This is a genomic window from Paenibacillus sp. GCM10027627 (assembly GCF_042675505.1).
GTDB lineage: Bacteria > Bacillota > Bacilli > Paenibacillales > Paenibacillaceae > Pristimantibacillus.
On record NZ_JBHTHB010000004.1, the window covers coordinates 519,041 to 566,407 of the forward strand.

The 47,367-nt window shown below is 46.0% G+C and carries 41 protein-coding genes and 1 riboswitch (1 of these 42 running past the window's edge); of the genes, 15 read left to right on the forward strand and 26 right to left on the reverse strand.

What is annotated here, in order from left to right; genetic code table 11:
* Window positions 1-485: the 5' end (the start) of a hypothetical protein gene (locus ACFQZE_RS16890; protein ID WP_379359074.1), read on the reverse strand. Its footprint begins 973 nt before the window's first position; only the first 485 of its 1,458 coding nucleotides appear in the window; it begins with the start codon at window positions 483-485; its stop codon lies beyond the left edge, outside the window.
* A 261-nt stretch (window positions 486-746) separates the two neighbouring features.
* On the opposite strand from ACFQZE_RS16890, the gene ACFQZE_RS16895 reads away from it, so the two are divergent.
* Window positions 747-1,460: an ankyrin repeat domain-containing protein gene (locus tag ACFQZE_RS16895; protein WP_379359076.1), complete on the forward strand. Its 714-nt coding sequence runs from the start codon at window positions 747-749 to the stop codon at window positions 1,458-1,460.
* A 184-nt stretch (window positions 1,461-1,644) separates the two neighbouring features.
* Here ACFQZE_RS16895 and ACFQZE_RS16900 read toward each other — a convergent pair whose 3' ends face one another.
* From ACFQZE_RS16900 to ACFQZE_RS16910, 3 genes are all read right to left on the reverse strand, one after another.
* Window positions 1,645-2,529: a DUF6999 family protein gene (locus ACFQZE_RS16900; protein ID WP_379359078.1), complete on the reverse strand. Its 885-nt coding sequence runs from the start codon at window positions 2,527-2,529 to the stop codon at window positions 1,645-1,647.
* Window positions 2,526-4,394, reverse strand: a complete 1,869-nt coding sequence (locus ACFQZE_RS16905; protein WP_379359080.1) for a 3-oxoacyl-[acyl-carrier-protein] synthase III C-terminal domain-containing protein — start codon at window positions 4,392-4,394, stop codon at window positions 2,526-2,528. The genes ACFQZE_RS16900 and ACFQZE_RS16905 overlap by 4 nt, the downstream gene beginning before the upstream one ends.
* Window positions 4,395-4,569: 175 nt before the next feature.
* Window positions 4,570-5,868, reverse strand: coding sequence for an NCS2 family permease (locus ACFQZE_RS16910; protein WP_379359082.1), 1,299 nt, complete (start codon window positions 5,866-5,868; stop codon window positions 4,570-4,572).
* 59 nt (window positions 5,869-5,927) lie between these two features.
* Window positions 5,928-6,027, reverse strand: a riboswitch (purine riboswitch).
* Window positions 6,028-6,259: 232 nt separating this feature from the next.
* Here ACFQZE_RS16910 and ACFQZE_RS16915 point away from each other — a divergent pair.
* Window positions 6,260-6,553: a hypothetical protein gene (locus ACFQZE_RS16915; RefSeq protein WP_379359084.1), complete on the forward strand. Its 294-nt coding sequence runs from the start codon at window positions 6,260-6,262 to the stop codon at window positions 6,551-6,553.
* 116 nt (window positions 6,554-6,669) lie between these two features.
* Here the strand turns inward: ACFQZE_RS16915 and ACFQZE_RS16920 are convergent, their stop codons facing one another.
* Window positions 6,670-7,044: a PH domain-containing protein gene (locus ACFQZE_RS16920; protein ID WP_379359086.1), complete on the reverse strand. Its 375-nt coding sequence runs from the start codon at window positions 7,042-7,044 to the stop codon at window positions 6,670-6,672.
* A 120-nt stretch (window positions 7,045-7,164) separates the two neighbouring features.
* Window positions 7,165-8,595: a PepSY-associated TM helix domain-containing protein gene (locus ACFQZE_RS16925; RefSeq protein WP_379359088.1), complete on the reverse strand. Its 1,431-nt coding sequence runs from the start codon at window positions 8,593-8,595 to the stop codon at window positions 7,165-7,167.
* A 210-nt stretch (window positions 8,596-8,805) separates the two neighbouring features.
* Between ACFQZE_RS16925 and ACFQZE_RS16930 the strand changes: the two genes are divergently transcribed.
* The 3 genes from ACFQZE_RS16930 (at window position 8,806) to ACFQZE_RS16940 (ending at window position 11,115) form a co-directional block, all read left to right on the forward strand.
* Window positions 8,806-9,201 (forward strand): VOC family protein, encoded by a 396-nt coding sequence (locus tag ACFQZE_RS16930; RefSeq protein WP_379359090.1) that lies wholly within the window; start codon window positions 8,806-8,808, stop codon window positions 9,199-9,201.
* A gap of 33 nt (window positions 9,202-9,234) precedes the next feature.
* Entirely contained in the window at window positions 9,235-10,041 is an 807-nt protein-coding gene (locus ACFQZE_RS16935) for a helix-turn-helix domain-containing protein (protein WP_379359092.1), read from the forward strand.
* 81 nt (window positions 10,042-10,122) lie between these two features.
* Window positions 10,123-11,115: a proline dehydrogenase family protein gene (locus tag ACFQZE_RS16940; RefSeq protein WP_379359094.1), complete on the forward strand. Its 993-nt coding sequence runs from the start codon at window positions 10,123-10,125 to the stop codon at window positions 11,113-11,115.
* Window positions 11,116-11,233: 118 nt separating this feature from the next.
* Here ACFQZE_RS16940 and ACFQZE_RS16945 read toward each other — a convergent pair whose 3' ends face one another.
* Window positions 11,234-11,590 carry a winged helix-turn-helix transcriptional regulator gene (locus ACFQZE_RS16945; RefSeq protein ID WP_379359096.1) on the reverse strand — a complete coding sequence of 119 codons (357 nt, stop codon included), beginning with the start codon at window positions 11,588-11,590 and terminating at the stop codon, window positions 11,234-11,236.
* A gap of 198 nt (window positions 11,591-11,788) precedes the next feature.
* Between ACFQZE_RS16945 and ACFQZE_RS16950 the strand changes: the two genes are divergently transcribed.
* The 4 genes from ACFQZE_RS16950 (at window position 11,789) to ACFQZE_RS16965 (ending at window position 14,927) form a co-directional block, all read left to right on the forward strand.
* The gene (locus tag ACFQZE_RS16950) at window positions 11,789-12,436 is read left to right on the forward strand and encodes a nitroreductase family protein (protein WP_379359099.1); all 648 of its coding nucleotides are present in this window, start codon (window positions 11,789-11,791) and stop codon (window positions 12,434-12,436) included.
* A gap of 30 nt (window positions 12,437-12,466) precedes the next feature.
* A complete protein-coding gene (locus ACFQZE_RS16955; protein ID WP_379359102.1) occupies window positions 12,467-13,459 on the forward strand; it encodes an LLM class flavin-dependent oxidoreductase in 993 nt (330 codons plus the stop codon).
* A gap of 24 nt (window positions 13,460-13,483) precedes the next feature.
* Window positions 13,484-13,771, forward strand: coding sequence for a putative quinol monooxygenase (locus ACFQZE_RS16960; protein ID WP_379359104.1), 288 nt, complete (start codon window positions 13,484-13,486; stop codon window positions 13,769-13,771).
* A gap of 67 nt (window positions 13,772-13,838) precedes the next feature.
* Window positions 13,839-14,927 carry a M24 family metallopeptidase gene (locus tag ACFQZE_RS16965; RefSeq protein ID WP_379359106.1) on the forward strand — a complete coding sequence of 363 codons (1,089 nt, stop codon included), beginning with the start codon at window positions 13,839-13,841 and terminating at the stop codon, window positions 14,925-14,927.
* A gap of 49 nt (window positions 14,928-14,976) precedes the next feature.
* On the opposite strand, the gene ACFQZE_RS16970 is transcribed toward ACFQZE_RS16965, so the two are convergent.
* The 3 genes from ACFQZE_RS16970 to ACFQZE_RS16980 are packed head-to-tail and all read right to left on the reverse strand — an operon-like array spanning window position 14,977 to window position 18,596.
* The gene (locus tag ACFQZE_RS16970) at window positions 14,977-16,050 is read right to left on the reverse strand and encodes a Ger(x)C family spore germination protein (RefSeq protein WP_379359108.1); all 1,074 of its coding nucleotides are present in this window, start codon (window positions 16,048-16,050) and stop codon (window positions 14,977-14,979) included.
* Window positions 16,047-17,141: a GerAB/ArcD/ProY family transporter gene (locus ACFQZE_RS16975; RefSeq protein ID WP_379359110.1), complete on the reverse strand. Its 1,095-nt coding sequence runs from the start codon at window positions 17,139-17,141 to the stop codon at window positions 16,047-16,049. The genes ACFQZE_RS16970 and ACFQZE_RS16975 overlap by 4 nt, the downstream gene beginning before the upstream one ends.
* 15 nt (window positions 17,142-17,156) lie before the next feature.
* Window positions 17,157-18,596, reverse strand: a complete 1,440-nt coding sequence (locus ACFQZE_RS16980) for a spore germination protein (RefSeq protein WP_379359112.1) — start codon at window positions 18,594-18,596, stop codon at window positions 17,157-17,159.
* 230 nt (window positions 18,597-18,826) lie between these two features.
* Between ACFQZE_RS16980 and ACFQZE_RS16985 the strand changes: the two genes are divergently transcribed.
* Both ACFQZE_RS16985 and ACFQZE_RS16990 read left to right on the forward strand, forming a co-directional pair.
* Window positions 18,827-19,885 carry an LLM class flavin-dependent oxidoreductase gene (locus ACFQZE_RS16985; protein ID WP_379359114.1) on the forward strand — a complete coding sequence of 353 codons (1,059 nt, stop codon included), beginning with the start codon at window positions 18,827-18,829 and terminating at the stop codon, window positions 19,883-19,885.
* Between the two features lie 12 nt (window positions 19,886-19,897).
* Window positions 19,898-20,464, forward strand: coding sequence for an NADPH-dependent FMN reductase (locus tag ACFQZE_RS16990; protein ID WP_379359116.1), 567 nt, complete (start codon window positions 19,898-19,900; stop codon window positions 20,462-20,464).
* Window positions 20,465-20,554: 90 nt separating this feature from the next.
* Here ACFQZE_RS16990 and ACFQZE_RS16995 read toward each other — a convergent pair whose 3' ends face one another.
* Both ACFQZE_RS16995 and ACFQZE_RS17000 read right to left on the reverse strand, forming a co-directional pair.
* The gene (locus ACFQZE_RS16995; protein ID WP_379359118.1) at window positions 20,555-21,007 is read right to left on the reverse strand and encodes a winged helix-turn-helix transcriptional regulator; all 453 of its coding nucleotides are present in this window, start codon (window positions 21,005-21,007) and stop codon (window positions 20,555-20,557) included.
* A gap of 184 nt (window positions 21,008-21,191) precedes the next feature.
* The gene (locus ACFQZE_RS17000; protein WP_379359120.1) at window positions 21,192-24,518 is read right to left on the reverse strand and encodes an S-layer homology domain-containing protein; all 3,327 of its coding nucleotides are present in this window, start codon (window positions 24,516-24,518) and stop codon (window positions 21,192-21,194) included.
* A gap of 276 nt (window positions 24,519-24,794) precedes the next feature.
* Between ACFQZE_RS17000 and ACFQZE_RS17005 the strand changes: the two genes are divergently transcribed.
* Window positions 24,795-27,755: a histidine kinase gene (locus ACFQZE_RS17005; protein WP_379359122.1), complete on the forward strand. Its 2,961-nt coding sequence runs from the start codon at window positions 24,795-24,797 to the stop codon at window positions 27,753-27,755.
* A complete protein-coding gene (locus tag ACFQZE_RS17010; RefSeq protein ID WP_379359124.1) occupies window positions 27,727-28,500 on the forward strand; it encodes a response regulator in 774 nt (257 codons plus the stop codon). The genes ACFQZE_RS17005 and ACFQZE_RS17010 overlap by 29 nt, the downstream gene beginning before the upstream one ends.
* A gap of 90 nt (window positions 28,501-28,590) precedes the next feature.
* Here ACFQZE_RS17010 and ACFQZE_RS17015 read toward each other — a convergent pair whose 3' ends face one another.
* From ACFQZE_RS17015 to ACFQZE_RS17060, 10 genes are all read right to left on the reverse strand, one after another.
* Entirely contained in the window at window positions 28,591-29,640 is a 1,050-nt protein-coding gene (locus ACFQZE_RS17015; RefSeq protein ID WP_379359126.1) for an ABC transporter substrate-binding protein, read from the reverse strand.
* A gap of 4 nt (window positions 29,641-29,644) precedes the next feature.
* The gene (locus ACFQZE_RS17020) at window positions 29,645-30,256 is read right to left on the reverse strand and encodes a DJ-1/PfpI family protein (protein WP_379359128.1); all 612 of its coding nucleotides are present in this window, start codon (window positions 30,254-30,256) and stop codon (window positions 29,645-29,647) included.
* A 13-nt stretch (window positions 30,257-30,269) separates the two neighbouring features.
* A complete protein-coding gene (locus ACFQZE_RS17025) occupies window positions 30,270-31,055 on the reverse strand; it encodes an ABC transporter ATP-binding protein (protein WP_379359130.1) in 786 nt (261 codons plus the stop codon).
* Window positions 31,052-32,044 (reverse strand): FecCD family ABC transporter permease, encoded by a 993-nt coding sequence (locus tag ACFQZE_RS17030; protein WP_379359132.1) that lies wholly within the window; start codon window positions 32,042-32,044, stop codon window positions 31,052-31,054. The genes ACFQZE_RS17025 and ACFQZE_RS17030 overlap by 4 nt, the downstream gene beginning before the upstream one ends.
* A 246-nt stretch (window positions 32,045-32,290) precedes the next feature.
* Window positions 32,291-32,965 (reverse strand): uracil-DNA glycosylase, encoded by a 675-nt coding sequence (locus ACFQZE_RS17035; RefSeq protein ID WP_379359134.1) that lies wholly within the window; start codon window positions 32,963-32,965, stop codon window positions 32,291-32,293.
* A gap of 64 nt (window positions 32,966-33,029) precedes the next feature.
* Window positions 33,030-33,350 (reverse strand): hypothetical protein, encoded by a 321-nt coding sequence (locus ACFQZE_RS17040; RefSeq protein WP_379359136.1) that lies wholly within the window; start codon window positions 33,348-33,350, stop codon window positions 33,030-33,032.
* Window positions 33,351-33,378: 28 nt separating this feature from the next.
* The gene (locus tag ACFQZE_RS17045; RefSeq protein WP_379359138.1) at window positions 33,379-34,563 is read right to left on the reverse strand and encodes a J domain-containing protein; all 1,185 of its coding nucleotides are present in this window, start codon (window positions 34,561-34,563) and stop codon (window positions 33,379-33,381) included.
* 21 nt (window positions 34,564-34,584) lie between these two features.
* Window positions 34,585-36,288 (reverse strand): molecular chaperone HscC, encoded by a 1,704-nt coding sequence (locus ACFQZE_RS17050; protein ID WP_379359140.1) that lies wholly within the window; start codon window positions 36,286-36,288, stop codon window positions 34,585-34,587.
* 234 nt (window positions 36,289-36,522) lie between these two features.
* Window positions 36,523-37,107: a YkoP family protein gene (locus ACFQZE_RS17055; protein ID WP_379359142.1), complete on the reverse strand. Its 585-nt coding sequence runs from the start codon at window positions 37,105-37,107 to the stop codon at window positions 36,523-36,525.
* Between the two features lie 237 nt (window positions 37,108-37,344).
* Window positions 37,345-39,225 carry an AraC family transcriptional regulator gene (locus tag ACFQZE_RS17060; protein WP_379359144.1) on the reverse strand — a complete coding sequence of 627 codons (1,881 nt, stop codon included), beginning with the start codon at window positions 39,223-39,225 and terminating at the stop codon, window positions 37,345-37,347.
* A gap of 1,140 nt (window positions 39,226-40,365) precedes the next feature.
* Between ACFQZE_RS17060 and ACFQZE_RS17065 the strand changes: the two genes are divergently transcribed.
* Entirely contained in the window at window positions 40,366-41,235 is an 870-nt protein-coding gene (locus ACFQZE_RS17065) for a helix-turn-helix transcriptional regulator (protein WP_379359146.1), read from the forward strand.
* A gap of 378 nt (window positions 41,236-41,613) precedes the next feature.
* On the opposite strand, the gene ACFQZE_RS17070 is transcribed toward ACFQZE_RS17065, so the two are convergent.
* The 3 genes from ACFQZE_RS17070 to ACFQZE_RS17080 form a co-directional block, all read right to left on the reverse strand.
* On the reverse strand, window positions 41,614-42,039 hold the full coding sequence (locus ACFQZE_RS17070) for a DUF3995 domain-containing protein (RefSeq protein ID WP_379359148.1): 426 nt from the start codon (window positions 42,037-42,039) through the stop codon (window positions 41,614-41,616).
* Window positions 42,040-42,049: 10 nt separating this feature from the next.
* Window positions 42,050-42,559, reverse strand: a complete 510-nt coding sequence (locus ACFQZE_RS17075) for a TetR/AcrR family transcriptional regulator (protein ID WP_379359150.1) — start codon at window positions 42,557-42,559, stop codon at window positions 42,050-42,052.
* Window positions 42,560-43,183: 624 nt separating this feature from the next.
* On the reverse strand, window positions 43,184-44,425 hold the full coding sequence (locus ACFQZE_RS17080; protein ID WP_379359152.1) for an amidohydrolase: 1,242 nt from the start codon (window positions 44,423-44,425) through the stop codon (window positions 43,184-43,186).
* A 256-nt stretch (window positions 44,426-44,681) separates the two neighbouring features.
* Between ACFQZE_RS17080 and ACFQZE_RS17085 the strand changes: the two genes are divergently transcribed.
* On the forward strand, window positions 44,682-45,569 hold the full coding sequence (locus tag ACFQZE_RS17085; RefSeq protein ID WP_379359154.1) for a LysR family transcriptional regulator: 888 nt from the start codon (window positions 44,682-44,684) through the stop codon (window positions 45,567-45,569).
* Window positions 45,570-45,770: 201 nt separating this feature from the next.
* Here the strand turns inward: ACFQZE_RS17085 and ACFQZE_RS17090 are convergent.
* On the reverse strand, window positions 45,771-47,367 hold a 1,597-nt coding region (locus tag ACFQZE_RS17090; protein ID WP_379359156.1), incomplete at its 5' end, for an S-layer homology domain-containing protein.

Consider the following 47,367-nt stretch of genomic DNA (forward strand, 5'->3'; position numbering starts at 1 on the left):
GTCGGGCCGGTCGCACCCGTGACTCCTGTTGGGCCTGTCGGACCCGTTGCACCCGTTACTCCTGTTGCACCTGTCGCACCCGTCGCTCCCGTTGCACCCGTTGCTCCTGTCGCTCCTGTTTCACCAGTCGGGCCGGTCGCACCCGTTACTCCTGTTGGGCCAGTCGGACCCGTTGCACCCGTTACTCCTGTTGCACCTGTAGCACCCGTCGCTCCCGTTGGACCAGTTGGGCCTGTCGGACCCGTTGCTCCTGTTTCACCAGTCGGACCCGTTGCCCCTGTCGCTCCTGTTTCACCAGTCGGTCCGGTCGCCCCAGTGGCTCCCGTTGGGCCAGTCGGACCAATTACACTCGTTGGACACCCGCAGCTTAGCGGCATGACACACGCGCACTTGCCATGCTTGACTGAACGGGCATCCAGCGTGGTATCCTCCATAAAAGCTTTTTTATACTTCGATACGGAATCGTTTGACTGACTCGGTCCCATAAAATTAAACCTCCTAATACGCTGCCTCTGCACGTATTCTCTCTTTCAGTACATGCATTTCCTCTTAATTCGGACTGTGCGAACGAACCAAATAAATAGATTAAGAGATAACTGTCCAGATGGAGGCTCCTTTCACGAGGCCAAAAGTTTATTCTTTTTTAATATCTTTGTTGCAAGACGTTTACATCTTTCTGCTATCCTTAATCTAACGAAAAAGGAATTAGTCCATACCATTATTCCAAAAGAAAGGATGGGGACGCTATGCTGCGTTTTTTGGCCATACTGCTGCCTCTACTCCTGACGGGGTGTCAAGCCGATACGGCGCTGACAACAGACGCAGGTCAGCAAGCAGCCCTTACGGTGAACGACTCTATGAATAACCTAAATGCCAGTTTATTAGCAGCAGCTGAACAAGGAAACGAAGCTTCTATTTTAAAATCGCTTGCCTATGGCGCCAATATCAATGCTCAAGACCAACATGGAAGAACTGCTGCGATGATTGCCGTCCATACGAATCGCCTCTCCATTTTTAACCTACTGGTTGAAAAAGGGGCAGATATCAATATCCGCGACAATCGTTCCGACAATCCGTTGCTTTATTCAGGTGCGGAAGGCATGTTGCCTTTTGTTCAGGCCGCTATCGCCGCAGGAGCGGATACGACTCTGACAAATCGCTATGGCGGTACTGCTTTAATTCCGGCTGCGGATCGCGGGCACGTCGACATTGTAAAAGAATTGCTGACTACCTCCGATGTCAATATTGATCATGTGAATAAATTAGGTTGGACCGCCCTTCTTGAAGCGGTCATATTAGGAGATGGCGGGGCGAAGCATCAAGCTATCGTTGACTTGCTTATTGAACATGGTGCCGATGTCAATTTGGCCGATTCCCAAGGAGTTACTCCCTTGCAGCACGCCAAAAACCGCCATTTCGAAAATATGGCTAACAGCTTGAAACAAGCGGGCGCGAAGTAACCATTTCTAATATGAAAATCCCTCAATTTCAATACGAGCATCAAAAATAGAGCCCCTTCGCTAGGGGCTCTTTCTAATAATCTCTATTTTATTGATCAAAACTGACCCAATTGCAACATTCTCTATTTGCTTCTTTTAGTTGCCACCTTTGCCTTTGCTTCTAGCTACCGCTTTGCATTTGCTTTTAGTTGCCATTGTGCAACTGTTTTTGCTTAAGCTCCACCAGCAAAGCATGAAGCTGTTCCGTAGCCAGCCCGTGCAGCACTAGCCGGAAGCCCGCTCTTAACGTGGACAGCGGCACCATGGGATGTTTGTTGTTGATCAGGGCAAGCCGGTCGTTGTTGCCAATGACTTTTGAGGCCAAAATGCCGACGGTTTCGTCCAGCTGCAGCGAGTTGGTTGCCCGCCAGAAGTCGTTGTCCGTCAAGAAAAACTGATAGACCGGTGTAAAACATTCAATAGCCGTCGTTAAATCGAGAAAATTAGTCCACCGTTTCGGCATCGACTCAATTGGAATTTTCCCCGACGTAATCGCATTGAAGTTGAGCCGCTCTTGCTTCGTGACATCGAGATTTTTGCGGCGCAGCTCATTGTTGAGATTAATAATGAAATTGTACAAATTCAAATCGTGAATCAGGAACAAATCGTCTTTGACGGGCTCCAAATTAATCGGCTTCAAAGGATTCATCGTAATGTCGACGCCCGGCACATTGTCCCGTATAAATTGCAGCACCTCCGACCCGAGGTAAAAATGCCGTAAAATCATCGTATTGGCGCTTGGGCTTACAAAAGTCTTCATTCCCCAATACAATACGCGATGCAAAGCCCTCGACGAGGTAAACGCCTTAGGTACGATGCTTTTGTAAATTTGCAAAAAAATGATCATCAACCGGGCCAGCGGCTTCAATACGGGAAGCAGAAATTGTCGGGTTTTGCTGGAGCAATCCTGCAAATAAAGCGCTTTGGCCTCCTCGTTAAACGGTATGCTTCTGTCCAAATAAAAGGCGAGAAACGGATTGGGATCGTCCTTGTCATGCGGCATTTGTTCATAAACATTAAGCTCGCTCATACATTGCCCAATTCCTCAAGCTGCAGGAGGTAAAGCCTAGCCGTCGTTTTGGCCGTTTTGACGATTCTCGCTGCAATCTCCTCCGTCAGCATAGGATGCTGAACGACCGACTCCAGCCGCTCAAAATGTTTTTCGTCCGAGTCGCTATGGTATAGAAGGAACGAGACCTGCTCATCCGTAAGCGACAGTTGGTCGCGGATCATCTCTCCCCAATAACGGGCCATCCGGCAGCCCAATCCTTCAATAATCCACATGGCTCCGATTAAATCGTACGGATTGTCGCGGCTTGCCCGCTGGAATAAGTACGAGGACAACGCCTCGCTGCCGATATTTTTTTGCCCGGACTGAATCGCAGATAAATCACCGCCGACAGCAACATAGTTGCGCTCCAAAATTTGAAAGTCTCTATGTTCATCACGAGCATGAGCAATAAAAGTAGAGCGGAGATCGATATGCTCGATTGCGATATAAGAAGCGGCGCGAGCGATCCATTGCGAACCGTCGATGACTTGCTGACGGATATTTTCCATAAGCGCTTTGTAATCGTCCAAAGTGAACCGGTCCTGATACAGCTTGCGAATAATCGGTACCTGGGCCAGTCTCTGCTCAAAATCAATCCAAACTTGCACGAGCCCGCGAACAAGCTGCGCTTGCACTTCGCTCCCCTGGTTATATTCCAGATGAGGAGCTTCCGGCTCGCGCTCGACAAAACCCTTTGCAGCCGATGCCGTTTCTGCCGAACCTACGACGGTCAGCAGCATAAACGACGTTTGAAATCTGCCGCTTTCCGGCACCATACAAAGCACTTGCTCACCATCGGCAAGTTTGCCGGAGTTCAGCAATTCCTCCAGCATGATATAAATAGAAGCGGCGCCGGTGTTCCCCTTTGTATACAGGTTCGTAAACCATCTTTCCTCTGGGATCATCATCCCGCCCAGTTCCATAAGCCTGAATACTTCATCACGGAAAAAATGAGACGAGTAGTGGCATACCATCCAATCGATCGAGTTCGGATGAACGAGCCCTTGCTCCACCAGCTCCATAAATCGGCTAACGCCAAGCACCGGCATCTCGTTCACAAGACGGACATCCTGCTTCAAATTAATGGCGCCTTCGTCCGCCGCCTCGTGAATCGACCGGTAGTCAAGCCACGAAGACTTGCTCTCACGCTCTTTATTCCTTCCTGCATACATACAGGTCTCATATACGTTGGCATACGATTTATTGTCAATCCATTCGATACGCAGCGATTGGCCATGCTTAGACGGTTTATTTTGCAAAACAGCCGCACCCGCCCCGTCAGACAGCATAAATCTTAAAAAATCCGTTTCGAAGGACAGAGCCTTTTCACTATACGCCTTCTGCGCTTCAAATCGGGTATGTTTAAAAGCCCGGCTCGGAAACTCACTCGCACAAGAAACGGCATTATCATGCTCACCCGACTGGACATGCAGGAAGGCGTTTTTTAGCGCATGCATTCCGCTGGCGCATACACCGTGATGAGTCGCGATTTCCATAACGGGCAAGGCCGTCTCCGCATGAACCATGCTGGCAAAGCCCGGAACGAGCAGATCGCCTTGAGTTGTAGCCGCCGCCAGAAATCCGATGCCGCTCTCCACTGCCCCACCGCTTCGTTCCAGGGCATCGCGAATCGCATAAGCGGCCATTTCCGCATTGGTATAAAGGCTATTTTGCTCCTTGTCCATGGCGTAGTAACGATATTGGATGCCGTTTTGCTCTAAAATGCGGCGTTTAGCTTTAGACGGCTTTCCGCCTATTTGACCAAGATAGTCTTCCATATCCTCATTGCTTACAGGCTCCCCCGGCAAAAACTTGCCCAAACCAGTCAAATATACCGAATTCATACAACACCCCATCTCTTTGTGATAGGTTCATTATTATTGGAATTTGATGGTTCGAATAGTACCAATTAACTATAGTACCGTGTTCTCGAAGAGGGTTTTCCCTTGGCAAAATAAAAAAACGGAAGCCTGTTACGGCCTCCGCTTCGCTTTCGTTTTTATTTACAATCTGAATGTGTTAATGGCCAAAAAAGACGAGCTGAATCAAGAACAGAACCGCAAATAGGTAAAAAATCGGATGAACTTCGCGCCACTTGCCCTTTACGGCTTTTAGGATAGGATAAGCGATAAAGCCAACGCCGATGCCTGTAGCGATGCTATAGGTGAGCGGCATAAGGACAATGATCAAAAACGCAGGGAATACCACTTCAAAGTCGCTCCAATCGATTTTGGAAACAACGCTAATCATAAGGAAACCAACAATAATGAGCGCAGGCGCCGTAATCGCCGGAATAGCCGCAAGCACCGATACGATTGGGGAGAAAAATAACGTAAGCCCCAGCAGCAAGCTGACCGTCACAGCCGTCAGTCCCGTTCTTCCACCTACGGCAACGCCCGCACTGGATTCGATATACGCCGAGGTTGGGCTTGTCCCAAGCACCGCGCCTGCCGAAGTACCGACCGCATCCGCCAGCAGAGCTCCTCTTGAACGCGGAAACTTGCCATTTTTCACAAGGCCCGCTTGCTCCGCCACGCCAAGCATCGTCCCTGTCGTATCGAATAGCGTAATGAGCAAAAAGGTAAAAATAATCGCATATAGCCCGTTCGAAAATACGCTGCCAATATCCATCTGAAACGCGGTTGCCGATAGGCCGGTTGGCAATGCTACAAACTTGTCAGGCAGCTTGAGCAGTCCCATAAAACCAGCGATAACCGCCGTGATGATCATGCCAATAAACAAGTAGCCTTTTACCCGATAAGACATCAAAATAAGCGAAACAACCAAGCCGATAATCGTGAGCAGCGTCATAGGTTCAGTTAACGAGCCTAGAGTGAGCAGAGTTGCCGGTGAATCCACAATAAGCCCGGAGTTTTGCAAACCGATGAACGTAATGAACAATCCGATACCGACTGTAATCGCATGCTTTAAGCTCTCGGGAATGGAGTCGAGCAGCATATAGCGGAACGAAGTCAACGAAAGCACAATAAACAGCAAACCGGCAACAAAAACGGCTCCAAGCGCAGTTTGCCAGGAAAGGCCTTCCCCTCCGACAACGCTAAACGCAAAATATGCATTAAGGCCCATGCCCGGCGCTATGACGATCGGATAGTTAGAGAAAATACCCATAATGAGCGTACCGATTATGCTTGCCAGAACCGTCGCTACAAAGACGCCATGAAAGTCCATTCCCGCTTGGCTCAAAATGCCGGGGTTAACAATGACGATATACACCATCGTAAAAAAGGTGGTCAGTCCCGCGAGCAGCTCCGTCCGAACCGTAGTCCCTCTTTCTTTTAGCTTAAACCATGCTTCCATCTACTTTTCCTCCGATGCAAATAATAAAATCCTAACTGCAGCATAAGCCTGCGCAAAAAATAGACGCAGCCTATGCTCGTAGTTAGGATTCTTTGGCTCCTAGTAGAGACCCTCAAACCATATTATTGAGGATATACGAGATGTTCGTTTCCTTCGATAGAATAATCAATTTTTCGGAGCATGTCAACGTCTTTTTTATTATTTTCGAGGCAAAACACGAACTATATCATTATTTAAAATTAAATCATTCGTATATTTTATTCTGCTGAAATGTGTCCAGTCAGCATGACCAATAGAAGAAATCAATTAATCTCCCTATTAATCTATCTATACCATTTTCTTGTCCCTTGAATAGAATGAACTATCTTCGTGATAGAGAGGAGGGATTAGGATGGATGAAGAAATCAGAAGAATCCTCGATTTGGAAAATCTTGGTGAGTTTGAGCGTGCTGCAGAGTTGGAGCGTCTTGAAGAGCTGTTAGCCGAAAGAGATGAGTTCGGACGCTTTGAGGGATGCCGCGGCCGTCGCCGGGAAAGAAGAATTCGCAGATTGAGACGTTTGATCAGACGTCTAAGAAGAGAATTGCGCAGACTCATTAGAGAAGGCGGAAGCCGGAGAGAAATTCGCAGACTGATCCGTTTGATTCGCATTCTTGAGCTCATTTTGCGCAGACTGACGTTCTAATGACGCCTGCAAACCAGCAACAAATCGGATCGGCCTCCTATTCAAAAAACCGTCAGAAGGACTCTAGCTTGAAGGTCCCTCTGACGGTTTTTTCTATTCGTATAGGATATAGCCGTTTAATCGGTCAAAAGTGCGTTGGCAATCAGCTTGTCAAACTTACGGATGTCTACGCCTTTATGCAGCTTTACTTTAATATGCCCTGCACGAGTCCATAATTCAACCTCGGCCGTCCGATCCAGAAATCCTCCCGCATTTTCCGTCGACCACATATTGATTGTGGAATATGGAAGCGAATAAATCTCAACCTTTTTCCCAGTAAGCCCTTGGGCGTCTCTAACAATCAATCTTTTGTTTGTAAAAATAGCTGTATCCCGGAACGTTTTGTAAGCGGCTACTGCCACTTCACCGTTAACCAACAAGTCGTTTACGTCGTGCGGGATCGGACATTCCCCCACCAATACCCACTCTAGAATGCTTTGAGTTACTGCCATCTGCGTAATCCCCCTCATGTCATGGTTGCACGATTAATCGTATTCGACAGGCTCAGACATATTCCTCCTTTTTCCAAAATGAAGAGTTCACCACGCCACACAGCAGAAAAAGCATCCCTCTCAGGATGCTTCTCCTTTATCAATCGTATTTTCGGACTTGCGAGCTCGGTTTACAAGCTTAATTAGCAAATCGATTGCAAGCGCTGCCAACATCGTATAGCCGACTAGCGGCATAAGCAAACCTAATCCAATCGTAATAATAATAACGCCTATGGACAAACGATACCCTTCGAATTTTTTCGGTACGCCGAACGTGCCTTTTTGCCGCCTTTTCCACCACATCGTAATGCCGCTGACCACTATTAAAATAAGCGAGAGGCATACGATCAAGTTCAGCAGCATGTTCGGCCAGCCAAACTGCCTTCCTTCATGCAGCGCGATGCCCGTTTCAATCATTTTGTCAAAGGTGCTGTAATCCTTCCAACGGTAGTCCATCAGAGATTTGCCGCTGTATTGATCCACAGCTACTACCGCATATTCGTTTACGCTGTTCGCCGCCCAGCCTGACAAGGTGATTAAGTAAATCCCTTTTTCATCCTTCGGCATAGCGACCGTATAGCCCGGCTGGATATTGGCATTCGCAGCAAATTGGGCGATATTTTCGATGGGCAGCATGCCCGAGTTGGCGTAGACCGATTCCGGAAGATGAATATTTTCCGCCGCCCACGACGTTTCCGCCACATCCTTGGCCAATTGAACCGATTCGGCGCCTCCGCCCGACCATAAATTTGCAGGAGCGTTGGACAATTTCGCCGCTTCCACGACCGTGTTCAACCGTTCGCCAAACGAGCTGGCCCACGGCAAACCGGTTAAAATTAAAAAGAGAATAAACACCGTCATCCAAAATCCGGTCGAGGCGTGCAAATCCCGCCAAAACAATCTTTTCCCTTGCCTTATACGAACTCGGAATAGAGATAGAAAGCTCGCTTTGTTGCGCGGCCAATAGAGATACAGCCCGGTAATGAGCAAAATAATGGCCCACGAGGCTGACAGCTCCACTATATTGTCCCCGATTTCGCCTGCCATCACTTCGCCATGCAATAAAACGATAATTTCCATAAGCCGCTTGTCGTTTTGCAGCTCGCCAAGCACTTTTCCCGTGTAGGGATCAACAAAAACGGTGTAGCCTACGCCATCTTTTGAAACTTTTATTTCCGTGGCGCGGTCACGCTCCGGGCGATCCGTAAAGTTTGATATGCTGGCCTCCGGATATAGGTCTTTGACTGCTTTAAGCTGCAAGCTCGGGGCGATCTCCGAATCCCCCGCTTTTACAAAGTGCAGCTCCTTGTCCATCATAGGTTCCAAATAAGGTTTAAATAGATAAATGGCCCCGGTTATCGAGAGCATAATTAACATTGGAGCAAACACGAGGCCCGCGTAAAAATGCCATCTCCACACAAACCGGTAAAGCCCCGGATTTCCTTTCTGTTCCCGTTGCTCCTTTTGTTCCTTCTGATCTTGCCCATCTTGCACATCTTTCACATTCGACATAAATGCCCCCCTTTTCGACTTTTAAAATACAGATAAAATATAGCAACTTGTCCAGAAATGCACATGACTCGATCGAGCTATATGGAGGGGGAAATTTGTATGTTGCCGTGCATAAATTACTCATTTCTATTAAAACTAAAGCAGGAATATCCACCGGAACAAACAAATTAATGTAGTAGAAACGCAATTCACTGCGATGGGGGTAATATTATGGGAAGATTAGTTCATTTTGAAGTTCATGTGGATGACATGGAGCGTGCCAAAACATTTTACGGAGAGGTATTCGGATGGACATTCGAGGACTGGAGCGACTATGCCGGAGTGCCCTATTTCGGAGCTGTAACTGGCGACGCCAATCAGCCTGGAGTTAACGGGGCTTTAACAAAACGCCGCGGCCCTCGTCCCCAGCCGGGCGAGCCTTTAAACGGTTTTGCCTGTACGATGGGAGTAGCGGATTACGATGCGACAGCAGCTAAAATTTTGAGCCACGGCGGCACAGTCGCAGTGCCTAAACACGCGCTCCCCGGCATGGCGTGGCAAGGCTATTATCATGATTCAGAAGGGAATGTAATCGGTATCCATCAACCTGATGTTAATGCGAAATAAGTTAAATGATTGATTGATAAGGAGTGTACATGAATGGCTGATGTTGCTTTTTACCGAGAAGAGGCATTGCCGTTCCTGGAAGCCAAACGATGCTGGAGGAGCGACCTGGCCTATCAAAAGCATTTCCACGAGGAGTATTCCATCGGATTAATTGACGAAGGCGAAACGCAGGCATGGTGCGAGGGTTCGGTGTGGAACGTGGAGTCGGGTCGAATGATCAGCTTCCCGCCCCACATGCTTCACGCTTGCCAGCCTGCCGAGGATGCCCAGTGGAAATACAAAATGCTGTTTATCAAACCGCTGTGGTTGGAGCAATTGGAGCTTCGTCATCTCGATAAGCTTCGGTTCCCCTTTTTGCTGGAGAAAGACAAAAATAGGTGGTGCAGTGGACTGCTCAATAGGGTCATGGAAGCATTAGCTTCTCCCAGCTCGCCTCTTGAAACGGAAACGGCACTTATTAATTTGGTTCAATCACTCGTTAGCCATGCTGCGGACGACTTAAACCATGAATCGGATGGCGCGCTGGAACAGAAATACGTCGTGAGGGCCAAAGAGTTTATTCATGCCTACTATCAGGATCGAATTACGCTCGACCTTCTGGAGAATGAAACCGGGATCAGCCGTTTTCACCTCATTCGAATGTTTAAAAAGAGCACTCATCTGCCCCCTCACGCTTATCAAAACTTGCTGCGGATCAATCATGCCAAAGCCGCGTTAAAAAACCGGCAGCCTATTGCCGATGTGGCAGCGGATACCGGTTTTTACGATCAGAGCCATTTTGCAAAAGCTTTCTATAAAATCGTGGGAGCAACGCCTCAAGCCTACGCGCTGTCTGTTTAAAACAGAGCAATTTTTTACAATCCTCATTCGATGTCTCTATTTTACACTTACGTGTAGAGAATAAGAGGAGGGAAACACACAGTGAAAAGATTAGACTTGGAAAAAGCCTTTGCAGATGCGATGAAATCTTTAGCCAGACGGGCCGATTTGAAAACGTACGTTGAGCGGACGCCGGCGGTTTACCAGCTTTTGCAACGAGCAGCGGCCAAATATGTTGCGGGCGATCATAGAGAGGCCGGGCTGGAGTCCGCACAACGGCTTTTGGATAAAGGATATCAAGTTTCAATTGAATACATCGGTGAAAATAAATCGGATAGAGCATCCTGCCAAGCGGCCAGGCTGGAGATGAGGAGGCTCATACAAGAGTTAATCGATCGCGGAATGAAGTCTCGAATTTCGTTCGATCTTTCTCATATTGGCTTATCCGTCGACAGTCAGTTGGCCTCGAGCGAGCTCGTTGCTTTAGCCGAGCAAGCAAGCACTGCTGACATTGAACTGTTTATCAGTATGGAGGAATCAGCCAAAACCGAATCGATTCTGTCCATCTACGAGCAGACGGCAGCCCTCTATCCAACTATCGGCATTACGCTTCAAGCACAGTTAAACAGCACCTCCGACTATTTAAACAATTGGACAGCCAACCGTGCCATCCATGGGGAACATTGCGCTAGAAGACTGCGGCTCGTAAAAGGCGCCTATCAGGAGCTTCAGCATGTTGCCATTCCTCGCTCGGATGCTCTGAACGAACGTTATTTGCAGCTCTTAGACGAAGCCATTCATAAAGGTCATCGAGTATCCGTCGCTACCCATGATGAGACTATCATCAATGAAGTGATCAAGCGTGGTTGGGCCCATAAGCCTGGCGTCGAATTCGAAATGTTATACGGAATCCGTCCGGATTTGGGCAGCAGTCTAAAAGCAGCCGGCTTTCCCGTTCGCATTTATCTCACCTACGGCCATGAGTGGTATTTGTATCTATGCCACAGAATTGCCGAATACCCGCCCAACATTTATCAAGCGATCATTGACATCTCGAATGATCGAGCCGTGGATTCAGCAGCGTCTTATGAATGAATGACAACTTGAATAAATAAATAGGGGTGTCCTAAAAGTCATTGAGCAAAGACTTTTAGGCACCCCTATTTATTTTATAGAAAATGCCGCGTTAATCAAAATGCCTCAGCTTGCCTCTTTAAATATCCTCGCTGTTTCTTACAGTGACCTCGCCGTTTGGATACTTGTGCCGGATATAATCTCCACCCCAGTCGCAGAGCACCTTCAACACCTCTTTTAACGACTCCCCGTATTCCGTCAAGGAGTATTCCACTTTAGGCGGCACTTGGTTGTACACCTTCCTAATGACCAGTCCATCCTGCTCCAGCTCTCTCAATTGTTCCGTCAGCATCTTTTGGGTGATCCCGGTTACGAGACGCAGCAATTCTCCCGTTCGAATTGGACCTCGGGTCAAATGATACAAAATATGAGTCTTCCACTTCCCTCCAATGACATCTAAAACGACTTCAATTCGATTGTTATATTGTTTTTCCATAGCGATCTCCTTCACTTCTTCTATAGGTACTTTTCGGTGCCTATATTACAAAAAAGTATCTATATTACGAAAAAGTACGTACTGTTCAATTCTACTGTACTACACCATAATAGGGTTTGTTAACCGCATCCTTGCAAATACAGGCTGGCTTGCATGTGCAAACATGTTCATTTTCATAAATAGTGGAGGTAAAGAAAAATGGAGAAAACAAAATGTACTTCAAATTTTTATGATGTCATTCGGGAGCGCCGTTCCGTACGCTTCTACGACCCTTCGGTTCAAATCTCCGAAGAAGAAATAAAAGAGCTTTTGGAGGAAGCGATGCTTGCTCCGAGCGGAACCAACTTAAACCCTTGGCGGTTCATGGTTTTTACAGACCCGGCACTTAAGGAAAAGCTGCTGCCCATGGCATCCCGCCAACGGCAAGTCGTCGAAGCATCAGCGGTTATTGTTCTGTTCGGCGATATGAATGCCTATACTCGGGACAACGCCGATAAAATCAATCAACGAGCGGTAGAGGCCGGTTTTATGACGGAAGAAATTAAAGACAGAATCAATAACAGTGTACAGGATTATTACGGTTCTGTAAGCGAACAAGTGAAAAATGAATGGCAAATGCTAGATGGCGGTCTGCTCGCTATGCAGCTGATGCTGGCCGCAAAAGCGAGAGGCTACGACACCGTTCCTATGCTTGGATATAGCATCGAGCAATTCCGTAAAGAGTTTAATGTACCTGAAAACCTCACCAACATTTTAATGATTGCAGTTGGCAAAGCAAAAGAAGCCGGTTTTCCAACGGTCAGATTAAGCGCAGATGAAGTGACCTACTGGAATGGGCATTTTTAATGTAGAGTCAGAAAAGAAAGAAGGATCGTTATGAAACTAAGCGTATTGGATCAAACTCCTGTTTCAAATGGGCAAACCCCGCAGCAAACCTTAAAAAATACGGTTGAACTTGCGAAGCTGGGGGATCAATTAGGCTACGAGCGCATTTGGTATTCCGAGCATCACGGCTCCCCCAACCTTGCCAGCGCTTCTCCCGAAATTATGATTGCTCATATCGCGGCGGCAACTAAGAGGATTCGTATTGGCTCTGGCGGCATTATGCTCATGCATTATCCCCCGTTGAAAATGGCTGAAGTGTTTAAAACGCTTGCCTCGCTGCATCCTAATCGGATCGATTTTGGCGTGGGCCGCGCACCTGGCGGAGACCGTTTCTCCACGCATGCTTTGCATGAAGGAAGACAGCCAAATGTGCAAAATGCATATGATAAGCTGGCCGAGACGATGTCGTTTATGACCGAAACGATGCCAGAGGGGCATCTATATAGCAACACGATGGCAGCTCCGGCGGGATCGCCGCTTCCTGAAGTTTGGCTGCTTGGCTCAAGCGGCAACAGTGCCGCGCAAGCTGGTCAATTGGGTATCGGATACTCCTTTGCCCAGTTCATCAGCGGCGGCTTGTCGGCTCCAATGCTCGATGCGTACCGGAATCATTTTAAAGCGTCGCCGTTTCTGGCCTCTCCGCAAGTCAATGTCGGCTACTTTGTTATGGCGGCCGAAACGGATGAAGAAGCGGAATATCATGCAGCGAGCCTGGATTTGAACTTATTGTTTTTGGATAAGGGAATGCCATTCCAAATATTTTCTCCAGAAGAAGCGCTCAATTATTCTTATACAGAACTGGACAAAATGCATATCCAAAGGAATCGCAGCCGCTTTCTGGTCGGTAGCGCTAAAAACGTCGCAGACACGCTGCGCGAGCATGATGAGAAGTTTGGCATTTCCGAAGCTGTCATCAGCACAATTAGCCACAGCCATGAAGCAAGGCTGCTATCGTACCGTTTGCTTGCTAAAGAACTTTTGTAATAGATGATGTTAAGGGGGGCTCATATGCTCGTCCGAGTAGTTACCTTTGCCAGCAAAGAAGGAATGGAAAATCAGTTAAAAGAAATTGGGCAAAACTTGCTGGTTCCGATCAATAAGAAGGCAGGCAGTCTACACGCCTATTTCTTGGAGCCCAACATTGAAGACGGCAATCCATTGTTCGGAGTCGTTAGCGTTTGGCCGGATAAAGAAACAGTAGACGCCATGAAAAATAGCGAGGTTTACCAAGCTTTACTCCAAACGATTAGCCCACTCATCGAATCCGTTACTGACCGCTTGTATTCAACTAGTTAGAAGAACTTCAAACACTGGATACTTAACGGCAGAGTGCTTACAATAGGGATGAAAGGTGGTTGTCAAAATGACTTCAAAAATGCACAAGCTTCATTCCTATATGGATGCACACAATCTGGACGCGATTCTGATTACTTCGCCGAGGCATGTCTACTATTTGACCGGCTTCGCTACCGATCCTCACGAGAGATTTCTAGGGTTGCTGCTCCCAAAAGGCGAGGACGCGCTGCTGCTCGTACCGGCGCTTGATTTGGCTGCTGCTGAGGCGGCCTCCTCCGTTTCGAGAATCCATACCCATAGCGATACGGATAACGCTTATGAGATTCTTAGCGGGTTGATGCCTTCTGGCATTCGCCGTCTTGGCATAGAGAAAGACGATCTGACCGTTCATCGTTTCGAGTCCATTCAAGACGCGGTCGAAGCTGCTGAGTTTGTCGATATCGGATTGCCTCTGCGAGAAATGCGCGCCATTAAGACGCCGGATGAAGTTGCTCGGATGAAAAATGCCGTTCGCATCGTCGAAGAGGTGTTAAGCGCAGGAGTCTCTAAAGTGAAACCGGGTATTACGGAAATTGAACTTGTAGCGGAATTGGAATACCAAATGAAGAAGCTGGGGGCACAGGGCCCTTCTTTCGATACTATGGTTTTGTCGGGAGCCAAGTCGGCATTGCCGCACGGCAAACCGGATAGCCGGAAAGTCGGCGAAGGGGAACTGCTTCTGTTCGATCTTGGAGTTTACGCGGACGGTTATGCCTCGGATATTACCCGGACGTTCGCTGTTGGCGATATTTCGGATGAGTTGAAGAGCATCTATGCTTCCGTGCTTAACGCCAATACTTTGGCGATTGAGGCTACCCGCCCAGGGGTATCCTTCGGCAGCTTGGACCGCATAGCGCGCGAGTCCATTGAAGCGGCGGGCTACGGCCCATACTTCAACCATCGGCTCGGGCATGGCCTCGGCATGGATATTCACGAGTATCCGTCTATTCATGGACGAAACGAGGAGCTTCTGCTCGCGGGAATGGTCTTCACAATTGAGCCGGGCATATATGTCCCCTCCCTTGGCGGAGTTCGAATCGAAGATGATGTATTCGTTACGCCGGATGGAGTTGAAGTGCTGACTTCTTATCCGAAGCAGCTAACGGTTATTGGATAACGGAAATGAGTCGGGCCCCGCTCTTATAAGAACGGGGCCTCCCCTTTGTTTATCTCCTCATTTCCGTTTCAATGGCCACCTTGATAGACATTGAACGGTAGTTCTCCCTCCACTCTTCCTCATTCCAGCCTCTATCCTTGCTGCGGATAATATTTCCGATTCCAATAGGGTCCGCATCCCATTTCTGCAGCTTGGCAATGATGGCTTCGCATTGCTTCGTCATTTGTTCGTTAAACGCGGTTTGTGCACGACTAAGCTCCAATGTTTTAGACAAATCGGACTGGGTCAGCTTCCCTTTTATTTTTAAACGAATATCAAATTGCTTGCTGCCCGGCTTATATTCATATTTCACTTTTGTCTCCAAGTTTTGAATGGTGATTTTGTTTTTATTTAATAACAGGACATAAGAACCGTCGCGCGTATTTTTTTTCATCAGGTTAAGGGGTACCATGTCCTCTATAGTCAGCTGCCCAACATATTTATCCCCCTTCATCACGGCAATTCCTGTGAGCGCCGCCCTGTTCTCGTGATAGCCGATAATCGGCATAACGGGGTCCATGCCCGCACCCTTCCATTCATAAATAAATTTATGGATATCCATTGGCGGTAAATCAAACGTCTTGATGTTGTTTTCGATGATATAACATAAATATCTTCCGATAGGCTGGTTGTTGGTATGTATCGGAGCGCGAAGCATATCTTCCGCCCTTCCTTCCGTCATTCCATAAATAAGACCTCCAGCAATTAACGGGTCGGCATTCAGCATCTCGGCATGATCCCCAATTCCGGAGCGAAGCACTTCCTTGCTAAACAAAATGATTCCCAGCTTGCTTATAGACAAGTACTGGTCGCTCTCATGATTAATACGGCTAACCGTATCTTTAATCGTAGCTCCGCGTTCTTTAAAAGTAACCCCTTCCACTTTGCGGCTAGGAGTAAACAATGGGGCGGATAAGTTTAATAATATTTCCTTCTTCGCACTGTTCGTATCGCCTTCGCCTGTGCCTGGCCGGTCAACATCAACAGACATCGCCAAAGCCATGTAAATGTCCTCCACTACCTCCGTTCGCACCATGCAGCCTGAAAGCATTACTATCATAAGCAAGCCAATAACCGCTTTCATACTTCTCGCCCTTTCAAAGGCAGCCATTTGGACATGACGATTAAAAAGGGGACGTAGAGGAGCAGCAGCAATAATCCCGCTTTTCCGGCAACCGAATAGCTGCTCATCACTTGATCCACATCGTGAAACCACAAGCTGCCTCCCCATATGATGAGTAAATAGACCGGCAGCATCTTTCGTTTGGACCAACCGAACTGCTGCTTTGACGTATGAATGGCACACCAGACATATAAGGAGAGGATCGGGATAACACGAGACAATTGAAACGTAGCTCCGATAAATTCTACCCGTTCCAAAAACGGAAATTCCACAAATTTAAACAGAACGAGCGTCGGCCACATCTCTTCCTTTAGCTGCCCCTGCGAAAAAAACATCAGGCTAAACACAAGAATAATCATATAGACCGCCAAAGTCGCAGCATTTCCCCCATGCGTCCACCGCTGCGCCTTTTTCCCATCCTTAAAATAGGGATAGTACAGCAGCAAAGCTTCAATCCCCATAAAGCTCGGCGTCATTACCCAAGCCGCTTTAGCGAATTCCGGAACGCTGTGAGTCATAATAGGCAGTAAATTAGTCGGATCGTAATACTCTCGCATGAAATAAAAGATCCCGTTGAGCACAACAAACAGTTGCGAAAACAGAAAAAATCCGGCAATAACCCGAAAACCGCCAGAAACAATATAGTAGGACAAAAGCAATAATATCAGTTCAAGCAGCCAAATATGTATGGTCGGAAAAATCCATATTTTCACGATTTCAGCGTACAAGCGAAGGCTCAACATACAAATCGCCAAAAAATAAACGATTAAAAGGCCATTGAGGCACGCCCCAAGCGCATTTCCGAACAGCCGCTTATTGATGGTCGCCAAATCAGCTTGTTGCCGGTTCAATAAAACAAACATCCCTCCTATCGCCAAATGAATGACGAGCGCTGCAATCACAATCGCAATCCATGCATCCTGTTCGACAGCCTGGGCAAGCTTGCGCTGAAAAGACAAATAGTCGAGTCCAACCTGAGTGCCAAAAATAATGTACAACGCCGAGGAAGCGGGGATTTGTTGACTGGCTTTTATAGATGGCTGGGCTGGCAAATGAACTGCTCCTTCCTATTCATCAATATCGGGCAAGCTTTGTTTCCCTGTTTTGTTGCTGCGCAAAGGACGAAAGGCTCCGGGCCGCTTGCGAAAATAGGGGGCTGGCACACGAAAAATCGAATCCTGCCAATCCCGTGGCCGAAGCGGGTAAAACGGCTGCAAATACGGCGTGCCCAGCGACTTTAACCTTAAGAGATGTGTTAGAAAAAAGCTGCCGCACACGACAATGCCGACAAACCCCAACAGCTGCGCGCTCAAAATAAACGGATACCGAACCACTCTGATCGTATTGCTGAAATGAAAGATCGGCACTGCAAATGAAGCGAGCGCGGACAAAGCGACCAAAGTAAGCAAAATATTGCTGGTCAATGCCGCCTGAACCGCAGCGGTGCCAATGACAATACCGCCCACTATGCCAATCGTTTGGCCTATTTTGGTTGGCAGCCTAGCGCCTGCTTCCCTTAGCAGCTCAATCGTCAGTTCCATAAAAATAACTTCCATATAAGGCGGAAACGGGAGATTGTTTCTGGACGAAATGATCGGTCCAAGCAGCAAAGTCGGGATGATGTGATAATGATAAGTAAGCATCGCAATATAGGCTGGAGTCGCTAAAATCGAAAACAAAATCGCTAAAATACGCAATATCCGAAAAAAAGAGCCCAGATGCCACGACAAATAATAATCTTCATAAGCGACAAGGAATTGTCCGATCGTGACCGGCCCGGTAAAAGCTTGGGATGAACCGTCCACCAATACGGCAATCCCGCCAAAAGATAACACATGAACAAGCCGATCCGGCCGCTCTGTCTCCAAAAACTGCGGAAAAATGGAATATTTATTATCCACGATCATTTGAATAATATTTGTGCTGTCCGTTACAACATCCATATCCACTTGGCGCAGCCGCTTTAACATTTGTTCCAAATTAGCGGGATTCGCTATTCCCTCCATATACATGACTGCACATTTCGTTTTGGACAAAGACCCGATTTCCAGTTGCATAACCCTAAGCTGGGGAACGGGAATCCTTCTTCGAATTTGCATAATATTTGTATCGAGCTGTTCGATCAAAGCGTCTTTTGGACCTATTACGCTGAATTCAATTTCAGGAGCGTTAATGGAGCGGGAGTCCACTCGAGCAGCCGAGATCGCAATATAGGCTTCTTCTGATGGAAAGGCAATGAGGATAGAGCCCGTCATCAACATTTGGTTTGCTTCATCTAGATCGTTAATGATTTGCTTATCCGGGTAAGGCAGCCCAGGGAAGAGCTCATCTGCGGATTGGCTTTCGAGCCGAAGTATGGCGGGGATCAAATCCTGGATCAACGTTTTGGAATCAACCATCGTTTCATAATAGCAGAGATAAACGGTTTTATTTTCGAGCAAGGGGGAATATACGAAGTCAGAAGACTTGGAATGAAACTGAACAAGCTGCTCAAATGACTTTGCCAACTCCCCCTCCTCCTTTGCCGTCCAATTATTTGGAAATTAGGGTTTGCCGATATGATCACAATTATTCTTCTGGCTTCAAATCTGCCTGCATTTATGTACAGTATCCTTTTTGATACTAGACCACTTTTAAGTGCGTACTTAAAAACTAACTTTAAATGGTTTACTATATAAATGTAAGTTAATTAACTCGTACATGATAACCAATCTAAATCGAAAGGTTTTGATCCCATATGGAAAAATACGGCATTGACCCAAGCAAAGGAATGGAATTTGGACTTTATACACTGGGGGAGCACACGCCGAACCCTCATACCGGCGAGCGCATTTCTGCTGAGCAGCGCGTTCGAGAAATCATTGAAGCCGCCAAGCTGGCGGATCAAGCGGGGATTGACTCCTTTGGCTTAGGCGAAAGCCACCAAGAGCACTTTATTTCGCAGGCTCATACCGTTTTGCTGGCTGCCATTGCCCAAGCGACGGAAAACATAAAAATTACCAGTTCCTCATCGATTATAAGTACATCCGATCCGGTGCGAGTGTATGAAGATTTTGCCACAATCGATTTGATTTCCAAGGGGAGAACGGAGCTTGTTGCCGGCCGCGCGTCCAGAGTGGGCCTTTTCCAGCTGCTGGGCTACGATCTCCGCAATTATGAAGAGCTGTTTGAAGAAAAATTCGAATTGCTGAACCAGATTAACGAGCAGGAAAAAGTCACATGGAGCGGTCAATTTCGCGCTCCGCTGAACAATGCGGCCGTCCTGCCGCGACCAAAAAACGGCTCGCTGCCCATCTGGCGCGCAGTCGGCGGTACACCTGCAAGTGCAATTAAGGCCGGCAAGGCCGGTGTTCCAATGGTAATGGCTACACTCGCCGGACCGGCATCGACCTTCAAGCTATCCATTGACGCCTATCGGCAAGCGGCGGAGCAAAGCGGCCATAATCCGGCCATGCTTCCTGTCGGGACAACCAGCTTGTTCTACGCTGCCGAAACGACTCAGCAAGCACTGAAGGAATATTATCCTCATGTCGACAGCGGGATCACTTTGGTTAACGGACGAGGGTTCCCGAAGCAGCTTTTTGCACAGGGAGCGGACAAACGCGATGTGTTGATGGTCGGAAGCCCGCAAGAAATTATTGAAAAGCTGCTGTATCAGTATGAGCTGTTCGGACATCAGCGCTTTCTGGCCCAGCTTGACTTTGGCGGTGTCCCGTTTCATAAAGTAGCCAAAAATATTGAGCTTATCGGCACAGAAATATTGCCTGCAGTCAAAAAGTATACCGCCAAAAAATAAGGAGGGTTTCCTATGAAAATCGTTGGATTATCTGGCTCCATTGTCGGGTCCAAAACACGGACGGCCATGGACTACACCATCAAAACATTTGTCGAAAAGTACCCTGACGCAGAAGTGACGCTGATTGACCTTGCGGACTACACTCTTCCGTTCAGCGATGGACGAAACTATTTGGAATACGAGGGTGATGCAGCTTATGTAACCAAAACGATTATGGAAGCCGACGCTATTGTCATCGGTACCCCTATTTTTCAATCGTCCATTCCGGCAACCTTAAAAAACATTTTTGACCTGCTGCCGGTTAATGCCTTTCGGGATAAAATCGTCAGCATAATCGTAACCGCTGGTACGCCAAAGCATTATCTGGTGGCAGAGCATCAGTTAAAGCCTATCCTTTCTTATATGAAAGCCCAAATCGTTCAAACTTACGTGTTTATTGAAGAAAAGGATTTTGAGCGCAAACAAATCGTCAATGATGACGTGTTGTTCCGAATCGAACGTTTGATAGAGGATACGGCCGTTTTGACCAAAACCTATGCGAAGATTCGCGAGGAAAAAGAATCGCAATACGATTTTTAAACCGCATTCCCGCGAATGAAGAAGACAAAAAAGATGAACACTTTGGTTCATCTTTTTTATGTTGCGGCTTATTTGGTTGCTGTGAACTTTCTAGCTATTGTGTTTGTTTCCGGTCTCGCTGCTTTCGGCTTCGCTATTGCTAGTCTCGCTGTTGCCGATTTCGCTGTTGTCGGTCTCGCTGCTTCCAGTATCGCCGCTTCCGGGCAGCTGCGCTTTTTTACGCATACTGTGGTTAGCACCCCATTCATGCATGGCATTTAAAATCGGCTCAAGCGTTTTGCCATATTCCGTTATGGAGTACTCTACTTTCGGAGGAACCTGCGGGTATACTTTGCGGGCAATGATTTCTTCCTCCTCCAGCTCCCTAAGCTGCTGCGTCAGCATTTTTTGAGTAATACCGGGCAAGCTGCGCTTTAATTCACTAAATCGGGAAACGCCTGTATGCAAAATATGCAATAAAATAATCGGCTTCCATTTGCCTACGAGTATTCCTAACGCATCATCTACACGGCATAATTTCGGATCAATTTGCACGGTCGTCATCCTTTAAGCTAACTTGATGGCCTTCACCACCTACGTTATCATTGTGCTTCAAAAATGAAAAGAGTATTTCGAGGCGATGAAGACAAAACGGAAGGCAACATGAACCTTTGCTTTACGTCATGCAGAGCCCAATCATACAAAAAGCCGCCCTATAAACCAGGGCGACTCTTCGCATCATATTTTCTTACTTCCAGCTTTCCACTCCGGTCTCGTAAAGCTCAAACGGATGCGGAGTCGATGCTTCCATAATGTCTTTATAATACTTGTGGCTTGCAGGAACGTCGCTCCATTTTGGCGCAATTTCAATGTGCCATGGTTTGCGGTCCAGCAGTTGGTTAAAGATTCGAACAGCCTCTACTCTCGTAATTGGCTTATTCGGATTAAACGTTTTTTCTTTAAAGTCGAACAGCAGACCTTGCTCCTCTACCGTTGCGATCGCTTTGGCAGCCCAATGACCCGTTACATCCGTATACGAGCTTTCGGTAGCCGCATCCCACTTGTACACGTTTGTGAGGATTTGTGCAAATTCTGCGCGAGTAATCTTTTTGTCCGGCTTAAACGTATCGTCGCCGAAGCCAACCATCCATTTATTGCCTGTTGCGCCTGCAATCGCTTTGGCAGCCCAGTCTTTTGCATTCACATCCGCATACGATGCTTTGCTGGAGCCAGCCGAAGAAGTATACAAGCGGGACAGAATTGCAGCGACTTCAGCACGGGAAATTCCGCGCTCCGGTTGGAAAGAGCCATCCGGATATCCAACGATGTATGGAGTATGGTCGCCTGCTTCCTCCACTTTTGGCTGTTGCGAGAAGCTGAACTTCACGATTGTTTCGCCAACGTGGATAATACCGTCTTTAATGTAACTGTCTTCTCCAAACTTCTCTTCGCGAGTGTCTTTACGGCTGTCGAAGACGGTGTATCCCTCTTTTTCGCCCAAGAAGTAGTAATCGCCGTCTGCATAAACCATCCAGCCATATTCGCCCGTTTCGGAGCTAATTTGCGGGTTGTGGTTTTGGTTTGGAGGGAAATCAGGCAGCTCAGGCAATTGAACAGGAGTTCCAGGAACTCTGCCTTTAGAACGGTTCAATGGTGTATCCGCCCAGTATAGTGTCATTTTCACACCGGCAACAGGCTGCCCTGTAACCGTATCGAGAATGGTGCCATACGGATCGACCAATTCAATGGACAAGCTTGCTTTTCCGTTGCTGTCCACAACTAGCGTGCCCTCTGGACCAGCCAGTTTTTCCCCATTTGGCGCAATTACGTTCATCGCCAATTTGTATTGACCAGGCGATACTTGCGGAAGCGTAAATGTGCCGTCCGGATTCATGACAATACTCGGCAGATTAAGCTCTTGACCGGTAGCCGATGTAATTTTTCCTGTCACTTTCAGGTTTTCGCCGATGAGACTTGTAATTTTTTCCTCAGTCGCTTTTCCGCCGTTAGTTGGATCGGAAATGATGACTTCCGTTTTCATTGTTGGCTGTGGATATACAAGAGGTGCGACTAGTGTTGCCGTCACCACATTGGATAGGCCCGCGTTCTCACCCGACACAACAGACAATCGGAAATAATAAGTTGTATCATTTGTTAGTCCAGTTACAGTAGCGCTAGTAGAAGTCGCGTTCAACTGGGCTGTTGTAGCAGCCGGAGTAAACGTGATTCCGTCTGTCGATTTTTGAACAACAATGCTCGATGCCCCTGTCAAAGCAGGGAACTTCAATGTCACTTGCTCACTGCCCGCTTCAGCCGTCAAAGTCGTGACAGGTGCGGATGGAGTCGCCGTGACCACATTGGATGTTCCATTATAGTAGCCCGATGTCACCACTAAACGGTAATAGTAAGTTGTACCGTTCGTTAATCCCGTAATGGTCGCGCTTGTGGAAGCCGCCGTTAACGTTTCTACCGAAGGAACGGCAGTGAAGTTCGTGCCATTAGTGGATTGTTGAACTACGATATTAGTTGCTCCGTTCAAAGCCGGGAAGTTTAATACCGCTTGACCGTTTCCTGCTGTAACCGCCAAAGTGGCCAGTGGCGCAGGAGCAGCGGCTTTGACATAAACGGTAAACGTTTTTTCGCTAGTCAGTCCACCTTTTGTAATAGTGGCCTTCAACGTGACGTATGTTCCCGCTTGTGCAATTGCCGGTCTCGTTACCGTGCCGTCAGGCGCGATAATGGAAGGCTGATCCGAAGACCACACAGTAGTTGCCGTTGCATCATCGTCCTGTTTCAGCGTAATTTTTTTGGTTACAGAGTTTTTGTCGTCGCCAGCGCTAAAGGTAAGGTCTGTTTTATTCTCAGCTTCTAGCATATTAGTAATAGCAGCTTTATAGTCATTGATGACTTTAGTTGCTACACGCGAAGCGATTTCATCAATAACCTGTGCGCTAGTTTTCGAGGAATCCACGTGCAGTCCGCCATTAATCGTGCCGATAAAGCTATCGCTCGCGGTTTTATATACCGATTCGGTTACCCCAATATATTGAGCGCCGCTATTATTGAACGAATTCGTCAAATCGGCTTGATTCGTGCCCCCGTCCAAACTCGAAGCGGGGTCCTCGTTAAGGTCTACCACATAGCGCAACGGCGAGTTCGGCTCCCAAGGGATCTCCGCCACCGCTTCGTTCAATGTTTTTGGCGAAGTCGTATACAGCTTCATATTGTCAAACGAAAAAATAGAAATGATTCCGCAGCCATGGCTTACATGGCTGACAAGTGGTCCAAAATTGTTACCGTAAACAGTAGGAAGAGCTAAATCTTTAATGATTTGTACTCCGTTATCCCACATATTCAGCTGCGAATCTGTTGCATTGATTTTAATGCTGTGCTTTGTAGCCGAGCCTTTTGTAAAGGTTCCGACTTCGGAAACTCCTTGCATCGCTCTCAGAGCGTTTGATCTCTCATTGTGCAGAGCCGATACACTGACTCCGGCAATCTTGTACACTTTGATAGCACCTGAAATATATAGAATAGCGTATCCGCTCAGCTTATCATCGCTATCAATCGTTGCATTGAATAAAAAACCTCCGCCTTCCATACTGTGATAGTCCACTTTGGATTCATCCATGTCGAAGGAGATGATTTTTTTGCCGGAAGGACTGTCGCTTGTCAGCATGAAGTCTTTATAGGCAGGAGCAGTATACCCGTAGAAAGTAAACGTTTTGCCTTCATTGAAAATTTGAACATGGTTATAATCGGCCGTTTCCACCATTGGAGTTGAGCCATTGTACCAGCTGTCTCGACCGGAATGCACATAAGTCGAATCCGTTACTGTCGGATTTGCGCTCGCGTCCATGATCTTCACATATTTGGGATCTACTCCCCCTGCTATCAACTTCGTTTTAATAGCATCGTTTAATTGAGCTTCAAAGTCGCTGCTATGTACGCTTGCCCCGGTCGTATTATAGTAAATCTCAGCTACCGGCGACAGCGCGGATACGAGTGACGCATTTGTAAAAATTAATAAGAAAGCAAGCGTCATTGCGATCATTTTTTTGTTCAATTGATTCACCATCCTGTAAAATTTATTAGCAATGTCGACTAACCGTAACGACCTGCATCTTTATCCCTATTCCTTTGGATACCCCCGTCTCTCACCGCCCTCATACTTTAGTATCTTCCCTCATAAACAAACCCGCCTAATGTCCTAACAAAAATCAAGTTAATGATTCCAACATACCAGACCCATCTCTCAAAAAACTCTCAAACCCCCTCGAATCGTGTAGTTTAATGGTAGTTTTTTGAGAGGGCTTTAACGTATGATAGTTTTATAGGGATGTGAGTAGACATGAAGAAATGGTTTGGCTGCCTAGGTGTAGCCTTTGCATTAATTGCGATCCTCTATATGATTTTTAGCGACCAGGATACTAGCGCAGTTAAAACGAAAGCCATAGATGGAGTGCTTGACCTAAGAGAGCTTTCCGATGCACCATTTGTATCATTAGCTGGCGATTGGAAGTTTACAGCCGAATCACTCCTCTCCCCGAACGTTCTGTCCAATAAAGCCGATCTTGTACAAGTCCCGGGACCTTGGCCAACCAACGTGCAATGGGGAACCTACCAGTTGACGGTATATTTGCCGGATCATTGGTCCGATATTGGCCTGCGCGTTCGAAATATTTGGTCCGCCCATACGATTTATGTCGATGGTCTAAAAGTTTCGGAAAAAGGAAAGGTGGCCACTTCCAAGGAAGAGACCATTCCAGACAACCCTACTTATGAAGTGTACTTTGAGCCGGGCGACTCTCAGCTCCTTATAACTGTTCACGTATCAAACTTCAACAATGCAAGAGGAGGCATCGTTCTTCCTATCGACCTTGGCGACGCCGAGCTAATGAAGGAAGACGTGAATCGCGATCTTGCCTTAGAGTGGACAGCCGTTTTAAGCCTGCTGCTTATTAGCGTGTTCCATTTGACCATCTATTTGCTGCGAACAAAAGATGAGGCTTTCTTATATAGCGGATTACACTTTTTGATGCTGTCATTTGTGATTATGTTCCGCAGCGAGCGGCTGTTCTTGCACGAATTCCCGTCGTTTCCTTTTGACGCCTTCTTTCGCTTGCAAGATACTGGAACCTTTGTAGCCGGCATTCTGCTTATTGCTTTTATTGCCAAGATCATTCCGGCCATATTAAAAAGAAAAACATTGTTTTTGCTTTTGCTCCCAATTTTCATCTATACCTTTTTAAATGCCGTTCTTCCGGCTCGAACCGTTTCTGTTCTGCAGTATCAGTTCTTTTTTTACATCAATGCATTATTTTTAGTGATGATCATTCGCTTAATCTACTTAACGGTTAAAAATAAAATAGGCATACATAAAAATGAAGCCATTATGCTCGTATCCATGCTTGTGTGTCTCGCTATGTTAACGATCAGCAGCTCGTGGGACAGCTGGTTCTTCTCCGGCAGAAACAGTATGGGGAGAATCGGACTGATCGGCATTATTATTACAATGAACGCTTTTCTTGGCATACGCCTTATGAATCGAGCCGAAGACTCGGAGCGGCTGACCGCCCGCTTGCAGAAAGCAAACGATGCAAAGGACGATTTCTTAAAAGTCGTAACACAAGATTTGCAAAAACCTCTGCATGACACCGTTCATTTGATCAAGTCAATCTCTCACGAAAACGATTGGCGCAAGCAAGGCGAGCAGCTCTATTTAGCCGAGCAGCTAACGGGCAGTATGGTTTATTTGCTAAGGGATTTGCACCATTTTACCCGGATTCGCTTTGACGATTACGCTGTTCAGCTTAAATCCACCAACCTCCGGATGGTTATGCAACATGTCATTCAGCTTATGCAGTTTTCATTCACTAAGAAAAAAATTGAAATCAACGAACGGATTACAAAGCAGCTCTACGTGTGGGCCGATGAGCAAGGACTGACGCAAGTGCTTATTAGAATCATGACCGAGATCGCTCACGATACTGCGGAAGACAGCCTAATGATTGAAGCTGTGCAAGTTGAAGATGGAGTCCTTCTTCAGTTAACGACGACCCGCCAATTCACAACAGCGCCCAAAGATCGGCAGGCTCTTATGATGACGGAGGAGCTCATTCAACAAATGAATGGCAGCATGACGTATGAGCTGCTGGAGAGCGGTATCCGCTTTACGCTGAAGCTCGCTTTTAGCGAGTTGAAAGAACCTGTTACCGTATCTATTTACGAAAACAATATTCGCTCATCTGCTCTATTCACGGAAGAACAGCAGCTTAGAACACTCCTCATTGTGGATGACGATGTCATGCATGCGGAAGTTATGCGAGGCATGCTAAGCGATAATTATAAAATACGAATCGCTTATACAGCTCAAGAGGCACTTGACTATTACAGCCGTCACGCTAATGAAATCGCGACGATTGTAATGGATGACATCATTCCGGGGAGCACGGACAGTTTCGAATTGCTTCAGCAAATCCGGATACAAGCCCCCTTAATGGAGCTTCCGATTATTATGATGACTTCTTCCGAATACCCGAGCCATATTGAAGCCATTTTTGCATCGGGGGCCAATGATTATTTGGTAAAGCCTTTTTCGAAAGAGACATTGATGGCTCGCTTGAACGCCGCTGAACAAACGAAACAATCTATGCAAAAAGCGATTGAATATGAAATGGCGTTTTTGCAGACGCAGATCAAACCTCATTTTTTGTACAACGCTCTTAGCAATATTATTGCTTTTTGTTACACGGATGGGGAGCGTGCCGCCTATCTTCTTACGATGCTGAGCTCCTTCTTGCGGTATATATTCGAAACAAGCCGAGACGGACAATATTCTACCTTGCAGAAGGAACTTGAAATTATCGAAGCTTATGTAGAGGTGGAAAAGGCCCGGTTCGGGGAACGGCTGACGTTTGACTATGATATCGATCCACTTATTGCATCCCAGGACGTGTTGATTCCAAGCTTGCTGTTGCAGCCATTAGTTGAAAATGCGATTCGCCATGGCCTCTTCGACAAAGAAGGCTCGGGACATGTTCAAGTTTCGATCGGCTCTCGAAAATCCTTTTTAAATATACAAGTTACGGATGATGGTGTCGGCATGACGGCCGCTGAATGCGCTCAACTAATGGAAGGGGCTGCTGCAAGCGGCGGCATTGGATTCACAAACGTACGCAGACGAGTAAATGACCTCTCTCAAGGCAGACTAGAGCTCAGCTCCTTGCCGGGCAAAGGAACAACCGTTCAATTAAAGATTCCTATCAAGGAGGGACGAAATCATGTGGAAAGTCATTATCGTCGAGGATGAAAAACCGATTCTCGGTCTTCATGCCCGACTACTCGAAACCTACGGTCCGTTCCAAATTGTAGGCAGCTTCGAATCGCCGTTTGATGCGCTTCAGGAAATACCCAAGCTGGACCTCGACGCCCTGCTGCTCGACATTGAAATGCCGAGGATGACGGGGCTTCAGCTCGCTCAAAGCTTAGTGGAAAACGGGATTGACGTCCCCGTCATTTTCACAACGGCTCATCAGCAATATGCAGTACAAGCGTTTCGCGTTCAAGCGCTGGACTATATTTTAAAACCGATGACCCCCAATACAGTCAAGCAGCTCGATGAGCGGCTTCAAAAATATTATGGCCATAAGCAGAAGCAGCCGACTCAACGAAATGAACTTTTGGTGCAACTGTATGGGGAGGCCTACGTCAAAAAAGGCGAGCTTATGGCTAAATGGCCTACCCGCATAACGGAGGAGCTGTTTTATTACTTCCTGCTTCATGAAAATAAACTGTGCTTAAAATGGAGAATCATCGATGACCTCTGGACTCATGTAGAGGAAAAACGGGCGCTCTCCAATTTGTACAACACCATCTACCGGATGCGGCAGCTTTTTATGGAACTGGATGTGCCTATCGTAATAGATAGAATTAATGACGGCTACGTGATGAATACCAATAATAGTGTCATTATAAAATCAAAGGAGCGGCCGGACGCGCTTCTTTTGGAGTCGAAAGGGTATTTGTGGGCTTATCGGTTAAAGTCTAGCGGGTAATACGCCAGAGCATCTCCCCTTAACTTTAACAAGTGCAGATAATGGCGAAAGGGAATCGCGGCGCAAACCGCGATTCCCTATATAAGAAATTTATTTAAATACATCTGGATAAACAAGCTTCCCGAAATGTTCAAACGTCTTATCGATTTCCAGCCCCGACGTATTAACAAATTCCGAAGTCAGGAAAAACACATTATTCTCCTTCACCGCTTGCAAAGAACTCCAAGCCGGGTTGCTGGCCAAATCTTTCTCAAGCATTTGCTTGCCGAGCTCCTCCGTTCCGTATACAAGGAGGAATAAATAATCCGGGTCGGCTTCTACAAGCTTCTCCAGGCTGTATGGAACGGCATCCGGCTTAGGCCCGGACTCCATACTTTCCGCCACGTTGCTTATTTTCAGGCGGCCCGCGATATCCAGCGCAATATTGCCGCTTTTCTCTAGGGAGATTCCCATAGACATCATTGAAATCATTGCATATTTATAAGAACGATCCGGCGCTTTGTTCACTATCGTTTGAACTTTCTCATCCGTTTCCTTCAACATTTTCTCCGTTTCGCTTTCCTTGCCAATGATTTGCCCCAGCAACTTGCCTGTTTCTTGAATGCTGTCGTAACTGTCCAGCTTCGTCAGCGCCAGCGGAATACCGTTTGAAGCCAGCGTTTCTCTCAGTCCGGCATGGAAAAAAGATTGTCCGATGACAAGATCGGGTTTCAGACTTACAATCCTTTCTATGCTGACCTCATTGATGAGTCCCACTTGCTTCGCGCCTTTGGCGGCCTCCGGCACAGGGGTGCCCGGCGCGGTAGCGATACCGGCCGCCGTACCTCCCAATTGATAAAGCAGCTCCACTACCTCCGTATTGAGAATGACAAGTTTCTCCGGCTTTTTCTCGAGGACTACTTGCTGATCTGTATGATCCTTAAACGTTAAATACGGCTTCGATTCAGAAGCGGGAGTAGCTGTCGCTTCAGAACTTGCGGATTCCGAAGCTAGGGGCACTCCTCCATGTTCGGCATGCTCGTCGTTTGTGGATGAGCTGCATCCCGCTAAAATTAAGCTTAAGGCAAGAGTAATAATCATCCACCATTTTGATTTGTTCGTCTGGATTCCTCGCTTTCTAACCTCCGTTTCTCCTCTCATTTCGTTATTCATCCCCTTCAAATTGGATATCGTATTCCATAAAACGCGCTGTATCTTTTGCCGTTTCTGTCCCGAGAAGGCGTCGGACCATATGAAAAGCCATATGAATGCCGGCAGAAATCCCGGCAGAGGTGACAATTGGTCCCTCATCCACAAACTTTGTATTTTCCAGCACTGTCACTCCCGGGAAATCCTGTCTCATCTTCTCTATGCTCGCCCAGTGGGTCGTTGCCCGCTTTCCATCCAGTAAGCCGCATTTAGCAAGTAGCAGCGCTCCCGTACAGACGGACGTTGTCCACTGGCCCGCTTCATGCTGGCGTTGTATCCACCCCAGCACCTCGGCATTGTTTATTTCTCTTCTTGTCCCTTGACCGCCAGGCACAACCAGCAGATCGAACCATGGAGCATCCGTCAAATTGTAATCGGCGACAACCTTCAGGCCGTTGTTAGCTGTAACCACCTTTCCGCTTGTCGCAATGGTTGACACTACAAACGGCTTGAACACATCCGCTTGCCCCCGGCTTTTTGCCGTCACAGCAAATACTTCAAATGGCCCCGCAAAATCCAAAACCTCCACGCCGTCGAACAAAAGAATTCCCACTGTCCAAGCTTGCATAACCGCTCACCCCTCACTTATTTAATAACTTCATTTGGCCAATATAAGGTTTTCCGCTGGACGTTTCGACCCCAATATGCGCATCAATCCGAAATACTTCTTGCAGCATTTCTATACTTATAACCTCAAGCGGCGTTCCTTTACTGTAAAGCTTCCCTTGCGAAAATACCGCCAGTTGATCGGATACGCTTGCCGCTTGGTTTAGGTCGTGAAGCACCATAATGACCGTCATGCCATGCTTCTTATTCAACTCTTTGACCAGCTCAATAATTTCCAATTGATGATGGATATCGAGATAAGTTGTCGGTTCGTCGAGCAGAAGAATGTTGGGCTGTTGAACAAGCGCCATAGCAATCCATGCCCGCTGCCTCTCCCCTCCCGAGAGGCTCGTTATGTTGCGGTTTGCCAGATATGTTAAATTCGTCAGGTCCATGGCCCATGATATAATTTCCTCATCTTGTTGATCCAACCTTTGCAGCGGCTTTTTGTGCGGAAATCTTCCGTAAGCAATCAATTTTTGCACTGTAATATCTGGCGTCCCGGCATGGGATTGCATAAGAAAAGCAACCTCTCTGGCCAACTCTTTGCGCTTCCATTGATTCAACTGCTTATGGTTCAGCACCACGTTGCCCTGCTCGATATTCAATTGTTTGGCGATTGCTTTCAAAAATGTACTTTTCCCGCATCCGTTCGGTCCAAGAATGCTGTGGATTTGTCCTCTTTCAAATGAAAGGCTAATATCGGAAAGGATCGTTTTATCGCCATAGCCGACTTTCACTTCAAACGCTTCAACAATCATAGGCCACTTTTCCTCCTTAGCAGGTATAGGAAAAACGGAGCTCCGATTGCTCCCATTACAATACCTACGGGAAGCTCGATCGGGGCAAAAGCTATACGCGCTAGCGTGTCGGAAACGGTAAGCGTTATGACTCCGAGTAAAGCCGAGCAGGGCAGCAGTACCCGATAGTCGTTGCCCACCAGCATTCTGGCGGCATGGGGGACGATGAGGCCAACAAAACCGAGCAATCCGACAATACTGACGGCGCTTGCAGCTAGTAGAGCGCTTATAGCGACGAACCATAACCGATAGCCTTCTGTATTCAGGCCGAGCGATCTAGACTCCGAATCACCAAGCATCAAAATATTCATCCGTTGTGATCCAGCAAACGTCAAGGCGGCTCCGATAACGCAATAGGGAAGCAAAACTTCAACGCTGCTCCAGCTTTTTGCAGACAGGCTCCCGATAATAAACCCAAGGACGGCAGGCACACGGTCGCTGTAGAAAGTAAACAGAGTCGATACTGCGGCGTTAAGAAACGCCGATACCGCCACGCCCGCGAGTATGATGCGCATAGGGGAAACTCCTTTGTTCCAAGCCAGAAGGTAGACCAGTATGGCAGCAGCCATCGCCCCGACAAAGGCAGAAGGAACCAGAAGATGCACATATGCTGGAAAGGCAAGAAGAACCGTCATTCCGGCTAGACCGGCCCCCGATGAAACCCCGATAATATGCGGATCCGCCATTGGATTTCGCATGACCCCTTGCAAGAGCGCGCCGGACAAAGCCAAATTAATTCCAACTAGAGCTGCTACAAGCGTTCTGGGAAGCCTGATATTCCATAAAATCGTATAGTGCTCTGCGGCTTCGTTGCCCGATAGAGCCGATAATAGGGCAGACACCCCGATATCAACCGCGCCAAAAGCCAAGCTTCCGAGCATACTCAAAATCGCCAGCGCAAAAAAACAACCGATAACGAGCATGTTCCGCAATGGATGCTGTACCTTCATGGCCAAATCATCCCCTTTCAGCTGTTGTTCCTCCTTCTTTAAATATAGTGGAGCACAATCAAATCCACATGACTCTTATGAGCTAATTGTTTGAGATGTATTGATGGTGGCGCTCTTTTTAGAAACAACAAAAAACCACGGCCTTTTAAGACTGCGGTTTAGGGATGCACGGCTTGCATTCAATTTGCCGGAAGACTCAAAAATAAAAACCTGACCTTTGGCGGTCAGGCTTGCAAGTTTGTTTGCTCACAGGTCGGGAACTTGCCAATCTATCTCTTGCAGCCCCATCTTGCGAAGAAACTCATTAGCACGAGAAAACGGCCTGCTGCCAAAAAAGCCTCGATGAGCGGACAACGGACTTGGATGCGGCGAGCGAATGATCATATGCTGGCGGTTGGTTATAAGCTCCGCCTTCTTCTGAGCGTGACTTCCCCATAAAAGAAACACAACCGGCTCATTTTTCCCGTTAACCGCTTCGATAACTTTATCCGTAAAGCTTTCCCAACCTTGATTCCGATGTGAGTTTGCTTCATGCGCCCTTACGGTAAGCACCGTATTAAGCAGCAATACTCCTTGCTGAGCCCATTTGAGCAAGTGGCCGTTATTAGGGATGGAACAGCCTAAATCATCCTGAAGTTCTTTGTACATATTTTGCAAAGACGGAGGTGCGCCCACGCCCTTTTCAACAGAAAAGCTTAAGCCATGCGCCTGTCCGGGGCCGTGATAAGGATCCTGTCCCAAAATAACTACCCTAGTATCCGCCAGCGATGTATAGTGCAAAGCATTAAATATATCATATTTATCCGGATAAACGGCCCTGGTCCGATACTCATCAATGAGAAACTTCCGCAGCTGCAAATAGTAAGGCTTTGCAAACTCCTGCTCCAAACTAGCCGCCCAATCATTTTTCAAAATAGCCATTTCAAATGGAAGCCTCCTGCCATTTTATAAGCATATAGCTGGATTATAGCATACGGTTTCTTTATTATTGGAACTTGGGCATCGGAGCTCCCGAGCGCTCGCCTTTTTGAGAGGCCGTTATCATAAGAATAATAGTAGAGGTGAGATGCAATGCCCATCCTAGAAAGGGAATCCATGCTAGCAAAGAAGTTACAACTCCTACCACCGATCCGGCAATAGGCTCTCTATTTATACTGGAAAGTACCAAAGTTATAAGATGTAAGATCAGCATTACCGGTAGTGCAAAATACGAGGTTACTAACACTATGAGTCCACCTAGCACTGGTATAGCTAACACAAGTTCTAATGATCCCGTAATCCATCTCATCGTTCTCGATACAGTCAATGAAGTACGCCTCCATTACAGCTTAGTCTTATTGCATATATATCGTATTGTCTTCCTGTCTTCCATATCGGCTCATTCGGGTAAGCAGAATAACTAGATTATCCGTAGCTTGAGCCTTGATATGGATTTGTTTCGACTCCAGATGGATGATCACTTTTTTTCTTAACAGTACAATTTTAGTAATATCGATATATTTGAAATCAGAACGTTTACCCCATTGATCGATATAAGTGAACGTATAATCCCACATAATGAGTTTCCACTTGCGTCTGAGCACCCATAGAACACACCGCACCAAAATGAAGAGAGCATATAACACAGCAACAAAGCGGAATCCTAGTACAAATATAATGATCCAGCCAATCGGGTTATCAAAACAATACTTCCACCATTTTACGTCCACTCTTTTTATAACTTGCTCCGGCGACAGTTTGGCTTGCTCCAAATGATGAGGCATGGCTATTTTTTGAGTTGCTAATGCATAAGTGTCTACAAAACGGGCCGGGTACTCCTCCCTATTTATACTGATTTTATCGAATAAACTCATATGAGATTCAATCATTACTAAAACTTGATCATTCAGTAAGTTGTACTGTTCCGACAACAGCCGCAACATTCGGCCATCGATTCTCGACTTTGCATTTATGTCCCATAATACATCGTCACTAAGCAGTTCCTCCCACGCTAACGGGTCATTTCTTTTGCCATGATCGTTAAAAAGCTGCTCCATCCGCGCTATAAAATCACGCTCAGCGGGTACCTTAACTTGAAGCTGTTCAGCAAAAAAATGGTTCGATAACGTAATAAACTCCTCATCCTCATAGTCCTCTTCTTGCTCTGAGTCCTCTAACCAAAAATCACCGTTTTCATTTTTGAACAGACGCCGATATCCTCGCATAGCCGCATCATCATCTTGAGCATACGCTTCATTTTGTATAGTTAAGTCGGCTGCCGGTTTCAATTCAACCTCTGTATCTACTTCAGCTGCTGTTCTCACTTCAGTCTTTGTATCCGCCTCGGCTTCTGCACTCACTTCCTCATGCTTAGCCATGAACTTTGCTGCGTTTATCGCCGCCGTATACGCTGCTCTAACCCTCTGATAGCCGGCAGGATCGTCTTCAGGATGGTGGACGAGCAGCTTCTGCTTATAGGCCTTTTTAATGACGGTTGTATCCGCTGTTCGTCTAATCCCTAGTACCGCCCAGTGATCCATTCTATCCCTACCACCTCTAATTTAGTAACCGCGAGACTGTTCAATGGAGTCCAAAAACTCTTTGAACTCTTTCGCCGCCTTGGCAATTTTCTTCAGATCCTGCTCGGCAAGCAAGCCATCGAATTGCACTAAATGATTCATAATGATATCTCGTTTGGCGCCAATGGATTCCTCATACAACCGTTCGGCTTTGGCGATAAGCAAGCGGTTTTCCGACCGATCACGAGGGTGGATTTTAATATCTTTTAATGCGTTCAACCGTGCGGCCAACACTTCTGGGGACATTTTTTCCGAACCTTTTTCGATGACGAGCGTTTTGGTATCGCCGGATAAAACGGAAGTCACATCCACTTCCAAAATGCCGTTAATATCGTAGGTGAACCGAACATCGATAGTGGCCTCCCCTTTTTTCATACGCGGCACCGTAATTTCAAGTTCTCCTAATAACAAATTGTTGGATACACGCATACTCTCGCCCTGAAATATTTTCAAATGAATCGCTTCCTGATTATCATGCAGGGTGTTGTACCGCTCAACTCTGCTGATCGGAATTGGATTATTTCGTTCAATAATTGGAGAAAAATACCCGCTTTCATAACGTTCCGACTCATCAGCGCTTTTGCTGACTTCAATCCCTAACGTATAAGGGCAAACATCCGTTAAAATCATCTCATTCAGCGCCCGGTCGCGACTTTTTAGTGCCGCTTGCACCGCAGCTCCCAAAGCAACAGCTTCGTCGGGATTAATGTTCGAAAACGGGAACTGCCCAAACATTTTGCCGACCACTGATTTTATTAACTGCATCCGGGTGGCGCCGCCGATTAAAATAACCGTATCCAAATCTTTTGGTGACAACGACACGTCGTTTAACGCCCGCTCAATCGGGTTCCGCAATCGCATAATTAAAGAAGTAACCAGCTTTTCAAACTGTGAGTAATTAACGGCCACTTCATAGGTTTGCTCAGCCGTTTCGTACCGCATCTTCACTGTCTGTCCTACGCTAAGATCCTTTTTGCAAAGTTCGGCCTGGTTAAAAATGAGCGACTTAGCTTTACTGTCCAAGCTTTCAAAATCGATTCCGCTTTTCTCGACGAAGTAGCTGGCAAGCAGTTCAGTGAAATCTTCTCCACCTAAAAAATTGTCGCCCGCGACCGATTTAACTTCCATGATGCCTTCAAAAAATTCAAGCACCGAGACGTCAAACGTTCCTCCGCCAAGGTCGAAGATCAAAAACTGGGTGTTGTCCTTTTTTTCGTGCAATCCGTAAGAAAGGGCTGCCGCCGTAGGCTCGCTAATAAGCCGTTCCACTTTGAAACCGGCAATTTCGGCAGCGTATTTCGTCGCTTTACGTTGAGCGTCGTTAAAATAAGCGGGCACGCTAATGACCGCCTCCGTTACTTCTTCGCCTAGAAAGGCTTCAGCATCCGCCTTTAGCGACCGCAAAACAAATGACGAAAGCTCCGGGGCCGAAAATGTATATTTTTTGAGATGAAACTCCTTCTCCGTTCCCATAAATCTTTTGAATGCTGCCGCCGTCACCCCAGGATGCGTAATAAGGCGCTCCTTGGCAATTTGCCCGACAATGATTTCACCGTTATCGTCTACACTTACGACAGATGGGGTCAAGAAGCTCCCAAACGCATTAGGAATAAGCTTCGGACCATCCTCGGTCCAATATGCGATCAAACTATTCGAAGTTCCTAAATCAATCCCAATCAGTGCCATAAAACCCCTTCTCTCTACTAAGCGTTTAGAATCATTTTTGCAGGAAAATAACACCATATCTATATTACCATAAACAGACATAAATGACTGATGAATAGTGTCGAAAAATGATATTTTTTGAGGGTTCATGTAAAAACTTGCAAGCTACTCCCTTTAAATATTCGCTAGCAATGATGAAGCAAAAAACCCATCACCTCATTCGTAGTGGGTTTTTCTATTTATTCCGCTTGTTCGCTAAGCTGCAGAAGTGAACCACGCCTTGAGCGAGTTGCGGGTATGAACTAACCTCATCGGGACGAGCTTGCTTTTCCTTCGGTCTATTCGCTTATTGCCTTCCGGATGTAGCACGGACAGAATCAATCGCAAGTACGAGGTGCTTACCCTTCTGAACAAGCTTGATTTAATTTGCTGCTGTTCGAACCCTAGTCCACGCACGATACCCCGGTGCAGCAACGTCACTCCTACTAAAGCCTTTACTTCTGAAAATTCACATCTGTTATGGTCAAAAGCGAAATGAATGTCCTCTAAGGAAGCGCGCAGCCTACGTGCAACTACGATTGCAGCACGATTGGCGCCCCCGGAATTAAGCTGCTTAACCACTTCTACATTATCCAGATGAAGTTCTCCTATCCGGTCGCCGGCCACAATTAAAGTGCCGTCTTTGCATAAAATGCTTTCTCCCTTATGTTTCTTAATCATAACCTTACAGATTCCGAACTTTAGCGTGTGCAGGTTGCCTAACTGATACATCGACGCAAAAATGCCTTCCCACATCATCCAAAGCGACCTAATCGCATTCTTATAAAATAACCCAACCATTTGAGGTCCCTCCTGCGTATTTGTTGTTTTGATCTTTGTCTCTACTAGACGATAATTGAATCCAATTCGTCTTAAATATTTTTTAATTCACAATCCTACTCCTTTATGTTAGAACAGATAATGCTCATTTTTTCTTACCTGATTCTTACTAGATTCTTAAGTTTAAATCCGGTTAGCAGGACGTTGAGACCTTAGAAAAAATAAAAAAGGCACCTGAAAAGGTACCTTTTGCATATTTTATTGTTTGCCTTCAACCAGCAAATTAACGATAATATCCAACTGTTGTTCTACCGAAATCGGATCGCTGGGAAGAAATTGGTCAAAATCGATATTGTACACGTTCCCCGCTTTCCATGCCGGCGTATTTTGAATAAGCTTTTCTACTTTCTTCACATTTACCTCTGCCCCATCATTCACTGCCAGAAATAACCGGTCGCCTATGAAATCGGGGATCACCTCGTTAGATATTTCCCATGTTTCGCCGTTAATGACATCCGTCTTTACTTTTTCGGTTGGATTTAAACCAAGATACTTGTAAAGGATGTTGCCGCCCATATTGGTATCCCCGTAAACAAAAACGGAATCGGGACGTACATTTAAAATCGTAAAAGTTTCATCGGCCCCAATAAACGGCGTCACTTTTTCCTTGTATGCGGCTATCTTTTTCGCAAATGCCTCGTTCCACTGCTTCGCTTCCTCTTGCTTGCCAACAATATCGCCAAACATTTCGACATCCTTAATCGGATCGTTGTACTGCTCCACAATAATGGTCGGCGCGATTTGGCTCAGTGCCTCGTATCCGCCCTCTACTACTTCCGCAAATGGCGCTGTGGTAACAATAAGATCAGGTTCCAGCGATAGAATCTTCTCCGCATCAGGTGGAACTCCAACATCTACAATATCGGAAGTATCGCTTAACAGCGGATTTTTCAAAATGAAGCTAGTTGCGCCTATCGGCTTTACCCCAAGCGCCATCAACTCGCCCAAATGGAACAGGCTAACCACACGCTGCGGCTTCGCAGGAATTTCCGTTTCACCTTTTAAATGCGGATACATCCGTTTTTCTACAGCGGCACTGTTCGTGCTGTTCTTGCTGTTCGTCGCCCCCGTTGTATTGCCCGCCTGGCATGCATTCAAAAGCAAAGCTGTGCACAATAGCATCATTGCTCCAAATGCCGGTCTTGAAAATCTAAACATTGAGGTGTCCCCTTCCGGAATTGAATGATAATAAATCTCATTCTCATTATGAGAAACTGGATATGGGGATACAATAGACGATTTTAACAGGTGCAATGGATTATTATGAACCGGCTGCCGATTATCCTTCCGGAATTGCAGTGGAGAGCAACCCGTATGCTTTTTGAACAAGCGACTAAAATAATAGACATCCTCATAACCAACGCTATTAGCGATTTCCTGGATACGGACCTCTGATTTCAGCAGAAACTGCTTTGATTTATGAATGCGTACATGAATCAGGTATTCAATCGGACCGACTCCAATTTGATTTTTGAACAAACGAGACAGGTAGCTCACGCTGCAGCTGTATCTCCCGGCCAGTTCCTCAGCTGTAATAGACTCCTTATAATGCTCATGAATATAGCCAATCGCTTCTGTAACTAAGTTCGGTCTGCCGGCTTCCTTTGCTGACGTCATTATTTGCCGCATAACCTCGTACACAAACGGAACAAAAATAGACTGTGCCTGCAGCTTGTCCATTGGGGCTGCTTGCTGCCATAGGCGATACATGGTTTGACACTTTTCTTGTAGAGGCAGCGACATATAAGGAGTGAAAGCATAAGGCATATGGAAGGTCTCCCGTTCCTCCGGCGATTCATGATTGGCTTTGTACAAAATCAAATAGCAAGCGAAGTCGTTTCCTAGCGGCTTAAAGCTGAGATCAGTGCCCTTGCCCCCATGCAAAATGTGAAATGAACGGGCTTGGTAGACCGTTCCTGATAGACTTATATTCGCTTCTCCGTGCGTCACAACAACGAAAAAACTGGTTTGTGCTGCATAGCGATCGGGCACGGTTTCATTCTGCGCGCAATACTGTCGAATATCGAACAGTCTGACGGCGATTCGGCTCCACCTTTCGATGTGGGTTTCCCAATCCATGTGTTCCCCTCCTTTCGCTGCTTAGACAAAAAACAACTTGTGATAGACAATATCCTCGTGGCAGGCCGTGATGCTTCTTTCCTTATAGGTTAGAAATACGGCTTCACTGGAAAAAGAGGCGTTTAATCCCGAACCTTTTTTTCATAATCGATTATTAAAATATCGGCTAAGAGTATAACATGAACGGCAACATTAAGATATCCGTTTCGAGTTTCGAGATCGTTGACCAATCAAATTTAAAGAGCTCTGGTGGCCAGAGCTCTTTGCTTTCAAATTAATCATATCCATCTGTTATGTCTAATTATTTTTTTGAACAAAAGTTAGTTTATTAAAATAAATAGTTATTAAAAGGAAATTACATCATACCGCCCATTTAACCGCGCTATTAGCTCACAATCTACTGAAGGTGGCGGGAATCGGCCTCGCTATTTTCCTGCATAAGCAGACATGCAAAAAGTTGGACGGAAAACATGATATTTTCCGTCCAACTTTTTATTTTCTAGGCTTTTTGAACAGCACCTTTCCTACTCGTCCCAGGCCGGCAGAGGAATGAGCTGTATTATGGAATGGGTTTACTTTCTATTCCCACGAAGGCTCGGCGGCTACAGAAGTAGCTAGAGAAACAAGCACTATGACTGCGATCAATCCCGTTCTCAAAACTAAAGGTCTCATACAAACTTTTCTAATTTTTTTTAACATTAATAAATTCCTCCCATATTAAAATGATGCTATGATATGCGCAAATGTACGCCGGCCTTCCGTTGTAGAAGCCAATTTCTAGGTGCACAACTATCCAAACATGCTAAAAGAATATTTATCATTTGGATTTTGTGATTGTTTCCACGCAAAAAGCACTATTAGTGAATCCATACTTACTTTTAAAAACAGTCCCTTGAGTGTTGAGCTTATTTTGACGAATGAGCTTTTATTTCAGCCATTTATTTATCGTAGTAATCCGTTCAGTCCACGCTTCCTCATCACCGTTTTGTACCCGTTCGACGACACAAGCCCTTGAAGGGCGATTCCTGATTGCTACCCTGATCACCTCCCTTGATTCCCTTGAATGAAGATTAGCATGTATTTTATACTATAGGCAGTAGGAAATGTAACTAGTATAGATACTACTAGGATAGGAGCTGGATGATTATACAAACCACCTCAAATAGAAAGTTAATGGGTGACTTTCTAAAAGCGCGCAGGGCGAGTCTTTCACCAGATCAACTGGGGCTTCCTGATGGATTTACACGTAGAAGAACACCGGGACTCCGTCGTGAAGAAGTTGCTCAACTCGCTGATCTAAGTACGACTTGGTACACTTGGTTGGAGCAAGGTAGAGATGTGGCCGCTTCGTCTGAGGTGCTCGAACGGCTATCTGATGCGCTGCAGCTGAACAACGCAGAACGTGAATACTTATATCAGTTGGCCGGGAAAACCCCCTCAAACTCACTTGATCGATCCGTTAATCAATTTTCTCCCGCCTTCATGGATCTAGTGACAAATTCCCCTCATCCCTTCTTTGTTACGGGCCCTGAAAATCGGTTGATTGCTTGGAATGATTTTGCTTGTACTCTATTTACGGATTTTGCTCTGATTCCAATAGAAGATAGACAGATAATGAAGCTTCTTTGTACTAGCCCTGCATTCCAAACGAGAATCGTAAACTGGGAGAAGGCGGTCAAAGTGGCCCTTTCTTTTTACAGAAAAGTGTATGACCAAGCCTCCGATCAAAGATGGTATACCAGCCTTATTGAAGATCTGAAAGTTCAGAGCAAGGAGTTCTCCGAGTGGTGGTCTCTTCACGAAGTAGCGGATCGGAGTGGACTGACAATCGATATTGATCATCCTTCTATGGGACGTTTGAATTTTGAAATCTTCTCATTCTCTCAAGTGAATAATTTCCAAAACTTAATATGCTGCATGTACATCCCTATACCTGGGACACAGACTGCCGAGAAACTTGCTGCCTGGAAACAAGGAAGGGCGGCGGTTGACCCTATTTTGAATAATTAAATATCGCCATTTTTAATTATTCTCCCCATACGAAACCGACTACTTCGAGTCGGTTTCTTTTGTCGCTATTCTTTATTCGGCTCTCAGAGTATCCCTTTCTTGATTAAATTTGCTGAAGAAGTCGATTCGCGGATAATGGTCTTAGCGGTGGAATGAGATGCCTTGCTCGTCCGCTTCGTTCCCTGCGCTTGCAACTTAATCTATGTCCTCCTTCGGACTGGGGCGACTCCCCGTTTCTTTCCACACAAAAACCCGACCTCATGCGGTCGGGTTATTCGTGGTGGAGGCGCGGCAAGTTGAACCCCTGTCCGAAGATCACGCTACACAGGCTTCTACGGGTGTAGTCACAGTTTTGACGTCACCCCAGCAAAAGCCCCATCAACCGATTGTTACAAAAATCAAACATATCCCGATAAAGAGACATAACGGGGAATACAACAATGTGTCCCGCTTGGCAAATAAGGTTCCTCTCTGTTTCTTAAAAAAGCCAATCCAGCGAAAATCCCCGACGGTTCGTAATATGAATACGCCTGATAAAATCCAACCCCCATAACGGAATAACCATTCAGGAAATATCAGCCTCTCTAGTACTTCTCCAAGCTCCAACACAAACAAACCCGCTAAAGCTAATGCCCCTGCAACAACGCTTGTAGCCATTTTCGCAGGTCGAAACTTTATTTCTGAACCATCGCTAGGTATCGCTCCTAGAAACCCTCTTTTCCCGCCGACCACCCAATACAGATGAATTCCGCTCAGTACAAACAGAATTACGCCTACAATCCACGCGAAAACAATCGTCATCATACTCCCCCATTTACATTCCTAATAAATGTATCCTCAGCGTTCTAATATGACGATCTAGTTCTTCATCTTCAACCTCAGCGTTCTTAAATCTTTCATACCACCCAAGATAATAGTGATATAAAATATGAGATTTTTGCTCAGCAACTTCGCGATCCATTCCAACTTTTCTAAAGAGTTCCGTAGCATAACTCATTCTCGTTTGCTCGATCGATTCTAGCACTGTATAAAAAGCTGGAATCTCCTCACTTAGTTTTCTTAAATAAAATAAAAAATCGCCTTTTCGTGTCGCAGAGAACATTTCATATAACATCTTCGTAATTTGATCATCTTCCTTCTCTAGCTCAGACGAACTTAAGATAACCTGTTGTGTCGATAATTCGACCCATCGTTCTATCAATCGCGCTATAAACTCATCCCGATTTTTGAAGTACCAATAAAAGCTGCTCTTGCTGCAACCTAACTCTGATGACATTTTTTCAATAACTAAGCCGTTTATGCCGTTTTGCGCAAATTTCCTCATTCCAATTTCAATCCACTGAATTTCCGTGACAATAACTTTTGGAATCTTACTCGCCTCCTTTTCTGTACGATATCGTCTAGAAAAAGATTACTCTAACTAATGGAAAATTTCAACATCTATACGTTAGCGTTCATAAAGTCGTCACCAACCCAAAAAATTTATAGACCTTCATATCCCAGTGCCTGCAAGCATAGCAAAAACCCAGACCTAATGCGGTCTGGGTTTGCATGGTGGAGGAGAGGGACTATTTAATTCCTGATTACACTTATTACCGGAAAAACTGGAGGATGATAATTTTAGCGGTAGAATTGAATTTTTTGCTGAATCCTCCTTCAGATTCGGCGTAATCGACCAACCTTCGGTCCACACAAAAAAAACCATCCTCATGCGGATGGTTTTGATGATGGAGGCGAGGGGAGTTGAACCCCTGTCCTAAAAGCACATTAAATGGCTCTAGGTTTCCAACCTCCGTTTTGGCGATTATTGAAAGAAGCCCTATACATCATCTGACGACGGAGTGTTCTTTTATACTATGTGCAACAACTTCAAACGTGTGAATTCCTTTTGCGATATCTACAATAGCGGTACACACGCTTCTAATCATTAATGCAAACTAGTTAACCTCTAACGTTTGTCACTCTCATTCAAAGAACCGCTCACAAGACGTCCCTGGAACCAAACCGCTTGGCGCTCCGCTCTTCGCGCTACCGCTTCTGCTGAGCAGCTTGCATGCACCAGCACAAAAGTTGCCACGTCTCCTGCCTTAGGCCAAACCTGCTCACCTTTTTGATCTAGCGGCGTTATCCCGCCTGTAATGAATCCAAGGGATTGAGACAGTGACAATTCATCATTGCACCCATACAGTTCTGCGAACCGCCCTGCCTTCTCTAGTTGATCTCCATTTCCAAATGGCGACCAGTGATCTGTAAGACTGTCTGTTGCCAGTTTCACCTTCACACCTTTATTATGCAACATCGGAAGAGGCATTGTTGTTCTTCCAATCGGAACGGTCGATGCAATGGACATCTCTAGCGATGCCAACCGTTCAGCAACTTCCTCCGCCTCTCTCGGTTCCGCATTTGCAAACCAGAACGCATGACTAATGGTTACCTTTCCTTGCAAACCTGCTTCTTCAGACAAATCAGCCAGTCTCGTCAGCGTTTTTTTGCCCGCCTCGTTCCCGTCATGTAAATGAAGATCAATACCGGCTTTATTCATAACCGCCAGTTCTACCATGGCTTGCAACGACTTTTCTATATCCCCATCCACTGTGAACGGATCGACACCGCCTACATGTGTTGCCCCTTCGGCCAAAGATTGCTTAACGAGTTGGACGGCATTCGAGCGAAGCAGTCCATGCTGCGGAAAAGCAACGATCTCAGAAGAGATTTTACCGGAAAATGTGTGCAGCGCTCCCACTGTTGCCTCTAATCTTTGCAATCCGCTAACAGGCTCAATATTACAATGACTGCGGACATGTGTAGCACCGTATCTCTGTATAAGCGTCAATATGCTCTCAGCTTGTTTTTTGGCCATTGGTAAGAGCTTAGGCAATAATACTTTCTCTTCCTCAATCCGATCAAAAATGCTGGATACTTTTTTTACCGCCTTCCACGGTCCATCGAAATAGGTTTTATCTAAATGAATATGCGCTTCCTCGAAAGAAGGCAGCATCAATAACGCTTTGCAGTCATATTTAGGAAGATGGCTCACGATCTCCGAATCCGCCTCGATCATTTCTGCAATCCTACTATTCTCAATTCGTATATGATAAATTGCCGTATTCGTGCCCGTTACTTGTCCATCTTCCATGACATAGTTCTGTTCTAGTTTTACATTTGTTAACCAATAAGAAGCATCCAACATGTCATCACCTCTATTTCTCAAGATTTAGCTCAGCTTCTACTAAAAGCTCAACGGCTGTAAAATGATTAGCGCTCGCATGCTCAAAGGGTTAGCTCTATCCTCATCCAAAAGCTAAAAGCACTATTACATATCGCATAAACAGCGATCTCTATCCTCTTAAACTACTTCTATGGTAACATAGCCATTAGCAAACGAAAAATATTCAAATCATTCACTTTCCATACTTTTATCGTTTGGACAGGAGAGTATTTCATACATGGATATTCGCCAACTTCGCTATTTTATTGCTATCGCTGAAGAGAAGCAAATTACTGCCGCAGCGCAAAGACTGCACATGACTCAGCCCCCGCTCGGGCAACAATTAAAGGCGCTGGAGCAAGAGCTGGATGTACAGCTTATGATCAGAAACGGCAAAGCACTGGAGTTAACTGATGCAGGACAAGCTCTATACATGCATGCCCTTCACTTGACGAAGCTTTTGGAAGAGGCAGAAACCGAAGTGAAAAAAATAGGCATGGGTATGCGAGGTAAATTGATGATTGGGGTTAATACATTGTCTTCTGCCTCATTACCCCAATTATTACGTACGTTTAAACTTCGTTATCCCGGCGTCACCTATAAAATTCAGCAAAATGAATCCGCACAACTTCTTCGTCTCATCAGAGAACGTGTTATCGAGCTTGCGATTGTACGGCTTCCGCTGGAGCTAAATGATTTTGAAGTATTACGATTACAATCTGAATCTTTTTATTTTGTAACTGCCAAGAACTACTTGCCCCCATCGGATGAAATCACTTACGGTGATATCCAGCACTACCCGCTCATTTTGCCCAGTGCGGAAGGTTTGGGGCTTTATCAGAGCATCATTAATCAATTTACGGAGCGCGGTTTACAAGCAAATGTAATCGGCGAATGTTCAGATATCGTAACGTTATTAGAGTGGGTGTCATCCGGAGATGGGACCACGATCGTGCCGGAGTCGATTCTTACCATGCACCGTGGATATGAAATTGAAGCCTTCCCCATTGCAGACAGCCAGCTCATATTCTCAACCGGACTAATTTGGCTAAAAGATCGCTATTTAACAAAAACAGCCCAGCACTTCATCGATCTCATGAAGCACATGAAATATGGCGCACAATAAGCTCGGTTAGTGTTAGCTTGATCTTCGGGAGCGATGAAATGCAAAAATCCACTACCTCATGCGGTAGTGGATTTTCATTTGGTGGAGACGAATCATGGCTGTGCAAATCCACAATTCGCCGAAGTGTACTGATGAGATTATTTGGTGAGGCCTACGATTTACGAGAGGTTACCTTCAGTCTGACTTTAAAATCCCTATTTATTAAATGAATTCCGCTTTTTTAAGAAATCTTTGAATGATTGCTGCGGTTTCTGCTCTCGTTATATTTTGCAGGGGATTCAGTTCGCCTTTGTATCCACTGATAACGCCGATTTCAATGGTTAACGCTGCAGCTTGACGAGCCCAAGAGGCCAATTGTTCGCTATCTGCGAAATTGCTGACTAGTTTTTGCTGCTTCGTATCGTCTATCTCCTTATTCAGATTCACAAGCTTCATTGCCCTAGATAGAATAACCATCGCTTCCTGCCTTTTAATCTTCTCATTAGGTTTGAAGGAACCATCGCTATATCCATCCACCAGCCCATAAGAGTATCCGATCTGAACTGCTTGATGGTACCATGCTTTCTCCGCTATATCCTTAAAATAAAACGTCTTGCTAGCTGAGCTTAAGCCTAATGCTCTGATCATAATAGCTATAAACTCTGCACGCGTAATTTCGTTATCCGGTAAAAATCGCTGTTCGTCTGCTCCATTAATGACTAGTCTTGATGCCAGGTCATTAATGCTTGATTTGGCCCAATGAGTGGATACATCATTAAAGGATATTTCATTTTTGATTAGTCCGTAAATGCTGTTGCTCATGCTGTTGAGGACAGCATAATAGCGACCGCCTTCTTGTATAATTCTAGTCGGAATATGAATAAGCGTTCCGTCTGGGGTTATCTTTACTCCCGTCATAATATGATTGAGATTTACCCCTTCAGGTATCGCAATTCGCCTCTCTATAAAAGTATCGAATTGGTTTAATTCCATTTCCTTGCTACCATAAATACCTTTTATAGAGAAGCTTACGGGTGGAGCGACAGGTGTGACTTGTCCATTGCCAGAATCCTTGAACACAAAAGCTGAATTAGAAAGAACGCTCAACTCTAGCTTGATCTTTATATCCTTCAAAGGAATATTGGCTCCTAATTGACTGTGCCATTTATCAACAGAGACCTGATCTAATGGAAGACTATACGCTGCATTTTCCGTGACTATTTGAATGATCGCATTGCTATTCTCAAAGGTTTTTAAGATTGCTGCATTCAGTTCCCAATTGATAATATCTGATTTATTGCGAACCGCTATTATAATAACCGGATTATTGCCTGCTTCCTTCAAAAAGCCCTTTAGCTGCTCTTCTTCTAGGATGACAGTTGTTACCTTTTTTCCATCCGTTATGTTGACGATAATTTTGCTCGCTTTTTCTGACTTATTACCTGAAATAAGTAAAACCTCTGAGGTTGATGTGCTTCCTGTGGTTCCGGAACCCCCGCTGCTACCTTTTTCGATTCTGAAGTTTACCGTCGTTTCATTCCCCGCTGCATCCGTGACGACTAGCGTGTATACACCTTCATTTACAATTTCAGTACCACTAGTAAATGCTACCGTATTCAACTTCGCTGTTCCTTCGTTGAATACAGGAGTGGCACTCTTGTACACTCCGCCCTCGGTTACTCCAGTAATAGTAGGTGGGGTTTTATCGATCGTGAAGTTTAACGTCGTTTCATTCCCCGCTGCATCCGTGACGACTAGCGTGTATACACCTTCAGTTACAATTTCAGTACCGCTAGCAAATGCTAGCGTATTCAACTTC

Bases quoted from the DNA above. Each gene is read 5' to 3' on its own strand.
- ACFQZE_RS16895 (WP_379359076.1), top strand. From the start codon at position 747: ATGCTGCGTTTTTTGGCCATACTGCTGCCTCTACTCCTGACGGGGTGT.
- ACFQZE_RS16900 (WP_379359078.1), bottom strand. From the start codon at position 2,529: ATGAGCGAGCTTAATGTTTATGAACAAATGCCGCATGACAAGGACGAT.
- ACFQZE_RS16905 (WP_379359080.1), bottom strand. From the start codon at position 4,394: ATGAATTCGGTATATTTGACTGGTTTGGGCAAGTTTTTGCCGGGGGAG.
- ACFQZE_RS16910 (WP_379359082.1), bottom strand. From the start codon at position 5,868: ATGGAAGCATGGTTTAAGCTAAAAGAAAGAGGGACTACGGTTCGGACG.
- ACFQZE_RS16915 (WP_379359084.1), top strand. From the start codon at position 6,260: ATGGATGAAGAAATCAGAAGAATCCTCGATTTGGAAAATCTTGGTGAG.
- ACFQZE_RS16920 (WP_379359086.1), bottom strand. From the start codon at position 7,044: ATGGCAGTAACTCAAAGCATTCTAGAGTGGGTATTGGTGGGGGAATGT.
- ACFQZE_RS16925 (WP_379359088.1), bottom strand. From the start codon at position 8,595: ATGTCGAATGTGAAAGATGTGCAAGATGGGCAAGATCAGAAGGAACAA.
- ACFQZE_RS16930 (WP_379359090.1), top strand. From the start codon at position 8,806: ATGGGAAGATTAGTTCATTTTGAAGTTCATGTGGATGACATGGAGCGT.
- ACFQZE_RS16935 (WP_379359092.1), top strand. From the start codon at position 9,235: ATGGCTGATGTTGCTTTTTACCGAGAAGAGGCATTGCCGTTCCTGGAA.
- ACFQZE_RS16945 (WP_379359096.1), bottom strand. From the start codon at position 11,590: ATGGAAAAACAATATAACAATCGAATTGAAGTCGTTTTAGATGTCATT.
- ACFQZE_RS16950 (WP_379359099.1), top strand. From the start codon at position 11,789: ATGGAGAAAACAAAATGTACTTCAAATTTTTATGATGTCATTCGGGAG.
- ACFQZE_RS16955 (WP_379359102.1), top strand. From the start codon at position 12,467: ATGAAACTAAGCGTATTGGATCAAACTCCTGTTTCAAATGGGCAAACC.
- ACFQZE_RS16960 (WP_379359104.1), top strand. From the start codon at position 13,484: ATGCTCGTCCGAGTAGTTACCTTTGCCAGCAAAGAAGGAATGGAAAAT.
- ACFQZE_RS16965 (WP_379359106.1), top strand. From the start codon at position 13,839: ATGACTTCAAAAATGCACAAGCTTCATTCCTATATGGATGCACACAAT.
- ACFQZE_RS16970 (WP_379359108.1), bottom strand. From the start codon at position 16,050: ATGAAAGCGGTTATTGGCTTGCTTATGATAGTAATGCTTTCAGGCTGC.
- ACFQZE_RS16985 (WP_379359114.1), top strand. From the start codon at position 18,827: ATGGAAAAATACGGCATTGACCCAAGCAAAGGAATGGAATTTGGACTT.
- ACFQZE_RS16990 (WP_379359116.1), top strand. From the start codon at position 19,898: ATGAAAATCGTTGGATTATCTGGCTCCATTGTCGGGTCCAAAACACGG.
- ACFQZE_RS16995 (WP_379359118.1), bottom strand. From the start codon at position 21,007: ATGACGACCGTGCAAATTGATCCGAAATTATGCCGTGTAGATGATGCG.
- ACFQZE_RS17005 (WP_379359122.1), top strand. From the start codon at position 24,795: ATGAAGAAATGGTTTGGCTGCCTAGGTGTAGCCTTTGCATTAATTGCG.
- ACFQZE_RS17010 (WP_379359124.1), top strand. From the start codon at position 27,727: ATGTGGAAAGTCATTATCGTCGAGGATGAAAAACCGATTCTCGGTCTT.
- ACFQZE_RS17015 (WP_379359126.1), bottom strand. From the start codon at position 29,640: ATGAGAGGAGAAACGGAGGTTAGAAAGCGAGGAATCCAGACGAACAAA.
- ACFQZE_RS17020 (WP_379359128.1), bottom strand. From the start codon at position 30,256: ATGCAAGCTTGGACAGTGGGAATTCTTTTGTTCGACGGCGTGGAGGTT.
- ACFQZE_RS17025 (WP_379359130.1), bottom strand. From the start codon at position 31,055: ATGATTGTTGAAGCGTTTGAAGTGAAAGTCGGCTATGGCGATAAAACG.
- ACFQZE_RS17030 (WP_379359132.1), bottom strand. From the start codon at position 32,044: ATGAAGGTACAGCATCCATTGCGGAACATGCTCGTTATCGGTTGTTTT.
- ACFQZE_RS17035 (WP_379359134.1), bottom strand. From the start codon at position 32,965: ATGGCTATTTTGAAAAATGATTGGGCGGCTAGTTTGGAGCAGGAGTTT.
- ACFQZE_RS17045 (WP_379359138.1), bottom strand. From the start codon at position 34,563: ATGGATCACTGGGCGGTACTAGGGATTAGACGAACAGCGGATACAACC.
- ACFQZE_RS17050 (WP_379359140.1), bottom strand. From the start codon at position 36,288: ATGGCACTGATTGGGATTGATTTAGGAACTTCGAATAGTTTGATCGCA.
- ACFQZE_RS17055 (WP_379359142.1), bottom strand. From the start codon at position 37,107: ATGGTTGGGTTATTTTATAAGAATGCGATTAGGTCGCTTTGGATGATG.
- ACFQZE_RS17060 (WP_379359144.1), bottom strand. From the start codon at position 39,225: ATGGATTGGGAAACCCACATCGAAAGGTGGAGCCGAATCGCCGTCAGA.
- ACFQZE_RS17065 (WP_379359146.1), top strand. From the start codon at position 40,366: ATGATTATACAAACCACCTCAAATAGAAAGTTAATGGGTGACTTTCTA.
- ACFQZE_RS17070 (WP_379359148.1), bottom strand. From the start codon at position 42,039: ATGATGACGATTGTTTTCGCGTGGATTGTAGGCGTAATTCTGTTTGTA.
- ACFQZE_RS17075 (WP_379359150.1), bottom strand. From the start codon at position 42,559: ATGAGGAAATTTGCGCAAAACGGCATAAACGGCTTAGTTATTGAAAAA.
- ACFQZE_RS17080 (WP_379359152.1), bottom strand. From the start codon at position 44,425: ATGTTGGATGCTTCTTATTGGTTAACAAATGTAAAACTAGAACAGAAC.
- ACFQZE_RS17085 (WP_379359154.1), top strand. From the start codon at position 44,682: ATGGATATTCGCCAACTTCGCTATTTTATTGCTATCGCTGAAGAGAAG.